The sequence below is a fragment of the Gemmiger sp. genome (assembly GCF_057431175.1).
The window spans coordinates 1-57,671 of the sequence record NZ_DBMDDV010000010.1 but is presented as its reverse complement, the minus strand read 5'-3'; the positions used below and the strand labels follow the sequence as shown (position 1 = coordinate 57,671).

Here is a 57,671-nt window from a genome sequence, read left to right as displayed (position 1 = left end):
ATCTGGAAAAAGCGCTGGATATGCTCGACCTGCGCGACCCGTACAGCGTTGCGTTCTACGCCAGCGTCGCCGCCGCCCGCCGCTATATGAAAGAGGAATTTTACGAGAGCTTCTGCCAGCGGCAGCCGGTCACGGTGGACTGCGTCGGCCACACCCACATCGACGTGGCCTGGCTCTGGACGCTGGCCCAGACGCGGGAAAAGGCCATTCGCAGTTTTGCCACCGTCAACTACCTGATGGACCGCTACCCCGAGTACAAGTTCCTGTCCAGCCAGCCGCAGCTCTACGATTTTGTGCGCAAAGACTGCCCCGCGCTGTTTGAGAAGATCCGCGCCCGCGTCGCTGACGGCCACTGGGAACCGGAGGGCGGTATGTGGCTGGAATCCGACTGCAACATGACCAGCGGCGAGAGTTTGATCCGCCAATTCCTGCACGGGCAGGAATTTTTCGGCCGGGAGTTCGGCAAACAGGGGCACATCCTGTGGCTGCCGGATGCCTTCGGTTTCAGCGGCGCGCTGCCCCAAATTATGGCCCAGTGCGGCATGGACTGGTTCATGACCACCAAGATGGCCTGGAACGATACCAACTGTATGCCCCACGATCTGACCCGCTGGCGCGGCATCGACGGCACCGAGGTACTGGCCTACTTTATCTCCACCAAGGACTACGACAAGCGCCCCGACCGCAACCCGAAACCGAGCTTCAACACGACCTACAACGGCCTGCTGAACCCCAGGCAGGTCATGGGCTGCTGGCAGCGCTTTCAGGACAAGGAGCTGACCCAGGATGTGCTGCAATGCTATGGCTACGGCGACGGCGGCGGCGGTGTGACCGCTGAAATGCTGGAGATCAACCGCCGCATGGAGAAGGGCATCCCCGGTGCGCCCCAGACCCGCCTGACCCACGCAGCCCCCTACTTTGACAAATTGAAGCAGCACCTTGACGAGACGCAGGCCGACCTGCCCTGCTGGCACGGCGAGATGTACTTTGAGTACCACCGCGGCGTGTTCACCAGCCAGGGCCGCAACAAGCGGGCCAACCGCGCCGCCGAGTTTGCCAACCTGACCGCCGAGACCGCCGCCGCCCTGGCCGAAAGCCTGCGCACCGGCTACGCCTACCCCGCCGCCGCGCTGCACCGCAACTGGGAGCTGACCCTGCTGAACCAGTTCCACGATATTTTACCCGGCTCGGCCCTGGGCGAGGTATACGAAGTCTCGCAGCTGCAATACGGCGAGATCCTCGCGTCCGATGCCAGAATTACCGATGACGCGCTGCACACCGTCGCGCCCCTCGTCAAGACCGACCGCCCCGGCGTGGTCGTGTTCAACCAGCTGGGCTTTGCCCGGGACACCGTCGTCCGCGTCGCCTGCGGGGCAAGCGGCATCACCGACGGCGGACACCCGCTGCCCTGCCATACCGAAAACGGTGCGCTGACCTTTGTTGCCAAGGACCTGCCCGCCAAGGGCTGGCGGTTCTACCCCTTTGCCGACGCGGAACCAGAGACCCCCTGCGCCGAAGTCACCGAAAACGACGGCGGCTATATCATTGACACGCCGCTCTATCACATCGTATTCAACGGCTGCGGCGAGATCACCGCCCTGCTGGACAAAGAGGCCGGCCGCGAGCTGATCCCTGCCGGGCAGTGCGCCAATGAACTGCAGCTGTTTGAGGACCGCCCCGACGAGTACGACGCCTGGAACCTGGAAAAATACTACCGCCGCCACCGCTTTGCGCTGGACGGTGCGGCCCGCCTGACTGTGGCCGAGAACAGCCCGGTCTGCTGCCGCCTGCATCTGGAACGCGCCATTTCCCGGTCGCAGCTCGTGCAGGATATCACCCTCTACCCCCACAGCCGCCGCATCGACTTTGCCACCCACATCGACTGGCACGAGCAGCATGTGCTGCTGAAAGCTGCGTTCCCGGTGGATATCTGCGCCGACCGCGCCCAGTATGACATCCAGTTCGGCAGCATTGCCCGGGATACCCACACCAACACCAGCTGGGACGAGGCCCGCTTCGAGGTCTGCGCCCATAAGTGGGCCGACCTGTCCGAGCCGGGCTACGGCGCGGCGCTGCTGAATGACGGCCGCTACGGCTATGATGTCCACGACGGCGTGCTGCGGCTCTCGCTGCTGCGGGCCGCCACCTACCCGGACCCCCACGCCGACCAGGGGGCCCACGACTTTACCTATGCGCTGCTGCCCCACCTGGGCGACTGGCGGCAGGGCGGGGTCATCCCCGCCGGGTACGACCTGAACGCCCCGGCGCTGCCTCTGGCCGTGGCCGCCCAACCTGCGGGCACGCTGCCTGCCGCGTACAGCCAGTTCCGCATAGATGCCCCCAATGTCGTGTTGGAGACCGTGAAGAAAGCCGCGGATGGCTCCGGCCTGATTTTGCGCCTGTATGAGAGCTGGGGCACCCGCACCCGCGCGGCGCTGGCCCTGCCGGATGATGCCGCTGCCGTGCGCTGCACGCCGATGGAACAGCCCTTGCCCGGAGAAGAAGCCGTGCAGCACAGCCTGCCGCTGACGCTGCATCCCTTTGAAATTTGCACAATCCATGTACAATTTGCGCAGTGACATTCACTGTGGATGCATGATTTTACAGTTTGCACAATTTCACAGCATTGCATTTGTACGTTTTCGCCAAGACGACGGTCGGATTTTGCGCCGCCTGCCAAAATCGCGCAAAAAATGCAATGCATTTTGGGGCAAGCAAGCAAAAAAACGGTGGTATTTGCGCCTTTTGCAATGCTATACTAAGCATATCGAAGGAACCGGGCGGTGGAATCCCGGCCAAAGAGAATAAAGGAGGAATGAATATGAAGAAGAAATCGTCGCTGAAGCACACCGGCGCATTCTGGGCGTTCTGTGCGCCCTGCTGCATTTTGTTCGGTGTCTTTTTCCTTGTGCCGCTTGTGCTCAGCATCGCTTTTTCCTTCACCAACTATGACGGTTGGAAAACCATTGACTTTGTGGGTCTGACAAACTACATTACATTGTTTAAAGACTCCAAGTTCTATCTGTCCCTGGGGCGGACGCTGCTGTACACGGTCTGCACGCTGCCGTTCCGCGTCATCATCCCGCTGCTGGTGGCGGTACTGCTCTGCTCTAAGCGCGTTGCCGGCAAGAGCCTGACCCGCACGATGGTCTACATCCCCGTTCTGATGAGTGCGCTGGTCGTCGGTATTACCATCAACTGGATGTTCAGCCAGGAGTACGGCCTTGTAAACTTTATCATCCGTTCGCTGGGCGGCACCGCGCTGGAATGGTCGCTGAACCCGCGTCTTGCCACCTTTGTCATCGCGTTCGCATCGGTCTGGGCGTCCATCGGCTTCAACATGATCCTCTACATCGGCGGTATCAACAGCATTTCCAATGATCTGTATGAGGCAGCCACCATCGATGGTGCCAGCGGTGTGCAGGCCTTCTTCCGCATCACAGTCCCGATGCTGGCCCCCACGACGTTCATGGTCGTGCTGCTGTCCACCGTCAACCTGCTCAAAGAGTACGCCCTGGTCCAAGGTATCACGCAGGGCGGCCCCGGCCTGAGCACCACCTTTATCATCCAGTACATCTTCGACAAGGGCTTCAACCAGATGCAGTACGGTTATGCTTCGGCCATTTCCACCGTTGTCATGATCATCTTTGCCCTGATTGCCTTTGCCCAGTTCAAGGTCAATAACGGAGGTGAAACCTGATGAAAGACAAGCACGTCAGCATTCCAATGACGATCCTTTCTCTGGCAATCGGCGTCATCGTGATTTTCCCCATCATCTGGCTGGTGCTCAGCTCCTTCAAACCGTCCGGCGAGCTGTTCACCTACCCGCTGCATATGTTCCCCTCCACCCCGACGACGGAGCATTACTCCTCTGTCCTGGCAGGCGGCTTCATGGGCTATGTGAAGAACAGCCTGTTCCTGGCCGTGGTCGGCACCCTCATCACACTGCTTATCAGCGCCATGTGCGGTTATGCGCTGGCCATCTACCGCTTTGAGATCAAGTACGTCAACCTCGTGTTCGGCGTGTTCCTGCTGGGCACCCTGATCCCCGGTGAGACGCTGACCGTCCCCCAGTTCAGCGTTATCAGCGCCATGGGCCTGTACAACAACATCTGGGGCGTCATCCTGCCTGTTGTCACCACCACGACCGGTATCTTCATGTACCGCCAGCACTATATGTCGCTGCCGCTGTCCCTCGTCGAGGCTGCGCGTATCGACGGTGCCAGCGAGTGGAAGATCTTCTCCAACATCATGCTGCCCCTGGGCTCCAACGTCACCATCACGCTGACGATCTTCAGCTTCATGTGGCGCTGGAATGACTACATCCTGCCGCTGCTGGTTTTGTCTGACCAGAAGAAGTACACGATCCAGATTGCCATCAAGAACTTCATCGGCAACACCGGCGTGGACTGGAGCTCGATCCTGGCGGCATCGGTTCTGTCCATCCTGCCCATCGTCATCCTCTTCATGATCCTGCAAAAATACATTGTCGGCGGTGTCTCCGCCGGCGGCGTCAAGGGGTAAGATTCCCTCTCTCTTGCCGCAGCTGCCCTCCGGTTTGCCGGGGGGCATTTTTTGAACGATGCAGAAAGGACGCGGTGCGTCCTCCCGGTAGGGGCCGGGCACGCCCGGCCCGCAGCCCTGCCGTCACTGCATATTTACCCTTACACAAGGAGGTTTCCCCCATGAAATACGGCTGCCGCGCCCATGATTACGGGTGCTTTACCGCCAAAGGTCTGGCCGATGTGCTGACCGCCAACGGCTACAATGCCGCCCAGCTGGCCATGCCCAAGGCTATCCGGGGCATCCCGAATTTTACCGATATCACCCCCGCCCAGCTCACGGATATCCGCACGGCTTTCGCCGAGGCAGGCATCGAAATCTCGGTGCTGAGCTGCTACCAGGATCTGAGCAATCCTGACACCGCCATCCGCGAAAACGCCGTCGCCGCAGTCTGCCGCGCCCTGCACTACCAGAAAGCCGTCGGTGCGAAACACGTCGGCAGCGAAAGCGCCTGCCGCGATTTGACCGAGGATGAGAAGGCTGCGACCCTGCCGCTGCTGACCGACAGCATCCTGCGTATTGTGGAGCAGGCTGCCAAAATCGACGCCTGCTTTGCGCTGGAACCGGTGTTCGTCCACACGCTGGGCACGGTGGAAAAGCTGCGCACCCTGAAAGAGGCCGTGGCTGACCACGACCACTTCCACATCATCTTTGACCCGGTCAATGTGCTGACGGCGGCGGATGTGCCCCGCCAGGCCGCGTTCTGGCCCGCCTGGTGCGAGGTCATCGGCAAAGATTTAGCTTGTGTCCATATGAAGGACGCCGTGTTCCACCCCGACGCGCCGCGCACCCCCACTGCCCTGGGCGCGGGCCAGATGGACTACACCGTCATCCGCGAATGGCTCCACCGCGACCACCCCGACGCCGCCCTATTGCGGGACGAGGTCATCCTCCCCGCCGCGCAGGCCGATTTGGCGTATATCAAAGCCCTGTAAACAAATACACCGCATCACGGTCAACAAACCGTGATGCGGTGCTTTATTTTTGGCTTCCCCCTTGGGGGAAGCTGTCTGCGAAGCAGACTGATGAGGGGCGACGCTGCAATTACAACCCGTTCACGGGCAATAACGGCAAACGCGCCCCTCATCCGGCCTTTGGCCACCTTCTCCCAAGGGAGAAGGCTTTTTTGTTTTCTTTTTACACCACCGTCACCAGTGTCTGGCACTGGCCCTTGACAGTGTACGCGCCGCTGTTGGCGGGCAGGAAGTAGCTCTCGCCCTTCTTGACCGGGACGGTCTCGCCGCCGCAGGTCAGTTCACCCGCGCCGTCGGTGATCAGCAGCGAGACAAAGCTCTTCTCATCGGCCACACCGTCAAAATCGCCGTTCTTGGCATCGACGGTGAAATACTCACACCGGGCGAGATGCCCGCCGAAATCATGCTTGACCGGCGGCGTGCGCAGGGTCACGTCCAGCGCCTTTTCCACGTGCAGGGCGCGGGGCTTACCGTCGGCGCCCACGCGGCCATAGTCGTAGACACGGTAGGTCACGTTGGAGTTCTGCTGGACCTCGGCCACGACGATGCCCTTGCAGATGGCGTGCAGCGTGCCCGAGGGAATGAAGAAGCAGTCGCCCTTGTGCACCGGCGCGGCGTGCAGAACTTCCGTCAGGGTGTTGTTTTTGATGCGCTCGGCAAATTCCTCTTTGGAAACTTCGTGGTCGAAGCCGTAGTAGAGGAACGCGCCCGGCTCGCAGTCCAGCACATACCACATTTCGGTCTTGCCGTACTGGTGCTCGTTTTTCAGCGCATACTCGTTGGAGGGGTGCACCTGGATCGACAAATTGTTCTTGGCGTCGATGAATTTTGTCAGAATCGGGAACTGCTCAAACTTCTCGCAGTCGGTGCCAAGGCACCCCGGGTGGGCGGCCACATAGTCAGCCAGCGTGCTGCCGTCGGGCAGGTAGCTCGGGCCGTCCGGGTGGCAGGACAGCACCCATGCTTCGGCCAGGGGGTCCAGGCTGCTCTGCACGCCGAAATCGGTGCGCAGGCGGCTCCCGCCCCACAGATAATCTTTGCAGCTTGGGGTCAATTTTACGATTGCCATACGATCACACTTTCATTATTTCTGCAGCGGCTTTGCTCAGTGCGGCGTTCACGGCGTCGGCGGCCGCTTCGCTCTCGCCGACGGCGGACAGATAAACTTTGATCTTCGGCTCGGTGCCGGAGGGGCGGATCATCAGCTTGTGGCCGCCCGCCAGGTGGTATTCCAGAACATTTGCGCGGGGCAGGCCGGTACCGTCGGTGTCGTAATCGACGGCGCTTTCCACCTTGTACCCGGCAATTTCCGCCGGGGCGTTGGCGCGCAGGTTCTTCATCAGGTTCTGCATCGTATGCATACCGCTCTCGCCCTCAAAGGCGAAGCTGCACAGCGCGTTGCGGTAGTAGCCGAACTCCTTGTACAGCGCCTCGATGGCGTCCAGCAGCGTCTTTCCCTGCTGGGCGTACCAGGCGGCGGCCTCGCAGACGAGCAAAGTTGCGTTGACGGCGTCCTTGTCGCGGACATGCGCACCGGACAGGTAGCCATAGCTCTCCTCAAAGCCGAAGATATAGCGGTCGGCGCGCCCCTCGGCTTCCAGCTTGCCGATCTGTTCACCGATGAACTTAAAGCCGGTCAGGGTGCGGCGCAGTTCCACACCGTATTTTTTTGCCACCGGCGTTGCCATATCGGTGGAAACGATGGTCGTTACCGCCACCGGGTCAGCAGGCATCGTACCCTGTGCAAGGCGGGTACGGCAGATGTAGTCGAGCAGGATAATACCCATCTCGTTACCAGTGATGAGCCGGTAGCCGCCCTTGCCGTCGGGCACGGCGGTACCGCAGCGGTCGCAGTCGGGGTCGGTGCCCAGCAGGATATCCGGCTTGACCGTATCGCACAGTTCCAGACCTTTCTGCATAGCCTCCCGAATTTCGGGGTTCGGGTAGGGGCAGGTGGGGAAATCGCCGTCCGGCTTTTCCTGCTCGGGCACAACGGTCACATGGGTGACGCCGAGCTTTGCCAGCAGCTTTTTGACGCACTCGAGGCCAGTGCCGTTCAGCGGGGTGTAGACGAGCTTCAGCGCGTCAATGCCCGCGCCGTCGCCGACGCGCTGGTCGTAGACAGCCTGCACAAAGTCGTCAAGGCATTTATCGCCGATCATAACGATGCTGCCGTCGGCCAGGGCCTTGTCATAGTCGGCGAGTTTGACGCCGTCGAAGCAGTCGATTTTTTCAATCGCAGCCAAAATCTTTTCCGCGGCTTCCAGCGTGATCTGGCAGCCGTCCGCGCCGTAGACCTTGTAGCCGTTGTACTTGGCGGGGTTGTGGCTGGCGGTCACGCAGACGCCCGCGCCGCAGCCCAGATACCGCACAGCCCAGGACAGGGCGGGCGTCGGCTCCAGGCGGGGGTACACATAGGCGGTGATGCCGTTGGCCGCCAGCACGCGGGCGGTCTCGCGGGCGAACAGTTCGCCGTTGTGGCGGCTGTCGTGGGCGATGGCGACCTTTTTCGGCAGGCCGCTGGCGTTCAGGTAGTCGGCCAGACCTTGCGTAGCCTTGCGCACGGTGTAGAGGTTCATGCGGTTGGTGCCCGCGCCGATGACGCCGCGCAGGCCGCCGGTGCCGAACGCAAGGTCACGGTAGAAGCGGTCGGCGATGGCGTCGTTGTCGCCCGCCACGCTGACCAGTTCAGCCTTGATGGCATCGTCCAGATCCGGCTGGGATAACCAGCGTGTGTAGAGTTCTTGGGTATTGGTCATGAGGGTTCTCCTTATCTTCTCCAAGCCTTCCCCCTTGGGGGAAGCTTTGTATTTTATTATACCATACTCTTTCCTGATATTTAAGTAGAATTTTCATTTAATTCTTTAGTCCTTACTTCTTTGGTCGATCTGCCAGACCTGCCGCACGGCGTCCACTTCGGCAGCGGCCAGACCCGCATAGTCGGACGCATCAAACAAGCTGGCATAGCGGTACAGGCCCGCTCCCTGCACGCCCAGGCGGTCAAGTAAATTCAGCTGGTCGGCCAGGGCGCGGCCGGATACCCACTCGGAACCCGCGTCGGATCCATCCCCTGCGCCGATGCGGTAGGCCCCCAGCCCCGCGTACAGCCTGACTCCCGCTGCCCGGGGCAGCGCGGCCCACGCCCCGGCCAGCCGGGCCAGGCTGTGCGATGTGTCGCCATCTTTCACGTATTCCTGCCCCCAGTACAGCTGCGGCATCAGGTAGTCCACCGTGCCCTGGCGCAGCCAGCGGGCCGCGTCGCTGTATTGCAGGGCGTAGTTCTGCTCGGGGTCCCCCACCGGGGCCACGCCGAACCGCACGCCGTACCGCCGGGCCGTGGCGTGGCACAGCTCCACCAGCGCGTTCACGTTCTCCCGCCGCCAGTCGTCCTGGGTCAGCGCCGTGCCGCTGGCCGCGTAGTCCGCCGCGTCAAAGGCCGGGTCGGTGGTGGGGTAAAAATAGTCGTCGAAATGGATGCCGTCCACATCATAGTTGGCGCACAGCTCTCCCACCGCGTCGGCTATGTACTGCCGCACCGCCGTGTTGGCCGGGTCCAGGTACGCGCCGGTGTCGGTGTATTTGACCCAATCGGGGTGCAGCTTGGCCGGGCTGGCGCCGCAGAGCGCCGGGGTCAGCCCAGCCTGGATGCGGTAGGGGTTGACCCAGGCTTCCAGTGCAAGCCCCCGGTCATGGGCGGCCTGCACCAGCAGGGCCAGCGGGTCATAGCCGGGGTCCCGCCCCTGCTGCCCGGTGCAAAGGTGGCTGAACGGGTAGTAGCTGCTGGGGTAGAGTGCATCCCCAAAGGGCCGCACCTGCGCCAGCACGACAGTGGCCCCCAGGTTCCGGATATTGTCCAGTATGACCGCTATATCGCCAGAAAACGTCTCCGGCGTGGAAAAATCCACCTGCTGCCATTCCAGGTAACTGACCCACACGGCGCGGTAGGGCGCGGCGGCGGTTGGCTCTGCCATGGCCGTGGGCGCAGGGGTGGCAGCGGGCGCAGTCTCCCCCCGCCGGGGCAGTGCTGCCAGCGGGGCCGCCAGAAAAACAGCTATTATAAATAGATAGAATACAACTCGGCGCATAGGTCGTCCCCCCTCACGGTACAAGCCTATGCGGCGCTGCCCACGGTTATGTACGACATCGCCACAAACAAATTGACATTTTTCGCCGCACGATGTTATACTGTTGTAGTATATAACACAATAAATCCACAAAAGGCGGCAGAATATGACCAGAGAACAGGTCGAAAAGGAAATGGCCCAATACCGCACGATTTTTACGGTCGTGCGCCTGTTGGAGGCTGCGCAGGTCGGCAGTGACAAGACCCTCAGCGACTACTGCAAATGCCACGACTTTTGGCAGAAGCACACCCAGTGCCAGAACTGTATCTCGGCGCAGGTCCTGCGCGACCACACCCAGCGCACCAAGCTGGAATACATGGGCAGCCAGGTCTTTCAGGTCACGGCGGTCTACCGTGAGGTGGACGGCCAGCCCTGCGTGATGGAGCTGATCCAGCAGCTGGACAGCGAGACCCTTATCGCCCCCGAAAACAGCGACCGCCTGATGGACAGCGTGACCGGCTACCACTTCAAGCTCTACCACGATGCCCTGACCGGCGGCTACAACCGCCGTTATTTTGAGGATGTGCTCAAGGGCAAGACCGACCCTGCCGGTGTGGCCGTGCTGGACCTGGACGACTTCAAGCTCTACAACGATACCTACGGCCACCACGCGGGCGATCTGGCCCTGCGCACCGCCATGGAGGTCGTGCGCGCCAACATCCGCAAAAGCGACAGCCTGATCCGCTACGGCGGCGACGAATTTCTGCTGGTGCTGCCGGGCATTGAGCGGGGCGCGTTCAACGCGAAATTACAGCGCATCTGCAAGAAAATCCACGCCGCCACCGTGCCGGGGTACAGCTGTCTGCAGCTTTCGGTCAGCATCGGCGGCGTGATGTCCCAGCCGGACGAAACGGTGGAGCACGCCGTTGGCCGCGCCGACAAGCTGATGTACCAGGCCAAGAACCACAAAAACACGGTCGTGACCGAGGACACCGCCGCCCCCAGGGCCAGCACCGCCGCCGGGCGCGAGAACCAGACCCGCCAGAACATCCTGATCGTTGATGATTCCGAGATGAACCGCGCGATTTTGTCGGAGATTCTGGGCAGCGACTACAATATATTGGAGGCCGCCAACGGCGAGGAATGCCTGGCCATGCTGGAGCAGTACGGCACCGGCATTGCGCTGATTCTGCTGGACATCGTCATGCCGGTGATGGACGGCTTTGAAGTGCTGGCTGCCATGAACCGCAACCACTGGATCGAGGATATCCCGGTCATCATGATTTCCAGCGAGGACTCCGACCCGGTCGTGCGTCACGCCTACGAGATGGGCGTCTCGGACTATGTCAGCCGCCCCTTTGACGCGAGCATCGTCTACCGGCGCGTCTTTAACACCATCAAGCTCTACGCCAAGCAGCGGCGTCTCATCTCGCTGGTGACGAGCCAGACCCGCGAGAAAGAGAAGAACACCCAGATGATGGTCTCGATTTTGAGCGAGGTCGTTGAGTTCCGCAACGGCGAGAGCGGCCTGCACGTGCAGCACATCGGCACGCTGACCCAGCGCCTGTTGGAGCGCCTGACCCAGAAAACCGACAAGTACGACCTGCCGCTCGAGAAGCAGGAGCTGATCGTGCTGGCATCGGCGCTGCACGACATCGGCAAAATCGCGATAGACGACAAGATTTTGAACAAGCCCGGCCGCCTGACGCAGGAGGAGTTCAACATCATGAAGACCCACACGGTCATCGGCGCAAATATGCTGGACAAGCTGGGCATATACCGCAGCGAAGCACTGGTGCGCACCGCGTATGAAATCTGCCGTTGGCATCACGAGCGTTGGGACGGCCGCGGCTATCCTGACGGCCTGTCCGGGGACCGCATCCCGATTTCGGCGCAGGTCGTCTCGATGGCCGACGTGTACGACGCGCTGGTGAGCAAGCGCGTGTACAAGGCCGCCTACGCCCCCGACACCGCTGTACAGATGATTTTGCACGGCGACTGCGGCATGTTCAATCCCCTGCTGCTGGAATGCTTGGTGGAGATACAGGACGTGCTGAAAGCGGATGTTACCGAGGCGGAATAGCGCCCGCAGAGAATGTAGGGGCGAACAATGTTCGCCGTTCGCCCCTACAAATTATGCCGCCCTATTTCTTACAGATTTATTACGCATCAGCGGAACTATGTTGAAAATTGTCTCGTTTTGTGATAAAATACAGTGATATGTGTGTCATTGCATTGTATGCCGCCGCTATCATGCGCGGCATCTGCCACTATATACGAGAGGAATCTTCACCGATATGACGAGCAAACGTGAAAAATTACAGTATGCTTATGTGTTTCTCACCGATTTTGTGACCACGGGCATCAGCGTTGTGCTGGCATGGCTTATCACGGATAACGTGTTCAACAAGCTGCAGGATTACGCAACTTTTGACTGGATCCAGGCGCTTTGCCTGCTGCTGCTGGCCTTTGTGCTGACGTTTTTGTGCTTTGACCAGGATCAGAACATCGTGACCCGCTCCAAGGGCGACGAAATCATCCTGGCGCTGAAATTCAACGTCGTGCTCGGCGTCGTCAATGCGGCCTGCCTGTTGCTGGCGAAAGCCACGCTGCTGGACTCCCGCTATTTTGCGGTCATGGTCCCCATTGTGAACGCGGTGCTCATGCCCATCACCCATGGGCTGCTGAAGAAGTTCCTGCTGAAATTGCAGCACAGCCGCGGGTCGGAGAGCCTTGTGGGCTTTGTGACGACCTGTGACCGCGCCGAAAAGCTCATCGCCGAGATCCAGGGCGACTGGTCCCGCCGTATCATCGGCGTAGCCCTGCTGGAAGCCACACCCGAGACCGTCGGCACCAGGGTGGCCGGGGTCGAGGTCAAGGCAACGTTTGATGATTTCATGGCCTGGCTGCGGCGCGAGGCGCTGGACGAGGTCTATGTGGACGTGCCGATGGACAGCGGCGAGAGCTTCATCCCCTACCTGGAAGAGATGGAGAGCATGGGCTTGACCGTGCATTTCCGGCTGCCGCTGCTGGACCACATCGAGGCGCGCTGCTGCGACGAGACGAGCTCGGCACGGCTGAGCCGCACGCTGGGCCGTTGCGCGGGGGGCAACATCGTGACGATGGGTACCGTGGAAATGAAGCTGCGGGACCGCGTTGCCAAGCGCGCCATGGACATTGCCGGTGCCATTGTGGGCTGCGCCATCAGCATCCCCATCATTGCGGTGGTAGCCATCCCGCTGAAGATCGAAAGCCCGGGGCCGCTCTTCTTCAAGCAGAAGCGCGTGGGCCTGAACGGCCGGTATTTCTACATCCACAAGCTGCGCAGTATGTACATGGATGCCGAGGAACGCAAGAAAGAGCTGATGGCCAAGAACGAAATGAACGGCCTGATGTTCAAAATGGAGGACGACCCCCGCGTGACGAAGGTGGGCAAGTTCATCCGCAAGACGAGCATCGACGAGCTGCCGCAGTTCTTTGATGTGCTGCGCGGCGACATGAGCCTCGTGGGCACCCGCCCGCCGACGGTGGATGAGTACAAGCAGTACGAGAGCCACCACAAGCGCCGCCTGTCGATGAAGCCGGGCATCACCGGCCTGTGGCAGGTCAGCGGCCGCAGCAACATCGAGGATTTTGAGGAAGTCGTCAAGCTGGATGTGACCTACATTGATAACTGGTCGCTCTGGAACGACGTAAAGATTTTGTTCAAGACCGTGTACGTGGTTTTCGCGGGGCGCGGCGCGAAATAAAAGCACATTCCCGGGCGGCTCACCGTGAGCTGCCCGGGATTTTTTGCGGGGAAGTCTTTGGCAGTCTGTGCTTTCCCCCTTTGGGGGAAGGTGTCTGCGGCCCCGACCGCAGACGGATGAGGGGGAAGTTCACGGCCACAGTCTGTTTGCGTGCAGCCTCGGCAAGGCTTGCCCTCATCCGTCACCTTCGGTGACAGCTTCCCCCGTGGGGGAAGCCTTTTCCTCCCACGCCAAAACGGGGTCTGCCGGTCGGCAGGCCCCATTTTGGTTGGTATAGGAAAATAAGGGAATGGCTTGTTTTGCCCCGCGTTACACGATCTTGCGGGATTTGTGAACGCCGGTCTTTAAGAACTCGACCCACTCGGCGATATTGACCGCGTGGTCACCCAGGCGCTCTAAGTATTTGTCGATCATGAACAGGTCCAGCGCCGTGCTGGCGTCGTCGGGGTGGGCGGCGATGTAGGCGGCAATTTCCTGGGAAATGCGGCTGAACATCGCGTCACACTCGTCGTCGCGGGCAATAACCTGGGCTGCGGTGGACAGGTCCACCTGCACATAAGCGGCAATGGAATCCTTGACCATCCGCAGGGCGATATCGCCCATGGCGTACAAATCATCCAGCACGCCGACGGTGCGCGCCCCCTCGGGGTGCAGATGCAGGGTGATTTCGGCAATATCGCTGGCCTGGTCGGCAATGCGCTCGATATCCGTGACCATTTTTAAGGCCGTGGATACCTTGCGCAGGTCGCCCGCCACCGGCTGCTGCCGCAGGAAAAGCGTTAAGCAGCGGTGCTCGATCTCATGCTCGGCGGAGTCGATCTCGCTGTCCCGGGCGATCACGCTGCGGGCCAGCTCGGTGTCGCCGGTGCGCAGGGCGGTCATCGCGCTCTCGATGGCACCGCCCGCCGCATGGCCCATGCGGGCCAGCATCGTGTCCAGCTGCAGCAATTCCGCATCGTACATTTTGCGTACACTTGTACCCATTGTAAACCTCCTCAACCGAAACGGCCCGAGATGTAATCCTCGGTACGTTTGTCCACCGGCGTGGCAAAGACGCGCTCGGTCGGGCCCATTTCCACCAGCTCGCCCAGCAGGAAAAACGCCGTTTTATCGCTGATACGCGCGGCCTGCTGCATATTGTGGGTGACCATGACGATGGTGTAGTTCTCTTTCAGCTCGGTGGCCAGTTCCTCGACTTTCGAGGTCGAGATCGGGTCCAGGGCGCTGGTGGGTTCGTCCATCAGCAGGACCTCCGGCTCGACCGCCAGGGCGCGGGCAATGCACAGGCGCTGCTGCTGGCCGCCCGACATACCGAGGGCGCTCTTGTTCAGGCGGTCCTTGACCTCGTCCCAGATGGCCGCGCCGCGCAGGGATTTTTCGACGATCTCGTCCAGCTGCGCCTTATTGCGGATGCCGTGGGTGCGCGGGCCGTAGGCAATGTTGTCATAGATCGACATCGGGAACGGGTTCGGCTTCTGGAACACCATGCCGACGCGCTTGCGCAGGACGTTGACGTCCATCTTGTCCTTATAGATGTCCACGCCATCCAGTTTGATATCGCCGGAAATGCGGCAGCCCTCGACCAGGTCGTTCATCCGGTTCAAGCTCTTCAAAAACGTGGATTTACCGCAGCCGGAAGGCCCGATGAAGGCGGTGATCTCCTTCTCCGGGATGTTGATGTTGATGTTTTTCAGTGCATGGAAACTGCCGTAGTACAGGTCCATGCCGCGGACTTCAAATTTGTTCATGAAATGACCTCTTTGCTATATCCTTGTTTATAGACCGCATATATGCCTTTGCCGAGCCGTAGGGGCCGGACATGTCCGGCCTCAGCCTTACGGAAGCAGAGCGGTAATGGGTCTGCCGAGGGCCGGGCATGCCCGGCCCCTACAAGCTGCTGCGTATGTAGGGGGCGGCGTCCTCGACGCCCCGCAGGCGGCTTTACTTCTTCGCCAGCTTGCCGGCCAGAAAGCCGGACAGGCAGTTGATGACCAGCACCAGCACCAGCAGCACCACGGCGGTGCCGTAGGTCTGGCCGATGTAGAGACCCTCGTTGGAGAGCAGGTACATGTGTACGGCCAGCGTGCGGGTGGAGCTGAATACGCTGGTGGGGATCTTTGCGACCGAGCTGGCCGTGTAGATCAGCGCGGCAGTCTCGCCCACGATGCGGCCCGTGGCCAGAATGACACCGGACAGGATACCGGGCATAGCGCTGGGCAGCACGATGGTGAACACCGTGCGCAGCTTGCCCGCGCCGAGGCCGAAGCTGCCCTCGCGGTAGGAATCGGGCACGGCGATGAGCGCTTCCTCGGTCGTGCGCATGATGACGGGCAATACCATGATGGCCAGCGTGAATGCACCGGCGATCATGCTGTAACCCCAGTGCAGCTGGGTGACGAAGAACAGCATACCGAACAGGCCGTAGACGATGGACGGGATGCCCTGCAAGGTCTCGGTGGTGACGCGCACGACCTTGACCAGCTTGCTGCCGCGGCGGGCGTACTCGACCAGCCAGATGGCGGCAAAGATGCCCAGCGGCGTGGCGATAAGCAGCGCGAAGGCGGTCATCAGCACGGTATTGATGAGGGCGGGCATCAGCGAGACATTCTCGGAGTTATACTCCCATGCGAAAAGCTCGGGCTTGAGGTTAGGGATGCCCATGACGAGGATGTAGCCAATCAGGAACACCAGCACGGCGGCCGTCAGGAAGGCGGCGATCCGCACGAGCCACCGCAGCGCGGCAGCCTGTGCGCGGGCGGCACGGCGGTTCTGCCCGCCGCTGGGCATGAACTCATGGGGTTTTGCATAGGTCATATCGGCGGCCGTTTGCGTTGCGGCAATCTCAGGCATGGTCGCTGCCCCCTTTCACAAGGCTGAAGCAGAGGTTGATGAGCAGGATAAAGATGAACAGCACAACGCCGGTGGCGATCAGCGCCTCGCGGTGGAGGTCGGCGGCGTAGCCCATCTCGATGACGATGTTGGAGGTCATCGTGCGCAGGCCCTGGAACAGGCCCTTGGGCATCCAGGTCTGGTTGCCTGCGACCATGACGACCGCCATCGTCTCGCCGATGGCACGGCCGATGCCGAGAATGACCGCCGACAGCACGCCGGACCTGGCGGCGGGCAGCACCGCGCAGAAAACGCTGCGCTCATGGGTCGCGCCCAGGGCCAGGCTGCCCTCATAGTAGCTGTTGGGAACGGCGTCCAGGCTCGTCTTGCTGACCGTGATGATGGTGGGCAGGATCATGATGCCCAGCAGCACGGCGGCGGTGAAAAGGCTCATGCCCTTGCCGCTTTTGACGTGGAGCACCGTCTTGAAGAAGGGCGTCTTGACCATGGCCTGCACGGCGGGCACCAGCACGATCATACCGAAGAAGCCGTACACGACCGATGGGATACCCGCCAGCAGCTGCACCGCCGGGAGCATGATTTTGTTGATGCGGGGCGAGGCAAACCTGGACATATAAATGGCGGTCAGCAGGCCGATGGGCACGCCGACGAGGATAGCCCCCGCCGTGACGTAGATGCTGCCCAGGATCATCGGCAGGATGCCGAAGATATCGTTGCCGGGCTTCCAGGTGGTGCCCAGCAGGAACTTGAGCGGGCCGATCTTGAACAAAGTAGGCACGCCGTTCGCAAACAGGAAGATGCAGATCAGCGCGACCGCCAGAATGGATACACAGGCGCAGAGGGTAAACACCACCTGCATGACGCCTTCTTTTAGCTTGGAGGTCATTTCCTATACTCCTTTGGTTATATGCCATGTAGGGGCCGGACATGTCCGGCCCGCGGCCTTCCCATAACCGCGCGGTCACGGGTACGCTGCGGGCGGGGCATGCCCCGCCCCTATGGTGCTGCTATACTTTACTGCACGTCGGCCCAGGTGGTCAGCTCGCCGGTGTAGATGCCCTTGATCTGGTCAACGGTCAGATCCTCGGTGGTGTTGGCAGGGTTGACGACGACGGCGATGCCATCCAGTGCCAGGACGGTAGCCTTGGCGCCGCCCTCGGTCTCGGAGTCCTTCAGTTCACGGCTGGCCATACCGATGGTGTAGGTGCCGTCCAGCGCACCGGAAACACCGGTGGTGGAGTCGGTGGTCAGCAGTTCAAGCTCGGCGTTGGGGTTGACGGTCTTGTAGGCCTCGATGAGCTTCTCCATCAGCGGAGAGACGGAGGAAGAACCACCGACGGTGATCTTGCCGGCAGGCTGGGCGGAGGTGTAGTCCGCGCCGTCCTCGCCGATGTAGCCCTTATCGGTGGCGAGTGCCTGACCGTCCTTGCTCAGGCAGTAGGCGATGAAGTCCACGGCCACGGGATCGGTGGCATCGCCGTTGGTAACGATGTTGAACGGACGGGCCAGTACATAGCTGCCGTCCTTGACGGTCTCGGCGGAGGCGGCCACACCGCCGACCGTGACGGCCTTGACGGTGTCGTTCAGAGAGCCAAGACTGATGTAGCCGATAGCGGTCTCATCGTTGGCAACAGCGGTCATGACGCCGTTGGTGCTGGACTGGATGGCGGCCGCCTCGGTGGTGTTGTCAACCTTTTTGCCGTCGGCGTTCTTCTCCTCAACGCCGGTCAGCTCAATGAAAGCGCCGCGGGTGCCGGAGCCGTCCTCTCGGGAGATGACGGTGATATCCTGGTCGGGGTCGAAGTCGCCGGTGCTCTCGGCAGGGGCAGCCTCGGAAGCAGCCTCCGAGGAGACAGCCTCGGTGGAAGCCGCCGTGCTCTCGGCGGCGGTGTCAGCGGTGGAATCAGCGGAGCCGCAGGCGGCAAGGCTCAGTGCCAGAGCGGCAGCGGTAAAAGCAGCGATTGCAGAAGTACGTTTCATGTAAAGTATTCTCCCTTTTCCCCAATATTGTTTTTGGTATAGTGTTTTGGGTGTGTTCTCATCGGAACGACCCTATTGTACCGCCTTTTTTTGCGGGTATCGACCATGGTATGGTACAATCGCGGTAAAGCTTTTGCAAAGATGTCCCCGGTTTTGTGTGGGAACGGTAAAGTTTGTAAAGAATATGCAAAAACAGCGGGGGTGCGGGATGGGAAGAGCGGCGGCGGGGTGAGAGCACCCCGCCCTACACACGGATTTTTAAGTGGGGCTGTAGGGCGGCCAGCCCTCTGGCCGCCGTGGCGTTTACGGTGGCGGGAAGTGCCCGGGAGGGATGAATCCCTCCCCTACGGATTAAACCGTAGAAGGGATTTTGCGGTAAGTTGCGGGCCGGGCATGCCCGGCCCCTACGGACTGCTGTTTCCGGTAACGGGGGTTCGGGGGAACACCCGAATTTAAAGTGGAGGAAGGTTCGGCGGCGTTAAGAACGGACAGTAATACTGCGTCCGTTTAGCCGCCGAAACTTCCGACCTCCTCTTTGGGGTTCCTAGGGGCGTGCAGCCCCTAGGTCGCGGGTCCGCTGCGTCGAAACAGCGGCAGTTTTCTTTGGTTCTTTCTTTTGCTGCCAAAAGAAAGAACAACCTTCCGGGAGACTGCCGCTCCCTGCGGCTTTACACAAATTTTACACAACATTTACTTTCCTGTGGTGGTGTAGTCTGCACGCATACATTATAATAGAAGGCGGTATAGTGTAAACAAAATAAGAGAATGGATGTGTAACACCGGATGACCATTTTTAATGTGTTCACCCTGATGGGCGGCATTGCCATGTTCCTGTATGGCATGGACCTGATGGGGAAAGCGCTGGAGCAGACCGCCGGCAGCAAATTACAGGGTATCCTGTCCACCATGACCAGCAGCCCCATCCGCGGCTTGCTGCTCGGCATGGCCGTCACCGCCGTGATCCAGTCCAGCGGTGCCACCACCGTTATGGCCGTTGGTTTCGTCAACTCCGGTTTGATGGAACTGCATCAGGCCATCAGCGTCATTATGGGCGCGAATGTCGGCACCACCGTCACCGGCTGGCTGCTGTCGCTGTCCGGCCTCGAGGGCGACAACTTCATCACCCAGATGATGAACCCCAATGCCTGGAGTCCGATCCTCGGCTTTATCGGCATCTGGATGTATATGATCGGCAAGGACCGCAAGCGCGGCGTCGGTAAAATCCTGCTGGGCTTCGCCATTTTGATGGCCGGCATGAACACGATGTCCGGCGCTATGTCCCCCCTGGCGGATGAGCCGTGGTTCATGGACCTGTTCCTCAGCTTCAAAAATCCCATCCTCGGCGTTATCGCGGGCGCAGTGCTGACGGCTGTTTTGCAGTCCTCGTCGGCCTCCGTCGGTATCTTGCAGGCGTTGACCAGCACCGGCGCCGTCACCTACTCCGCCGCCGTGCCCATCATCATGGGCCAGAACATCGGCACCACCGTCACAGCGCTGATTTCCTCCGCCGGTGCCAACAAAAACGCCAAGCGCACCGCCTTTGTCCATCTCTATTTTAACGTTATCGGCACGATTCTCTTTCTGTGCGGGTTCTACGGGCTGAACGCGCTGATCCAATTCTCTTTCTTTAACGAGACCGCCAACACCTTCGGCATTGCCATCGTTCACACGGTTTTCAACGTGGTAACGACCGCTATTTTGCTGCCCTTCAACCGCCTGCTGGAAAAGCTGGCCATCCTGACCGTGCCCGACTCCCCCGCCGACAAAAAGCAGGAGAACACCCTGCTGGACGAGCGTCTGCTCACCACCCCCTCTGTGGCTGTTGGCCGCGCCATGCTGACCGGCAGCGATATGGCGGAAATCTGCCGCACCGCGCTTTTGCAGGCCATGTCCACCACCCGCATCTGGAACGACGCCATTGCGGATGAAGTCCTGCGCAAAGAGGACGCTGTTGACCATTATGAGGACGTGCTGGGCACCTACCTTGTCAAGCTGAGCGCCAAGCATCTTTCGGGCGAGGATAACCGCACCATCAACACGCTGCTGCACACCATCGGCGATTTTGAGCGTGTGTCCGACCACGCCGTGAACATCATCAAAACGGCCGAGGAGATCCGCACGAAAAGCATCAAATTCAGCGAGGAAGCCCTCAACGATTTGTCCGTTCTTGAAGCCGCCGTGCAGGATATCGTCAACCGCACGGTGGACGCATTCCAGAAGGGCGACACCTACGCCGCCGGCAAGATCGAGCCGCTGGAGCAGGTCGTGGACGGCCTGGTGCGCGAGGTCAAGACCCGCCACATTGCCCGTTTGCAGGCCGGTGTCTGCACCATCGAGTACGGCTTTGTGCTGGATGATCTGCTGACGAACTACGAGCGCATCGCCGACCACTGCTCGAACATTGCGGTCGCGATGATCGAGGTTGCGGCGGACAAGTTCGACACCCACGAGTATCTTGCCAACGTCAAGCACGGCGGCAGCGTAAAATTTGAGCAGCGCTACGAGAAATACCGTGGCCGCTACACCTTCCCGCCGGAGGCATATTCCGAGCCTGCGGAGAATCAGGCCGAAGGCTGAAAGCCTTTCCCCGAGGGGGAAGCCTTTTTGTAGGGGCGGGGCATGCCCCGCCCGCAACAGAAAAGCAGCCGCCCGTTATCGGACGGCCACGCAAAGCCGCGGGCCGGGCATGCCCGGTCCCTACGTTTATAGTAAGGAGTATTTACTATGATCTATATCGTCGAGGACGATTCCAGCATCCGTGAGCTGGAGCAATACGCGCTGCAGTCCAACGGCTATGACGCCCGCGGCTGCGAGGACGCGGCCAGCTTTTGGGCTGCACTGCGCGATACCCGGCCCGAGCTGGTCATTCTGGACGTCATGCTGCCTGACGAGGACGGCTACCAGATTTTGACCAAGCTCCGCGCCAACACCGCCACGGCGTCCATCCCGGTCATTATGGTCACGGCCAAGACCAGCGAGATCGACGTCGTCAAGGGGCTGGACCACGGCGCGGACGACTACCTGTGCAAGCCCTTCGGCATCATGGAGTTCATCTCCCGCGTCAAGGCTGTGCTGCGCCGCGCGGGGGCGGCCGCCCCCGCGCCCGCTGCATCGACGCTGCATTTTGGCGAAATCGTACTGGACGACATGGCCCGCACGGTCCGCGTCGGCGGTGCGCCGGTAGAGCTGACCTTTAAAGAATATGCGCTGCTGCATCTGTTTTTGGAGCACCCGGAGGAAGTCCTGGCCCGTGAACGCATCATGAAGGACGTCTGGGACACCGATGATCTGCTGGAATCCCGCACCATCGATATGCACGTGCGCACGCTGCGCCAAAAGCTGGGCGCGGCGGGCGAGGCTATCCGCACCGTGCGCAAGGTGGGCTACAAGCTGAGCACGGAGGGCAGTGATGACTGACGAGCAGCGCCGCGAAAAACAGCCCCTGAGCATGACCCGCCGCTATCGGCGCGGCCTGATCCTGACCGGCGTGCTCTGCGTACTGGCCATGCTGGCGGCGGCCACCGTTCTGTTCCAACGCAGCTACACCGACCGCGTGGACGACTACCTGGCCCAGCTGGGCGGCAGCTACGCCGCTGCCTACAAGGCCCAGCCCACCCACGACGCCAAAACGCTGGTCAGCCTGCTGCCGAAACCAGGCGTTGATGCGCCGCGCTTTACGCTTATCGGCGGCGACGGCACCGTGCTGTTTGACAGCCAGACCTCGGCCCTTGTCTACGATGCCGCAAACACCGTGTACGCCGTCATGGACTCCCACCTGCCCAGCCACGCCGACCGGCCGGAGTTCCAGCAGGCCATGGCCGACGGCACCGCCAGCGTCACCCGTGAGAGTGAGACTGTGCGCCGGGAGACCCACTACTACGCCGTGCGCATCGACACGCCCGACGGTGCGCAGGTGCTGCGCGTGGGCGAGGATATTGCCAACATCTGGGGCCTGAGCACCGACACCCTGCCGCTGCTCTGCGCGGCCATGGTTCTGATTTTGGCCGCTGCAACGCTGTTCAGCTGGTGGCTGACCCGCCGCATGGTGCAGCCTATCAACCACCTGGCCGAGCACCTGGACACCATCGAGGCCGATGTGCCCTATCAGGAGCTTATCCCCCTGGCACGGACCATCCAGACCGACCGCAAGCTGCGGGAGGACAACGAGACGATGCGCCGGGAGTTTACCGCCAATGTCAGCCATGAGCTGAAAACCCCGCTGACGAGCATTTCCGGCTATGCCGAGCTGATCGAAACCGGCATGGCAAAGCCCGCCGACGTGCCGACGTTCGCCGCGCGCATCCACAAGGAAGCACAGCGGATGATCGCGCTGGTCAGCGATATTTTGCAGCTGAGCGAGCTGGACAGCACCCAGGCCAGCCACAGCCGTGAGACCGTGACCGAGTTTGCCCCGGTGGATCTGGCCGCGCTGGTCAAGGAGACGGCCCAGAACATGACGGTGAACGCCCGCCGGGCCTATGTAACGCTGCAATACGACGTCAAGCCCGCCACCGTGCGCGGCAGCCGCGACCAGTTGAGCGAGCTTGCGCAGAATTTGTGCGACAATGCCATCCGCTACAACCGCCCGGGCGGCCATGTGGAGCTGCGCTGCGGCGTTGGCAATGACGGCTGCCCCTATTTTGAGGTCGAGGACAACGGCATCGGCATCCCCCAGGACAGCCAGACCCGCGTGTTTGAGCGGTTCTACCGCGTGGACAAGAGCCGTTCCAAAGCCACCGGCGGCACGGGCTTGGGGTTGGCGATCGTCAAGCACATTGCCCTGCTGCATGATGCGAAGATAGACCTGCAAAGCCAGGTCGGGACCGGCACGACGATACGGGTGACCTTCCCGAAGGGGTAAGGCTGCCATAAAGGCTGGATCGCAAAAGCCCCTATCCCCTTAACACCCCCACCACCGGGACGGCCCCCAGCCGTTCCGGTTTTTTCTTTCTCATTCCCCAAAATTTCCCCACCCATCTTGCATTTTGCCCATGTGCGTATTAAAATAACTTTATATAGTATTTTATTACAGGAAAGGACGCGAACCCATGAAACACAACAGCAAGTTCCTAAGTCTGCTGCTGGCGCTGGTGCTCTGCTTCACCGCACTGCCCATCTCGGCTTTCGCCGTCACCCCCCCCCAATGAATTTTTGAGCGGGGGCAGCGGCACGCAGGACGACCCCTGGCTTATCAGTACCGCCGCCGATTTAAAGGCGCTGGCGGATTACATCAATAGCGGCAAAGCTATCGACTGTGATGCCGATGCCAATGTTTGCGGCGGTATCGGCAACTTCCACGGGTACTACTTTAAGCAGACTGCAGATATTGATTTGCAGGGCGCAGCCTGGGACCCTATCGGGTATAGTGATGAATCCAAATTTTACTTTTCCGGTCACTACGACGGTGGCAATCATGTAATTCGCAATGCCGTTTCCTCCGGCATAACGGACAACGGTTATACACTTGCCGGTATTTTTGGCAGTGTGTGTGTTGGTTCTATCAGCAACCTACATATAGAGAAAGTTGAATTTTCTGCGGTAGGTGATAATGACCAAGCCTTTGCCGGTGGTCTTGCCGGTTTCGTTCTTGATTCTGAAATCGCCAACTGCTCTGTTTCTGGCTCCAAACTAAGCAGCAGCCGTGCCCCTAGCAACAGTAACCGTGCTGGCGGATTGGTCGGCCTTTCCTCTGTCGGCAAATTTACCAAATGTGCTTCCGTAAACAATCAAATTCAGTCTTCTGAATACTGTGGCGGTTTTATCGGTGAACTGGATGATAGCTATGCTAACGGTTCTTCTTCCTTTACCGATTGCTATGTAGCCAATTCCACCGTTACTGCTTCTTCTTCCAACGTACAGAATAGTAACTGTGTCGGCGGCTTCTGCGGTCAAGTTACTGAGGAGATTCTCTCTCTTACGAATTGCTTTATCTATAACACCCAAGTTTCTATCGCAGCTGACAGTCAGTACAACTTTAACAGAGTTGGCGCTTTTGTTGGTTGCTTGCAAACGAATGGTTCGGATTACACCGCAAAAATTTTCACCACCAACTGTTACCAGGGCAACGTTACTGTTACCCCTGGCAGATACAATACGCTAACAGAAGATACTTCCACCGAAAAGACCGCGGAAGAATTCGCCAACGGCACAGTTGCAAACCGGCTGGGCGAGGCTTTCACGAACGGCAACGGTTTCCCCATTCTGGGTTCCAGCCCCGCCGATTATACCGCAGTCGACGCCGCTCTTGCCGAGGCCAACGAGCTTGACCGCACGCTGTACACCGACCTTTCTGCCGTGGATACCGCCGTTGCCAATGTCGTGCGCGGGTATGGCATTGCCCGCCAGAGCGAGGTTGATGCCATGGCACAGGCCATCCGGGATGCGGTGAAAAACCTGGTGCTGAAAGGCGCGGACTACACCGCCGTGGACGCCGCCATCACCAAGGCCAACGCCCTGAACAAGGACGATTACACCAATTTTGCGGCGGTGCAGGCGGCCATTGATGCCGTTGACCGCACGAAGGATATTACCCAGCAAAGCGAAGTGGACACCATGGCCGCCGACATCCAGCGTGCCCTTGCCGCGTTGGAGAAGAAGCCCGCGCCGACGGCAGCCCCCACAGCGGTGCCTACCGCGGCCCCCACCCAGGCCCCGCAGGAGAGCACCGCCCCGGCTGCGACCCAGGCCCCCACGCCTGCACCGACTACGGCTCCCACCGCTGCGCCCACAGCCACCCCTGCCCCGCAGGCGGTAAGCGCGATTCCCGCTACCGGGGATGGCGCGAATATTGCCCTGCTGTGGGTGATGCTGGTAGTGAGCGGCGGCGCGGCCCTGTGGATCGGGCGCAAGAAAGGGTAACGTTCCCGAAAAATCCATAGAGTTGTAGGGGCCGGACATGTCCGGCCCGCAACAGAAAGGTAAAATCGCGCCTGCGGGAAAGCCGCGGGCCGGGCATGCCCGGCCCCTACCGCGCAACCGCCACAAAAAAATCCGCTGCTCCCCCGGCATGGGGAAGCAGCGGATTTTCTATTGTGTATTTTACGCCAGCACAAATGTCTGCAATGCCCAGATACCCAGAACCAGGATGCCCAGGGCGATGCGGTACCAGCCGAAGATCGTGAAGGTATGCTTCTTGACGTAATCCATCAGGAAGCGGATTGCCATGATGGACACGACAAACGCCACGATGCAGCCCACCAGCAGGGCACCGACCTCGGCAACGGTGAACACGCCGCCGCCCACCAGGAACTTGACGAGCTTGAGGCCCGACGCACCCGCCATGACCGGGATTGCCAGGAAGAAGGTGAACTGCGACGCGCAGGCGCGGCTCATGCCGCAGAGCAGGCCGCCAATGATGGTCGCGCCGCTGCGGGACGTGCCGGGGATGAGCGCCAGCACCTGCCATGCGCCGATGATGATCGCCTGCTTGTAGGTGATGCGGCTCAATTTGGTGGTGGCGGGCACACGGGGGCGGCGCTCGATGAGGATAAACGCGATGCCGTAGACGATGAGCATGACCGCCACGACGACGCTGTTGTAAAAATGCGCGTCCATCCAGTCGTCCAGCAGCAGGCCCAGCACGGCAGCGGGCAGGCAGGCAACAATGATTTTCAGCCACAGGCGCAGCACAGGCCAGCGGATGTGCTTTGCCAGGCCGGAATCACAGCCGTTGTCGCCGCAGAACGGCCACAGTTTTTTAAAATACAGCACCACGACCGCCATGATCGCGCCCAGCTGGATGACGACGCGGAACATCTCCATAAATTCCGCGCTCAGGCTGAACTTGAGCACCTGCTCGGCCAAAATCATGTGGCCGGTGCTGGAGATGGGCAGCCATTCGGTAATGCCCTCGATCACGCCGTAGACGACCGAGCGCAGTAGGTCCAAAAACAATTCCATAAGTGGGAAGCCTCCTTATTTGCTACCTACTATCATACCATAAAACAAGAAAATGGGAACATTTTTTTGAGATTTTACATCTTTTTTACTGTAAATGGGCGCGGTGGGTTGCTGTTTTCGTCAAATGCAACTATAATAAGAGTGATTTCTTGTGCAAAGAGGTTTTGGAAAATGTATAAAACCGTACTGTTTGATTTGGACGGCACACTTTTGAATACCATCGACGATCTGGCCGACTCGGCCAACCGGGTCTGCGCGGCCCACGGCTGGCCCCAGCACACGGCGGCCGAATACTGCTACTTTGTGGGCAACGGCATCCCCAAGCTGGTGGAGCGGTTCAGCCCCGCCGACTGCCGCAGCCCGGCCCAGCTGGCCGCCACGCTGGCCGAGTTTGACAAAGTATACGGCGCGCATATGCACGACAAGACCGCGCCCTACCCCGGCATACCGACACTGCTGGCCCGGCTGAAAGCCGCCGGGGTGCGGATGGCCGTGTTCTCCAACAAAGCGGACGAGTTTGCCCGCGCGGTGGTAGCCCGGTATTTTGACGCCAGCCTGTTTGAAATCGTGCGCGGTGCCCTGCCCGACGTACCGACAAAGCCCGCCCCCGAGGGCACGCGGGCGCTGATGGCGGCGCTTGGCGTAAAGCCTGATGGCGGCGTGCTGTATGTGGGTGACAGCAATGTGGACGTGGAGACCGCCCACAATGCAGGTCTGCCCTGCTGCGGCGTGCTGTGGGGGTTCCGGACCCGCGAGGAGCTGACCGAAGCCGGGGCAGAGTACCTGGCCGAGGACGCCGCCGCCCTGGAAAAGGTGATTTTGGGGTGAGGGTGCCCGGGAGGGATGAATCCCTCCCCTACGGATTGACCGTAAAAGGGATTTGTCGGTAAGTTGCGGGCCGGGCATGCCCGGCCCCTACAGGGTGGCCGGAAGGTTTACGGCAAGGATTGTAGGGGGGCGGCGTCCTCGACGCCCCGCAGGGGAGCAGCCTTTCCCGTGTCACATGTAGGGCGGCCAGCCCTCTGGCCGCCGTGGCCGTTTGCGGCGGCGGGAAGTACCCAGTAGGGACTGCCGTTCCCCCTCCCGCATCTCGACAAACATTTTACAAAGGAGCTGTTATTATGATTGCACAGCACTATAAAGATATGCTGGGGGCCAAGTCGGTTATCCGCCAAATTTCTGAGTGGAGCACCGCGCGGGGCAAGGAAATCGGCTACGAGAATGTCTTTGACTATTCGCTGGGGAATCCGTCTGTCCCCTGCCCGCCGCAGTTCACCGAGACCTGCGAAGACCTGCTGAAAAACACCGACCTGGTCCAGCTGCATGGCTACACGCCGACGCTGACGCTGCCCTCGACCCGGAAGGCCGTGGCCGAGAGCCTGAACAGCCGCTTTGGCATGGACTACACCGCTGACCATATCTTTATGACCACCGGCGCGGCGGGTGCGCTGGCCCACGCCCTGCGCTGCGTGGCTGTGCCCGGGCAGAACATCGTGACCTTTGCCCCCTTCTTTCCCGAGTACAAGCCCTATGTCGAGGGCGCGGGCCTGTCGCTGCGGGTCACACCGCCCCGGTGCGCGGATTTCCAGATCGACTTTGATGCCTTTGCCGGGCTGGTGGACGAAAACACCGCCGCCGTGCTCATCAACAGCCCCAACAACCCCAGCGGCACCGCGTACAGCGAGGCGACCCTGCGGCAGCTGGCGGACTTTTTGACCGAGGCGTCCGCCAAGTACGGCCACCACATCTTCCTGCTGTCCGACGAGCCGTACCGCGAGATCGCGTTCGGCGGCGCCGCCACGCCCTACCCTGCCAAATTCTACGATGATACGCTGACCTGCTACTCCTTCTCCAAGAGCTTGAGCATCCCGGGCGAGCGCATGGGCTATGTGGCCGCCAACCCCCGGTGCGAGGGGGCCAAGTACATCGTGCCGATGTGCGGCCAAATTTCCCGCGGGATCGGCCACAACTGCCCTTCGTCCCTCATCCAGATGGCCGTGGAGCGCTGCCTGGACGTGACCAGCGACCTGTCCGTGTATGAGACAAACATGAACCTGATCTACGACGAGTTGAAAGCCCTGGGCTTCACGGTCGTAAAGCCCGATGGTACGTTCTATATCTTCCCGAAAGCGCTGGAGGACGACGCGAAGGTGTTCTGCCAGAAGGCGCTGCAATATGACCTGGCACTGGTCCCCGGCGACAGCTTTGGCTGCCCGGGCTACTTCCGCATGGCGTACTGCATCGAAACCGAGAAGGTTCGCCGCAGCTTTGCCGCGCTGGAAAAATTCGTCGCCGAGGAGTACGGCGTCACCAAACACTAAGGAGCATTTATGTCGATTTTACGCCGTATTCTTCCGCTTTTGCTGGTTGTCACCCTGCTGTGCAGCTGTGTAGAAATGCCCAACGCCGCACCGGACCCCACCCCTGTGCCCACGGCACAGCCCACCACCACGCCGGAAAGCACCCCCGCCCCCACCGCCACGCCGGAGCCGACGATGGTGCCCGCCATGGCCTCCGCCACGAACAACGCCACCAAGGACGCCCCCGACGTGAAGGACCCCGCAACCTGGGATGACAACGCCGCCGAGACGCTGGCGAGCCTGGTGGAGCAGTTCGGCCGCTGGGGCCTGACGCTGGACGCCAAGGCCGATTACCCCTATCTGCTGGCGGTCAACCGTGAGGCGGGCGTCGTCACGGTCTACACCGTGGATGCCGCCACCGGCCAGTACGCCGCGCCCTACATGGCCATGGTGTGCAGCGCGGGCAACGACACCCCCACCGGGTACTACGCCACGCCGGTCAGTTACAGCTGGCGGCTGCTGATGGGCCCGAGCTACGGCCAGTACGCCACCCGCATTTACGACGGCTACCTGTTCCACAGCGTGCCGTATTACAGCCAGCACAAGGACGACGTGGAGTACGACGAGTTCAACAAGCTGGGCACCGTCGCCAGCCTGGGCTGCATCCGGCTGGCCGTGGTGGACGTGAAGTGGATCTATGACAACTGCCCGCTGGGCACGCCGGTCGTGATTTATAACGACAAGGACCCCGGCCCGATGGGCAAGCCCGGCACGATCTACACCGACCCCGACGACGAGGACAAGCGCGGCTGGGACCCCACCGATCCCGACCCGGTCAACCCCTGGGACGATAGCTTCGAGAGCGGCACAGCCATCCGCAGCCAGGCCGCCTGGGACCAGTGGGAGAACGAGCACGAGAATTGGATGTCCAGTTTGACGCCCACCGATTTGCAAGGCTGGAGCACGGATTCCAAGATTGAGGGAACGAGAGGGTAAAAAGGAGAAGCCGCACCGTAGGGGCCGGACATGTCCGGCCCTCAACATAAAATCAGACGGTCGTCTGCGGGGAGGCTGCGGGCCGGGCATGCCCGGCCCCTACAAGCCGACCAACAAAAAAGCGCCTGCTTTCTCACGAAAGCAGGTGCTTTTTTGTGGTACTTTTAGCTGAACATCACCACATCCTGGGCGGGCTTTTCGCCCGGCTCCACGGTGACTGCGGTCAGGACCGGGCCGGTGGAATCCGGGGTCTGGCCTTTGTAGATGGGATGATACTTAACGTTGACCTTGGCGGTAATGTTGATCCAGCTGCGCTGTTCGAGCTTTTTGTAGTCGTCGTACTTGCAGGGCATACCCACAAACTGGATATCCTGCACGCAGCAGGTCATGGCGAAACGGCCGGGCACGAACGCGCCCTTGCCGGCCTGCGGGGTCTGGCAGACCTGGGCCAGATATTTTACCGTCTTGCCGTCGTATTTCTTCGGGTCATCCATGCAGTCCATGTACCAGACGCCGAAGAACTCCTCGGGGATTTCGATGACCGGGGCGTCAATATCAAAGGGCAGCGGGTCGGGGATGTCGTCGTAGGCAACGCTGCCGTCCTTGAACTCGTAGGCGATATCGCAGCGGCGGCTGGCCTGGCGTACCAGTTTGTGGATAAGCTGGCGGCTCTCGTCGTCGTTGACGGCCTCGGCACGGTTGACGACCAACAGTTCACTGCCGCGAATCTTGTCCAACAGCAGGCTGCGCATGGCGCTGTCGCCCGCGTAGGTCTTGATGGTCGTGCCGTCGGCAGTCGCCAGGCACTGGTAGACGAGCCAGTTGTCCGGCATGGCGTCGTACAATTCCTGCACGAGCCACATACCATTGTACTCGATGATGACGCGGCCGCAGCCGGATTTCTTTTCCAGGGCGGTCAGGTTCTCCTGGGTCAGCTCGCTCTTGTCCTCGATCTGGGCAACGTGTACGCCGCCGAAAGCGAACTTGGAGGGGTCGTACTCGACCTCACCTTCCTCGCAGACCAGCAGCAGGGTCTTGTCGCCGGAGTCGAAGTTGGGGTCCTCCATCGTTTCCTGGATGAATTTCGTCTTGCCGCTTTCCAGCTGGCCGACAAAGAGGTAGACAGGGATTTGTTTAGGCATAGGGGTGTCCTTTCGGGAGAAATATTCGTAGGGGAGGGATTTATCCCTCCCGAGCCGTGCGCCACAACTGCGGCGCTCCATCGCAGCCGAGTTGTAGGGGCCGCATATATGCGGCCCGCGCGTGTACGGCAGACGGTCGTTTGCGGCAAAGCTGCGGGCGGCATATATGCCGCCCCTACCCGGTGGTATAAGGCAAAGGGGCATTATCCGCCGGGCCTGCGGGAGGGATGAATCCCTCCCCCTGCAACATCAAACGTGGAACAACTCCGCGATCTCGTGCTCTTTCAGCTCGGAGCCGATGACGCAGAGCTTGCCAGTGACGTCGGGGCCGCAGGTGCGGATCTCATGCTCGCCGGGGACCATGTCGAACTCGTACCAGGTGTCGCCGCCGTCCACGATGCCCTTGGCGCGCAGGATCATGCCGTAAGCGCCCTCGTCCAGGGCGTGCAGGGCCTTGTCCAGGTCCTCACGGCTGTACTTGTGGGCCGTCTCCTTGCCCCAGCTCGTGAACACCTCGTCGGCGTCGTGGTCATGGTGGTGGTGATGATGCCCGCAGGAGCAGACACCGTGCTCGTCGTAGTGGTGCTCATGATGATGCTCGTGCTCATGCTCGTCCTCATCGTCGTCATGGTGGTGATGGCAGCACTCGTGGTCATGCTCATCCTCATCATGGTCGTGATGGCAGCACTCGTGGTCATGCTCATCATCGTCGTCATCATCGTCATGATGGTGATGGTGGCAGCATTCGTGCTCGTCGTGGTCATCCTCATCATGGTGATGGTGGTGATGATGCTCGTGTTCGTCCTCGTCCGCGTGGGCCACGTTGGCAGCGCGAGCCTCGGTCAGCAGCTCGGCGACCAGGTCGCGCTTGCCGTCCATGACGGAGACGATCTGTGCGCCGGTCAAGGCGGTCCAGTCGGTGGTCACGATGGTGGCGGTGGGGTTCTTCTCGGCCAGCAGGGCGACGGCGGCAGCGATCTTCTCCTCGCTGGCGTTGCCGGTGCGGCTCAGGATGATGCAGGACGCATGGCTGACCTGGTCGTCGTAGAACTCGCCAAAGTTTTTCATATACATTTTGACCTTGTTCACGTCGGCGACGGTGACAAAGCTGTTCAGGATGACCGGCAGGCTCTCGGCCACGCCCTCCACAGCGCGGGTAACGTCGGACAATTTACCAACACCCGACGGCTCGATGAGGATGCGGTCGGGGTGGTAGGTCTCGACGACCTTTTTCAGCGCCTCGCGGAAGTCGCCGACCAGGCTGCAGCAGATGCAGCCGGAGTTCAGCTCGTTGACCTGGATGCCGGCCTCACGCATGAAGCCGCCGTCGATGCCGATCTCGCCGAACTCGTTCTCGATCAGGACGATCTTCTCGCCTGCGAACGCCTCTTTGATGAGCTTTTTGATAAGGGTAGTCTTGCCGGCACCGAGGAAGCCGGAGAAAATGTCGATTTTGGTTTTGTTTTCTGCCATAGTTGGGTACCTCTATTCAAGATGTGTTCAAATGTTCAGATAGTTGGCAATCTATTACACTAACTGCTAATACTATTATAACAAACGCGTCAAGGGGTTTTGCGCCTTTTTGCGCCGTAATTTTTGAACTTTTTGCAAAATTTATTGGATTACTGCCTCCCTGTAGGGGCCGGACAGTCCGGCCCGCGGCACACCGGAAACTGCGCGCTTATGGGAAGGCTGAGGGCCGGGCATGCCCGGCCCCTACAACTCTATAAAAATTCCTATTTATTATTTCCCCAAAAAGTGGTATGATATACCTAACCCACATTTATATACAAAAAGGAGCGATCCATTTTGACTACCAATGAAAAAATCGCCGCGCTGCGTGCTGCTGCCAAGGCCGCGGGCGCAAACGGCGTGCTCATCATGACCAGCGATCCCCATTGCAGCGAGTATCTGCCCGGCTACTACAATGCACTGCCGTGGTTTTCCGGCTTTATCGGCGAGAACTCGACCCTTGTTGTGACCCTGAGCGGCAGCGCCCTGTGGTGTGATGGCCGCTTCTACGTCCAGGCCGACATGCAGCTGGCAGGCAGTGAGATTGAATGTATGCACGCCGGTTCCGCCGGGGTGCCCACCGTGGCGGAATACCTCGAGAACCACTTTGGCGCGGGTGACACCCTGCTGCTGGACGGCAGCTGCGTACCCGCCACGATTGCCAAAGAGTACATCGACGCCTTGGCCAAGAAGGGTGCCTCCCTCAAGAGCCAGGACGTGGCAAGCCCGATCTGGGACGCCACCGGCGAGCGCCCGGCCCTGCCCGACACCCCCTGCGAGCTGCTGACCCCCGCCCAGACCGGGGCCACCGCCGCGGACCGCATCGCCATGGTCCGCGCCGAGCTGCAAAAGGCCGGGGCCACCGCTCTGGCTGTCACCGGCCTGGACTGTGTGGGCTGGCTGCTGAACCTGCGTGCCCGCGACCTGCCCTGCACCCCGCTGGCCGTCGCCTACGCGCTGGTCACGATGGACGCCTGCACGCTGTTTATTGCGCCGGGCCGCCTGTCTGACGCCGACGCCGCCACGCTGGCCGAGAGCGGCGTAGCGCTGCGCGGCTACAATGAACTCATCGACGCCGTCCACGCCCTGCCCGCCGAGGAAGTGTTCCTGGTGGACGAGAAGGCCACCAACTACGCCCTGTACGAGGCCTTGACCGCCCACAAGACCGTGGCCGGTGCCGACCCGATCTTTGCCCTGAAGGGCATCAAGAACGAGGTCGAGCTGAAGAACATCCGCGAGTGCCACATCCGCGACGGCATTGCGGTCGTGCGGTTCCAGATGGATCTGGAAAAAGCCCTGGCCGAGGGCAAGACCCTGACCGAGATCGACATTGACACGATGCTGCAAAAGCGCCGTGCCGAGATGCCCGGCTACTTTGAGGACAGCTTCTCCACCATTGCGGCCTACGGTACCAACGCCGCCATGATGCACTACCACGCCGAGGGCGACGTGAACAGCGTCATCGAGCCGCGCGGTTTCCTGCTCGTCGATAACGGCGGCCAGTATGACTGCGGCACCACCGACATCACCCGCACCTACCCCGTCGGCCCGCTGACCGACAACGAGCGCCGCTACTACACCTGGGTGCTGCAGAGCCACATCGACATGGCCCGCGCGGTATTCCTGGACTACTGCACCGGCTTTGCGCTGGACACCTTTGCCCGCGGCCCGGTCTGGGCGCACAAAGTCAACTACCGCTGCGGCACCGGCCACGGCGTCGGCTTTATCTCCGGCGTACACGAAGGCCCCCAGAGTCTGCGCCCGAACAATCCCATCATCTTCAAACCCGGCATGACCATCACCGACGAGCCGGGCATCTACGAGACCGACGAGGTCGGCATCCGCATTGAGAACGAGCTGGAGTGCGTGGACCTGGGCGACAACCAGTACGGCCACTGGCTGGGCTTTGCGCCGCTGACACTGGTGCCCATCGCCACCGAGCCTGTGCTTGTGGACGAGCTGAGCCGCGACCAGATCAACTGGCTGAACGACTACCACGCCCACGTCTACGAGATGCTGAGCCCCCGCCTGCACGAGGACGAGAAGGTCTGGCTGAAGGAGAAGTGCGCACCGATCGGCCGTTGATTTTCGGGTTGCGCTTGACAAACCGCCCGCTTACGTGTATTATAGTAATAATTCTAAAATGTATAAAGGGGTGACTGTTTTATGAAGCACATCCAGACTCTCGAGACCCGCGACATGGCTAAGAGCCTGCTGAACGGTGGCTGTGGCGAGTGCCAGACCTCCTGCCAGAGCGCCTGCAAGACCAGCTGCGGCATTGCCAACCAGCCTTGCGAGAAGACCGACAAGTAATTTTTGCTGGCTTTGATGCCGGGGTGCCGCATGGCAGCCCGGCATTTTCTATGATATAATGCGGCGGGGCGTCGGGGACGCCGCCCCTACAACTACAAAAACGGAGAACACCATGATCCATCAATACAAACTCAGCGGCTACAATATCGTGCTGGATGTGTACAGCGGCAGCGTACACGCGGTGGACGATGTAGCCTATGACGCCATCGCCCTGATCGACCAGGGCAGCAGCCGGGAGCAGGCCGCCGCCGCCCTTGCCAAAAAATACGCAGGCCGCGCCGACGTGACCGAGAGTGACATCAACGACGTGCTGGACGATATCGACGAGCTGACCGCCGCGGGCCAGCTGTTTGCGCCCGACGCCTACGCCGACCACGCCTTTGACTTCAAAAACCGCTCCAACGTCGTCAAGGCGCTCTGCCTGCACGTTGCGCACACCTGCAACCTGAATTGCAGCTACTGCTTTGCCGCGCAGGGCAAGTTCCACGGCGAGGCCGGCCTGATGAGCTTTGAGACCGGCAAGCGTGCGCTGGACTTCCTCGTCGAGCATTCCGGCACCCGCCGCAACCTCGAGGTTGACTTCTTCGGCGGCGAACCGCTGATGAACTTCGAGGTCTGCAAACAGCTGGTCGCCTACGCCCGCAGCATCGAAAAGGAGCACAACAAGAACTTCCGCTTCACGATGACCACCAACGGCATCGGTATCACCGATGAAGTCATCGACTGGTGCAATAAAGAATGTCACAACGTTGTTTTGTCGCTGGACGGCCGCAAGGAAGTCAACGACCGTTTCCGCGTGGACCTGGCGGGCAACGGCAGCTATGACCGCATCGTGCCCAAGTTCCAGAAGCTGGTCAAGGCACGCGGCGGCCAGGGCTACTATATGCGCGGCACCTTTACGCATCACAACGTGGATTTCACGAAAGACCTGTTCCACATGGCTGACGATCTCGGCTTTACGGAGCTGTCCATGGAGCCGGTCGTGGCCCCGCCGGATTCCCCCGAGGCCCTGACCGAAGAGGATCTGCCCAAGCTGTTTGACCAGTACGAGCTGCTGGCCAACGATATGCTGCGCCGCCAGAAAGCGGGCAAGCCCATCACGTTCTACCATTATATTCTGGACCTGAAGCACGGGCCCTGCATTTACAAGCGCATTTCGGGCTGCGGTTCCGGCACCGAGTACATGGCCGTGACCCCCTGGGGCGACCTGTACCCCTGCCACCAGTTCGTCGGCGACCCGAACTACAAGCTGGGCAACGTCTGGGACGGCGTGACCAACACCGCCCTGCGCGACGAGTTCAAGCTGTGCAACGTCTACGCCCGCCCCGACTGCAAGGACTGCTGGGCACGCCTGTACTGCGCGGGCGGCTGCGCGGCCAACGCCCTGCACGCCACCGGCGACATCCACGGCACCTACGAGTACGGCTGCAAGGTGTTCCGCAAGCGGATGGAGTGCGCCCTGATGATGCAGGTCGCCCAGCGTCTGGACCCCGAGCTGGCGAGGAACGCCGTCAAGTTCGAGAGTGACTGCGACGGATGCGGCGAGGGCAACGACGGGGCGTGTGAGAAATAACGTAAAAATTCAATAGTACAGCGTAGGGGCGGGGCTCTGCTCCGCCCGGGGAACCGTCCGCAGCCGCGAACGGACACGGGCGGAGTAGAACCCCGCCCCTACTGGCATTATGAGGAAAATACCATGCCCTACGATTTTACCACCATTTACGACCGCCACGGCAAAGATGCACTCGCTGTGGAGGGCCTGGGCAAACCCGGCTTTGCGCCGCCCGCACCCAAAAACGGCTTTTCTGCTATCCCCATGTGGGTGGCCGACATGAACTTTGCCACCGTACCCACCATCCCCGCCGCTATCATTGCGCGCGCGTCCCACCCGCTGTACGGCTATTTCCTGACGCCGGACGCCTACTATGACGCCATCATCGGCTGGCAGCGCGACCGCAACGGCGTCGAGGGGCTGACCAAGGACGCCATCGGTTACGAAAACGGTGTGCTGGGCGGCGTGGCGTCGGCGCTGGGGTGCCTGGCCGCCCCCGGCGACGCGGTGCTGCTGCACAGCCCCACCTACATCGGCTTCACTCACACGCTGGAGGATAACGGCTACCGCATCGTACACAGCCCGCTGGTGCAGGACGAGAACGGCACCTGGCGAATGGACTACGCCGACATGGACCGCAAATGCAAAGAAAACCACATCCATGCGGCGATTTTCTGCTCGCCCCACAACCCCTGCGGCCGCGTGTGGGAGCGGTGGGAAATTGAAAAAGCCATGGACGTCTACCGCGAAAACGGCGTGACCGTCATCTCCGACGAGATCTGGTCCGATATCATCCTGGGCGGCCACAAGCACATCCCCACCCAGTCCGTCAGCGAGGATGCCCGCCAGCGCACGATCGCGCTGTACGCCCCCAGCAAGACCTTCAACCTGGCCGGGCTGATCGGAAGCTACCACATCATATACAACAAAACGCTGCGGGACCGTGTGGCCGCCCGCAGCGAAAAAACACATTATAACGAGATGAATGTCCTGTCCATGCACGCACTGCTGGGAGCCTACACCCCCGAGGGCCGCGCCTGGGTGGACGAGCTGTGCGCCGTGCTGACCGAGAACGTAGACTACGCCTGCCGGTACATTGCCGAGCATTTCCCGGGTGTGCGCGTGGCCAAGCCCGAAGGGACATACCTGCTGTTTTTGGACTGCACCGACTGGTGCGCCGCCCACGGCAAGACCATCGACGAGGTGGAACAGGCCGGCTGGGACGTCGGTGTGGCCTGGCAGGACGGCCGTATGTTCCACGGCCCCTGCGCTATCCGTGTGAATCTGGCCCTGCCGAAATCGCTGGTGGTTGAGGCGTTTGAACGGTTGGATAAGTACGTGTTTAACGCATAACACGCAGCTCCATTTTCCCGCTGCCGCCGATATGCTTCAGCCGCGTCCCTGCCGCCTCCAATTCACGGCAGGCCGCCAAAAATTCCGGCGTCACTTCCTCGCCGGGGGCCAGCAAGGGCACACCGGGCGGGTAGGCCCAGATATACTCCGCTGCCGTCTCGCCTGCGGCATCGGCCAGCGGCACGGTATGGGCCGGGCGCAGCAGCGCTTCGGCGATCGTGCACCGCGCCGCGCCCGGGGGCGGCAAAATGTGTGCCGCCGGGGCAGGCGGCACGGCCTGTTCCTCCCAGGCGTGCAGCACAGCGGCCAGCCGATCCAGGGCGTTTTCCTCGTCGCAGGGGCTGGTCATGGCCAGTACATTGGGGCCGCAGACCATCTCCGGCTCAAAGCCGTCAGCCCGCAGGTATGCCGCGCCCTCTGTGCCGATCTGCAATAAAATTTTACCGCTGTCATGTGCAAAAAAGCATGGATGCGCGTCCAACGCGTCCCTGCCGAAGCACATGACTTTTGTTTTTTGCAGGTCTTTTACAGCGGCGTCAAAGCGGTCCAGCCGGGCACGCCAGGCCGCAAAGGCCGCGCTGCCCTCCTCGGCCAGCCACCGCGTGCAGCCGTCTAAACTCGCCATCAGCGGGTAGCTGGGCGAACTTGTCTCGAACACGTCCAGCTGGCGCTCCACCTCGGCGGGGTCGGCCAAATCGCCGTTCAGCTGCAAAAACGCGGTCTGGGTCAGGCTGGGCAGCGTCTTGTGGGCGCTCTGCACGACCAGGTCAGCCCCCGCCGCCACCGCGCCGCCCTGCCAGCCGTACTGCGCAGCAAAGGGCAGATAGTGTGCACCGTGGGCCTCGTCCACCAGCAGCGTTACGCCGCGGGCGTGGCAAATTTCCGCGATGGATCGCACATCCGAGAGCACGCCCTCGTAGGTCGGGCTGGTCAGGATGACGCATTTTGCGCCCGGCTCCGCGTCCAGCGCGGCGGCCACATCGGCGGGGCGCACGCTGCCGTAGACGCCGAACTGCGGGTCTGCCGGCGGCGTCAGATAATGGACCGTCAGATGGCCCAGCTCGATGGCGTGGTAGACGGCCTTGTGGCAGTTGCGGGCCGCGATGACCGTGCTGCCAAAGGGTGCCAGCGCGCGAATGCCCGCCAGCAGGCCGACAGTGGAGCCGCCCACCAGATACCAGCACCGCCGCGCGCCGTACAGCGCCGCCGTGCGGGCCATGGCGTCAGCCAGAATGCCGTCAGCGTCGTGCAGGTCGTCCGCGCCGTCGATCTCGGTCAGATCCCAGGCATAGCAGTCCAACCCCGGCGCAGGCCGCACCCGCCGCTTATGCCCCGGCATATGCAGCGGATAGCGGGCAACGGAGAGAGCTTGTAATTGTTGTTGGAGCGTTGATTTTACAGTCATAGGTTACCTTCCAACAGAAAAGCCTTCCCCCAAGTGGGGGAAGGTGCCCGAGGCCCCGCCCGAGGGCGGATGAGGGATGACTGTGCCGTGCCCGCCCTTTTGCGGCTGGCAGCGGCAGACTCTCCCCTCATCAGCCGCCTGCGGGCGGCAGCTTCTCCCCCAAGGGGAGAAGCCTTTGGGGTTACGAAATCTCAATTTCCGCCTTGCTGCCCGCCCGGGTCTTGGTCACATGGATCTGGCGGGTCAGGCGGTCTTGCAGGGCTTCGACGTGGGAGATGACGCCGATGAGCTTATCGCCCCCGGCCAAACCGGCCAACGTATCCACGGCCTTTTCCAAGCTGTCAGAGTCCAGCGAGCCGAAGCCCTCGTCGATGAACAGCGTCTCGATGACAACGCCGCCTGCGTTCTGCTGGATCGTGTCGCTGATACCCAATGCCAGGCTCAGCGCGGCCATAAAGCTCTCACCGCCGGACAGGCTCCCCACCGGGCGGGTCTTGCCGGTGTAGGCGTCGAACACGTCCAGATCCAGCGCGGTCTTGCCGCCCACGGCCTCGCTCTTGCGGCGCAGCAGACGGTACTGACCGTCGGTCATGCGGGTAAAACGCAGGTTTGCGGCCTCGACCACGCCGTCAAAATAGAACGCCTGGACGTACTGTTCAAAGGGCAGTTTGATTTTACCGGCCAAGTTTCCGTTGATGGTTTTGGACAGGTTATCCCACATGGCACGCTTTTCGCGGGCGACGGCGCTCTCCCTCATCGCCTTTTGCAGCGCGTCGATGGCGGCGCGGTTCGTGTGCAGGCGGTGTACGGCGGCATCCCGGGCCTCCATGGCGGCGGCGCGGTCGCGGCGCAGCCGGGCCAGCGCATCCTGCAGCTGGGTCAGCGCATCGGGGTTGTCCCGCTTGGGCATCGTCTCGCGCATCTGCTGCACCCGGGCGGTGGCGGCGGCGTGGCCCGCCTTGGCGTTGGCGGCGCGGCGGTTGGCCGCAAAGCTCTGTTTTTCCAGATCGGCCAGCTGGCGGTTCAAAATTTCCGCCTGCTTCGCCAGATTTTTGGCGCGGTCGGTCTTTTGCTTCAGCTTCAGGTGGTCGGCCTGCAGGCCGCGCAGTCCATCGGCCAAACTCTTTTGCTGGGCCGTCAGGGCGTCGCGCAGCTCGTCGGCGGTCAGTTCGGCGGCGGGCTTGCCGGTGTAGCGGTCTCCGCGGCGAGCGAAAAATCCATCTACATCCCGCTGCAAAGCGGTCTGCAGTTCGTTGGCGTGGGCCGCGGCGTCACCGGCCGTGCGGCTGGCGGCGGCAGTGCTGCGGCGCTGGGCCGTCAGTTCTTTCTCGCGCTCCTCCAGCTGTTTTTCGGTGATATGATCCTTCGGCAGCGCCGCGATTTTGGGGTGCCGGGTCGAGCCGCAGACCGGGCAGGGCTTGCCGTTTTTCAAGTCCTTGGCCAGCAGACCCGCGCGGTTGGCGTTTACTTGACGCTGCATCGTGCTGTATTCTTCCTCAGCGGCATCCAGCGCAGCCTGGGCGGCCACGTACTCCGCCTGGCGGGCAGCGGCGTCATGCTGGGCTTTCTCGGCGTCGGCCTCGTTTTGCAGCAGCCGCTTACAGTCGGCGGAAAGTCCTTCCGCCAGCTCAATGCGGTGGTCGGTCTTGAGCAGGTCAGCCTCGGCCTGGCTCAAGGCCGCGCGGTCGGCCTCGTTTTTGGCGATGTTTTCTTTTAAACTTGCCGTGCGCTTCTCCAAGTCGGTCATGACCAGGTCAGTCTGGTGCTCCACATCGGCGGCGCGTTGTTCTTCGGCCACCAGCCCCGCCAGCTGGCGGCGGCGGGCGGCGCGTTCCTCGGCGATTTTCAGCCCGGCGTCGCCCCGGGCGATCTTCTCGTCCAGGTCCTTCATGACGTTGGTCTGGCGTTTTTCGTTGGCATCGTCGGCTTCCAGCAAAATTTTCCCCAGTTCGGCGGCCGCACCGGCGGTGAAGGGATCCCGCTCGGCCTGCATTTCCCGCAGATCCTCGGCGGTCTCTTCGTCGGCGCCATCGCCCAGCAGTGTGCCCATGTGCATCAAAAGTACATCGTCCAGCCGCTTGCATTCCTCGTCCGCCTTGCGGGCATGGTCCACGGCGGCCTGGCCCACACGCTGATAATCCGCCGTATCAAAAATGCGGCGCAGGATGGCCGCACGCTCGGCGGACGGCGCGTTGAGCAGCCTGGTAAAGTCGTTCTGTGCCAGCATCGACACCTGGGCAAACTGTTTGGCGTCGATGCCCAGCAGCTTGACGACGGCGTCGGTCACAGCGGATGCGCCGCTGACCGGCTCGTCCGGCTCGCGGATGAGCTCGGCCTTGGCGGGCACCTTGACCATGCCGCTGCCGCGCTTGGCCGTGCGCTGCTGGTCGGGCCAGCGACGCACCGTGTAAGTACGGCCCCGGTGGGTGAAGGTAAGCTCCACAGAGGTCTCTGCATCGGGCGCAGCGAAATCACTGCGCAGCATCGTTGTTTTTCTGTTCTCTCCCGATGTTTCGCCGTACAGGGCAAACGTAATGGCGTCGAATAGGGCGGTCTTGCCCGCGCCGGTGTCGCCGCCGATCAGAAACAGTCCGTTGCCGCCGAACACCGAGAAATCCAGCTCGGTGCGGCCCGCGTAGGGGCCGAAGGCGGTCAAGATCAACTTCTGGGGTTTCATTCGATTTTTGACGCCTCCTCGCGCAGTTTTTTCACAGCCAGCACTTCCTCGGTCGTCAGCGGGCGACCGTTCATCTTTGTGAAAAAGTCCTGGAACAGCTCGGCAAAGGGCTTGCCGCGCACGGCCTTGGTCATATCGGCGGGCAGCGCGGCCGCGCCCTGGGGCTGGTAGTCCAGCCGCATTGCGTTGGGGTAGGCGGCGCGCAGCTGGGCCATGGCGTCCGGCAGCGGCGTCGGGTCGGTCAGGGTCGCCCAGATGTAATCCTCGGTGTCGGTGGGGTGCTCAACGAGCTTTGCCAGCGGGCCGGTCAGGTGGCGCATGGCGCGGCGCGGCGTCAGGGGCAGCGGCTCGATCTTTTCCACGCCGCGCTTGCCGATGCGCACGAGGGTGACGGATTTCTGGGCCCCGCACTCGTCCAGGTGGTAGCACAGCGGCGAGCCCGCGTACCGCACGGCATCGATGCCGACGCGCTGGGCGCGGTGGATGTGGCCGAGCGCCGCATAGCAGAAGCCCGCAAACCGCGCTGCATCGATGGAATCCACCGTGCCGACGGTCAGGGGCGCGGTCTCGCTGCCGGAGAGCTGCGGCGGGCACACGTCGGAGACGACCATCTGGTGCGCCACCAGCACCCGGCGCGGGGCAGCAGGCTCGCAGACGGCCAGCGCTGCGCCGACGGCAGAGTCGTAGTCGGTGATATCGGCATCGGGCAGGTAGTGGCGCACCGTGGCGGCCCGCACAAAGGGCAGCAATGTAAATTCAATGGCACCGTGGCGGTCGTGCAGCACGACCTGGCGCGGCGCACCGGTGAAACGCCCGGCGATGTAGACGCCCTGTTCGGCCAGCAGGCCGCTGGCGAAGTCAAGGCGTTCGGCGCTGTCGTGGTTGCCAGAGACCGCCAGCACCGGAATTTTGCGGGTGGCGAGCTGGGTCAAGAACCAGTCCAGCAGCGTGCAGGCGGCGGCGGGCGGCACCGGCGTGTCGTAGATATCGCCCGCCAGGACCACAGCCTCGGCGCCGTGTTTATCGCAGAGGGTCAGAATCTGGTCCAAAATGAACCGCTGATCCTCCAGCATATCAAACCCGTTGACCCGCTTGCCAAGGTGCAGGTCAGCCAAGTGTAGGAATTTCATGATATATCTCCAAATTTTGCATTTGCCGTGCGGCTTTGCGGATATTGGGTGCTTGCCGGAATGTTCGGGGCCGGGCGTGCCCGGCCCCTACCCGGCAGCCTGCCGTTTGCAGGGGGGCGGCGTCTCCGACGCCCCGGCGCTTTACCGCCACAGCTTTTCCCAGGTGGTGATATCCAGCGTGGTGCCGGGCAAAACCTCCATGGGGGCGGTCTCGGCCTTGCGGAAGCGGCACTTTTTTGCAAAGCCCTCGGCCTTCAGGTCTCGGGCCCAGACTTTCATATACAGGCGGCTGCGGCCGTCGCCCTCGGCCAGCTTTTGGGCATAAGCCACGATGCTGCGGCCAATGCCCTGGCCGCGCGCCTTTTCCTTCAAGAACAGGCGGCTTAAACACATTGCGCCCGCGGGCCCCAGGTCCAGCGCAAAATAGCCCACCGGCTCGGTGCCGAGGTAGATCAGAAAATAGTTGATGACACCGCTGTGGATCTCGTCATCGGTCAGGATGTCGCTCTGGTATTTATCGGCCAGTGCGGCGGCGACCTTCGGCGTCAGCTTGGTATAGTGCTGGACGAAAATCTCCTGCGCCAGTTCGGCCACCAGCTCCACATAGCGGGTCTTGGTCACTTGCTTGAATGTTGGGTTCATGGCAACTCCTTTTATCTTATTCTATCGTCAAACTTTTATCTTATTCTATCGTCAAACTTGCCTTTGCCGGCATACACGCGGCCCAATCGCCCTGGTTTTTCAAAACGCCGAAGCCCTCGCAAGTGTGGTCGGGGCAGGGGCTGTTCACAAAGGCGATTCCGCCGTTTTCCACGTGCAGGTGAATGGTGTACAGGCCGGTGTCAATGTCATAATCGGCGTTCTTTCGTAAATCTATGCGCTGTTCGACCTGCGGGTCTCCATAGCGCAGCACGGCCGTTTTGCCGCTGCCGCCCGGGCGGGTGGCAAGCCACAGCACTGCCGCAGCGGCCAGAACGACCGCCGCGAAAATCAGATTCTTTTTCCACTTTGTCATGTTTTGTCAAATTCCAGTTCTTCCGCCAGGCCGTCGTACCCGGCCACGGCGGCGGGGCAGGCGGCCCGGGCGGCGGCCAGGCCGGGGGCGGTGTCGCTGACAGCGGCGCTGTAATGGGTCAGCCACAGCCTGCGCACCTGGGCGGCAGCAGCGGTCTCGCCGGTCTCGCGGCAGGTAGCGTGACCGTAAAGCTTCGCCTTGTCGAGGTCGGCATCGTCGGCGTAGGTCGCGTCCATGCAGAGCAGGTCGGCATCCCGGGCTGCATCCACAATGGCCGGGCAGGGGCGGCTGTCGGTGGCGTAGACTACTTTCAGCCCGCGCCGGGGTGCGCCCAACACCTGTTCGGGCGTGAAGCCGCCGACGGTCTCACCCTTTTGCAGGGTGCCCCAGTATTCGATCGGGATGCCCGCCGCCCTGGCGCGGGCGGGGTCAAACTTGCCCGCGCGGGGCAGCGCCAGCGCGTAACCACAGCAGGGCACGCGGTGGGTCAGCGGGAACGGCGTGATTTGCAGCTCATTCACGGTGAACGGCGCGTCGGCCTTCTGCCAGCGCACCGGGTAGGCCTGCGGCCCGGCCAGCGCCATGATGGCTCGGCTCACAGCCTCGATGCCCCGGGGGCCGTAGATGGTCAGCGGCTCGGTACGGTTCAGACTGCCCAGCGTTTGCAAAAGCCCGGGCAGCCCCAGAATGTGGTCGCCGTGGTAGTGGGTGAGCAGCACCGCCGAAAGCCGATACGCACTGACGCCGTACCGCCGCAGGCCGACCTGCGTGCCCTCGCCGCAGTCGAGCAAAATGTTATGCCCGCCCACCGACACTGCCGCCGCGGCCAGCGCCCGTTCCGGCAATGGCTGCGTGCCGCCGGTGCCCAGCAGGGTAACTTTCAGCATAGATGCACCTCTTTCCAACATTATCCCATTATTAAACGTATTATAGCATAGATTTCAGTGTTTCGCAAATTTTTGAAACACCCCGCCCGATTTTGTCGTATAATCTTGATGAAAGGGGGCGGCGCGGATGACGGAACGCGAGTTGGACACACTCCTGCGGGAGTACGGCGGTGCCGTGCGGGCGGTCTGCCGGGCCATTTTGCCCGGCCACCCGCAGGACGCCGAGGAGGCCGAGGCCGACACATTTTACAAGCTCTGGCGCGGAGCCAGGCTGCCCGCCGACGAGGTCCACCGGCGGCGGCTGGTCGTTTTGACGGCGCGGCAATGCGCCATTGACCGTTACCGCGCCCTGCTGCGCCGGGGCGAGACGCTGCCGCTGGACGACCGCGATGACGCCGAGCTGGCCGTTGCGCTGGAAAGCGAGCTGGAAACCCGCGAGCTGATGGCGCAGATCATGGCGCTGCCGCCGCCCGACGGGGAGCTTTTTCTTCGCAGGTACGTGTATGGCGAGACTGCGGCCCAGCTGGGCGTACATTTCAACATGCCCGCCGCCACGGTGCGCACCCGGCTGCACCGCGCGCGGCTGGCGCTGCAAAAGCTATTGAAGGAGGGCTGACCTATGACCGAACTGGAACGCTGGATGAACGACCACCCGCCGCTGGCGGACGCCCTGACGGCGGAGGAAACCGCTGCACTGCGCCAAAAAGTACTGGCGCGCCGCCCAAGGCTGCATGCTTTGCGCGGCTGGCGGCTGGTCGCTGCGGCGGCAGCGCTCTGCTTAGTGGCCGCGGGCGCGGTGGTGCTGGGGCTTTTCCACCCCATGAGCGCCGCCAACGAGACGAACGCACTGGTGCAGAAGTACGGCGTGGTGCTGGACGAACCGCTGACCGCCGAGATCAACGGCCGCACGGTCAGTGTAAAGGCACTGCTGCGCGGCGAAAACACGCTGCGAGTGCTGTACGATGTGGACAACGCCCAAGGGATGGAGCCAAACGATTTGGTGTGGGACACCGGCGCGTTTTACCTGCGTGCAGCGGACAACAGCGGCGACAAGCGGCTCTATATTGCAAGCAACGCACAGGTAGGGCCATGTTATGGGTACGCCATTGGTTCGTGGGCAACGCGCAACGCAGTCAGCGAAGGCGACGTTCTCTCCTGCTATGTGGATATTCCGTTGACCCAGACGGCCACCGACACGCGAACGCTGTATATCTGCGATTTGACAAATCACAAGGCCTCTGCACATGTTAAGGTCATGCTGCCAGACATGGCTGAAGCAGTGACGCTAAACGTAAAGAAAACCATCGCGCTGAAGGGAGGGCACTGGTTCCATTATGATATGACCGAGGAAGAAGCCGAGCAATATCCCGACGCAACGTTTGACATTCAAGAGGTTCGTATTGAGCCGCTGGCGGTCAGCGTCATCGGCAAGAATCACGGCAGTCTGCCGCTGGGCGGGACCTCGCGGTACGATGTTCAGTCCCGCGTGAAGCTGTTCCGCGCTGACGGCACGGAACTGACCTACGGCTGGGACGGAGAATTTTATATGGGGCAGTATGGCCGCATCACCAAAAATTCCGGGAAGATAGCCCTGCGTGTGGACAGCTACGACATCATCGACCCGGAAGCGGTGGCGTATGTCGAGATCGACGGAGAGCGGTTTGATGTGAACCGGTAAGCCTTCCCCCCGAGGGGGAAGCCAAAAAAGCACCCGCATGGCGCGAACCATGCAGGTGCTTGTTTTTTGCAGAATTATCCGAATCAGCCGAACATATTGATCAGGATACCAGCGGCAACGGCGGAGCCGATAACACCGGCAACGTTGGGGCCCATGGCGTGCATGAGCAGGTAGTTGCGGGGGTTGTACTCCTGGCCGACCTTCTGGGAAACACGGGCGGCCATGGGAACGGCGGAAACACCGGCGGAGCCGATGAGCGGGTTGATCTTGCCGTGGGTGACAACGCACATGACCTTGCCCAGGATAACACCGCCTGCGGTGCCGACGCCGAAGGCGATGATGCCCAGAACGATGATCTCAACGGTCTGGATGTTCAGGAAGGTGGCGGCGTTGGTGGTGCAGCCGACCGAGAAGCCGAGGAAGATCGTGATGATGTTCATCAGCTCATTGCCGGCGGTCTTGGTGATACGCTCGACAACGCCGGACTCCTTCATCAGGTTGCCCATCATCAGGCAGCCGACCAGAATGGCGGCGTCAGGCAGGGTCAGGGCAACGATGATGGTAACGATGATGGGGAACAGGATCTTCTCGGTCTTGGAGACGCGGCGGGGGGCAGTCATGACGATCTGACGCTCTTTTTCAGTGGTCAGGACCTTCATGATAGGCGGCTGGATAACCGGCACCAGCGCCATATAGCAGTACGCAGCGACCGCAATGGAGCCGAGCAGGTGCGGGGCCAGCTTGGTGGTGACATAGATGGCGGTGGGGCCGTCCGCGCCGCCGATGATGCCGATAGCACCGGCTTCCTGATTGGTGAAGCCCAGAATCTTAGCGCCGACAAAGGTGAAGAAGATACCCAGCTGTGCAGCCGCGCCCAGCAGCAGGCTGGACGGGCGGGCGATCAGCGGCTCGAAATCGGTCATGGTGCCGATGCCGAGGAAGATCAACGGCGGGTAAATGCCCAGCTTGACGCCTAAGTAGATATAGTCAACCATACCGCCGGAGGAACCGAGCAGCTCCCAGTTGATATGATTCGTCTCGTTGATGAAGATATCCATATGGAAGATGCCGTCGAGGGGCAGGTTGGTCATCAGCATACCGAAGCCGATGGGCAGCAGCAGCAGCGGCTCAAACTGCTTGACGATGGCCAGATACAGCAGCACGCAGGCCACCGCCAGCATGACGGCGTACTTCCAGCCGCCCTCGGTGAAGAAGATCTGCGCCCAGCCGGACTTGGCGAAAATTTCAGCAATGTTGGTAAAAATAGCACCCATTTCCATACCTCCTTACATAAAGGGCGCGGTATGCTCGCGCACGCCTGCGTCACCCCATGCGCCGCGGCGGGAGCCGGCAGCAGGCTTGGAAACGCGTTTGATGCCGCGGATGACGGCATTGCCGCCGCACACAGAGGCCACGGCAGCGGAGATGGCGGCGATGATCTCGCCAGGGATGGAGCCGTTGTCAGCCTTGGCTGCAGGGGCAGCGGGCTTGGCGGCAGGGGCAGCCTTGGCAGCGGGGGCCGCAGGGGCCTTCGGCGCAGGCTTGCCGTTCTTCTTATTGTTGATGTTGTCGAAGATCTTGCCTTCCAGCGTGATGATAAGGCACAGGGCCACCAGCATCGCGAAAACCAGCGTAATGCTGGTCAGAACAACGGTGCCGTCGCTGGCTTCCAGGGCAAGCAGAGCTAGGTTGGGCATGGATGATCCTCCTTTAATTGGTAAACGGCCGGAAAAAGGCTATTTGATGATATTATAGCACAAAGAGAATTTTTTTGGTAGATTTTTTTACAAAAAAATGAATAAATTTAGGGAAATGTACAGATGGTGCATGTAGGGGCCTCACATATGCGGCCCTCAGCTTTCCCGCAAGCAGGCGTTTACCTTTCAGCAGAGGGCCGGGTATGCCCGGCCCCTACAGGATGCACAATTTTGCAAGTGGATTTTGGGCTGATTGCACAGCACTTTTTACAAATATGAACAAAATATGTCTTTTCCCTCTTGACCAATGCGCAACTCTGTGATAGCATAAGCGCAACGAAAGAACGGCAAAGGCGCCGGGCAGAGTATTTCTGCCCGGCGCTTTTTCTGTTTCTTTTGCAAGTATTCTGTGCGAAAGCAAGAGAGAGGGGTTCCAAAGTTATGTACAACTCAGCAGACGTTACCTGGACACTTGTTGCGGCGTTCCTGGTGTTCTTTATGCAGGCGGGCTTTGCACTATGCGAAGCCGGCCTGACCCGCGCTAAAAACACCGGCAATATCCTGATGAAAAACATGATGGATTTTTGCATCGGTACACCCTGTTACTGGATCGTCGGTTTCGGCATCATGTTCGCCGGTTCCGGCGCGCTCATCGGCGGGTTTGACCCATTCATCCACAGCAGCTACGATTTCGGCACGCTGCCGGTCTGGGTCTACGCGGTGTTCCAGACGGTGTTCTGCGCGACCGCCGCCACCATCGTTTCCGGCTCGATGGCCGAGCGCACGAAGTTCAGCGCCTACTGCTGCTACTCCGCCGCCATCAGCCTGATCGTCTACCCCATCTCCGGCCACTGGATCTGGGGCGGCGGCTGGCTGGCGCAGCTCGGCTTCCATGACTTCGCAGGCTCCACGGCGGTCCACTTTGTCGGCGGCGTCACGGCCTGCCTCGGCGCCTGGATGCTCGGCCCCCGCATTGGCAAGTACAACAAGGCGGGCACGCCGCGCGCCATCCCCGGCCACAATCTGACCGCCATGGCGCTGGGCGTTTTCATCCTGTGGTTCTGCTGGTTCGGCTTCAACGGCGGCTCCACCGTCAGCATGACCGGCGATGACACGATGATTTCCGCAGGTCTTATCTGCTTCAACACCAACCTTGCCGCCGCGCTGGCCACTGTTGCGGCGCTGATCGTCTCGTGGGTGCGGTACGGCAAGCCCGATGTATCCCTGACCTTCAACGGTGCGCTGGCCGGTCTGGTCGCCATCACCGCCGGGTGCGATGTGGTCGATCCGTTCGGCGCAGCCGTCATCGGCATCGTGGCCGGTGTGCTCTGCATCTTCTCGGTCGAGTTCTTCGACAAGATTGCCAAGATCGATGACCCGGTCGGTGCGGTCTCCGTCCACTGCGTCAACGGCTGCTGGGGCACGCTGGCTGTCGGCCTGTTTGCCACCGAGGGCGGCCTGTTCTACGGCGGCGGCTTTGCCAAGCTGGGCATCCAGTTGCTGGGTGTTGTCAGCGTGGCGGCCTGGGTGCTGATCACGATGTTCATCATCTTCTCGATCATCAAAAAGACGATCGGGCTGCGCGTCTCCGAGAAGGAGGAGCTGGACGGCCTCGACATCCATGAGCACGGCCTGACCAGCGCCTACGCAGGCTTTGCGATCAGCGACCCGACCTACGCCGAGCTGGACGTGAACGAGAACACCGACCTGGGCGAGGACGACATCACCAAGGCCAGCCCCGAGAAGATCGCGGCGGCCGTCAAGGTCACGCAGGAAGCCCCGCTGCCCGCCGGGCTGGATTCCGGTATGCACAAGGTTTCCATCATCGTGCAGCTTGCCAAGTTTGAGACGCTGAAGAAGGCGCTGAACGACATCGGCGTGACCGGCATGACGGTGACTCAGGTCATGGGCTGCGGCCTGCAGAAGGGCAGCGGCGAGAAGTACCGCGGCGCCGAGGTGGACGCCACCCTGCTGCCGAAGGTCAAGGTCGAGGTCGTTGTGAGCAAGATCCCGGTGGACAAGATCATCGACACCGCCACCAAGGCTCTGTACACCGGCCACATCGGCGACGGCAAGATCTTTGTCTACAACGTGGCAAAGGTCGTCAAGGTCCGCACTGGCGAGCAGGATTACGCCGCCCTGCAGGACGTAGAGTAATTCGCAACACCATTTAGTGTATATATAAAGGTTAGTGAACCGCCCCCTCCGAAGTGGGATTCGGAGGGGGCGGTTGGTTTTGTGGGAGATGGCGTCAGGTTGCGGGCCGGGCATGCCCGGCCCCTACAGGGCGGCGATGGGGAAACGAGATGTGGCGGCAGGTTGGCGGGCCGCATATATGCGGCCCCTACAAATTATCGCTGCGGGGGTTCGGGGCGCTTGCTTGCCCCGCAGGGGCAAGCAAGCGCCCCGAATTTAAAGTGGAGGAAGATTCGGCGGCGTTAAGAACGGACAGTAATACTGCGTCCGTTTAGCCGCCGAAGCTTCCGACTTCCGTTTTGGGATTCTTAAGGGCGAGTAGCCCTTAAGGCGCGGGTTCGCTGCGTCGCAACAGCGAGACTTTTCTTTGTTACTTTCTTTTGGTCACAAAAGAAAGTAAGGTTTCCCGGGGGACTGCCGTTACCCCTTCAGCCGATCACTTCCCCCTGGCACTCTGGATATACTGCCGCGGTGTCTGGTTGTACTCGGCCCGGAACGCGCGGTAGAAGTTCGCGTAATCGCCAAAGCCGCAGTACTGGCAGACCTCATTCGGCGGCACGCCGCCGGCCAGCAGCTGCTTGGCATTCAGCAGGCGTTTTTGCAAAATATAGCGGTGTACCGTCGTACCCACCTGGGCATCAAACTTGCGCAGCAGGTGGTATTTGCTGATGAAAAACTTTTCCGACAGCTGATCCAGCGTTAGGGCCTCGCTGTAATGCTCGTTGATGTAGTGCAGCACCGCGTCCACGACCTGGTCACTGGTGCCGGTGGGGCGGGCGTCGCCGCGCTCGGCAGCGGCACGGTTCAGGCCCACCATCAGCTCCACCAGCGCACTCTGGGCCAAGAGGTCACTGCCGTAGTCCTTGCTTGCCTTTAAGGCGCACAGCTTGTCCACCGTGGTGCGCAGCGGTGCGCCGGTGGCTCCGGGCAGCCGCAGCAGGTTCGTGTGGCTGGGGATCGAGGTGTCAAAGCAGCGGGTCAGGCTGGTGTGCGGGGTGGACAGGTTCTCCAAAAACGGCCGCGCGATCCACAGCACGATGCGCTCATAGGCGTCGGCATCGGTGGCAATGCGGGCCTGGTGCAGCTCCAGCGGGCTGCACAGCATCCAGTCGCCGGGGCGCACGCGGTAAAGCTGGTTCTCCACGATATATTCCACCCGGCCGCGCAGCAGCAGGTAGACCTCATAGAAGTCATGGTGGTGCAGCTCGACCTCGTTCATGTAGGTAGACCGGTAGCGGTAGACCTCATAGTCGGGCGCGATCATCGTCTGACGTTTGGTGTAGGGGTTGTAGTTTGACATAGGGGAACTCCTCAAAAGCCTTCCTATCGGGGGAAGGTGGCTGGGATGAGGGGCGGCTGTGCCGCTGCCGCCCCGTAAAAGGGCTTTTGCGGCAAGTTCTCCCCTCATCAGCCGCCTGCTGCGGCAGCTTCTCCCCCATGGGAGAAGCCTTTTTCGATGCTAGGTTTAGTTTACCGCAATTTTTACAATTTTTCAAGCAACTACGGTTATTTTCTTGCAAAAAATTGCGTGGTATACTGTTGATATCGCGGGCAGTTCTGCGCTGCCCACCCCCACAAGCAACAAAGGAGCAAATCATTATGCAGATGAATGCGTCTTCCATCGTAAACCAGAAGGCCGAGTGGGAAAAGCTGGGCGTCAAGCTGCCCGCATTTGACCACGCCGCCATGACCGCTGCCACCAAGGAGCACCCCATCTGGGTCCACTTCGGTGCCGGCAACATCTTCCGCGGCTTTATCGCCGCCCTGCAGCAGCGTCTGCTGAACGAGGGTGCCGCCGACCGCGGCATCATCGCAGCCGACACCTTCGACTACGACATCATCGACAAGATCTACACCCCGTATGACAACCTGACGATGAACGTCACCCTGAACCCGGACGGCACCACCAGCCGCGAGATCATTGGCTCTGTGGCCGAGGGCCTGCGCGCCAACTCTGCCGACGCCGAGATGATGGCCCGCTTCAAGCAGATCTTCACCGATCCCGGCCTGCAGATGATTTCCTTCACCATCACCGAGAAGGGCTACGCCCTCTATCGTCCCGACGGCAGCCTGATGCCGGTCGTCCAGGCCGACATCGACGAGGGCCCTGCCCACGCACGCCACGCCATGAGCATGGTCGCCGCCCTGCTGCTGGAGCGTTTCCAGAACGGCGCCGCCCCGCTGGCCGTCGTCAGCATGGACAACTGCTCTCACAACGGCGAGAAGCTGCAGGCCAGCGTCATGACCGTTGCCAAGGCTTGGCTTGAAAAAGGCTATGTCGGCCAGGACTTCATCGACTACCTGTCCGATGAGAGCAAGATCACCTTCCCCTGGTCCATGATCGACAAGATCACTCCGCGTCCCCACAAGATGGTCGAGGAGTCCCTGGAGAAGGACGGCATCGAGGGCATGGCTCCCATCGTCACCTCCAAGAACACCTTCATCGCCGCGTTCGTCAACGCCGAGCGCCCGCAGTACCTCGTTGTTGAGGACAAGTTCCCCAACGGCCGCCCCGCACTGGAGAAGGCCGGCGTCTACCTGACCGACCGCGAGACCGTCAACAAGACCGAGCGCATGAAGGTCACCACCTGCCTGAACCCGCTGCACACCGCTATGAGCGTCTACGGCTGCATGCTGGGCTATGACCTGATCTGCGCCGAGATGAAGGACGAGGACATCGTCGCCCTCATCAAGCGCCTGGGCTACGTCGAGGGCCTGCCCGTCGTCGTTGACCCGAAGATCCTTAACCCGAAGGCCTTCATCGACGAGGTCATCGAGCAGCGCCTGCCCAACCCCTTCATGCCCGATATGCCGCAGCGCATCGCCACCGATACTTCTCAGAAGGTCGGCATCCGCTTCGGCGAGACCATCAAGAGCTACATCGCCGAGGGCCGCGACCTGAACACGCTGGTTTCCATTCCTCTGGCTATCGCCGGTTGGCTGCGCTACCTGCTGGCCATCGACGACAACGGCAACGCCTTTGAGGTCTCCGCCGATCCGCTGAAGGACGACCTGCAGGCCAAGCTTGCCGGCATCGAGTTCGGCAAGCCCGAGACCGTCACCGATCAGCTGGACGGCATCCTGTCTAACGCTTCCATCTTCGGCAGCGACCTGACCAAGACCGTGCTGGCTGACAAGATCAAGGCCTACTTCAAGGCCGAGATCGCCGGTGTCGGTGCCGTCCGCAAGACCCTGCACGAGGCTGTGAACGGCTAAATCCAAACACTGAACCTTCGGGGTGCTTTGTAGGGGACGCATATATGCGTCCCGCAGAACGTTGCGGCAACCGCCAAGCTGCCGGGCGGCATATATGCCGCCCCTACAAGTAACCCATGTTTGCATCAAACCAACTAACACATAAAGGAGCACCATATGTCTATGAAAATGGGTTGGCGCTGGTATGGTGAGGGCAATGACCCCATCACCCTCGGCGACATTAAGCAGATCCCCGGTGTTGAGGAGATCGTCTGGGCCCTGCACAGCAAAATGCCCGGCGAGATCTGGGAGGAGTCCGAGATCAAGGAGGTCGTAGACCAGATCCACGCGGCCGGCTTCAGCGCCACCGTCGTCGAGTCCGTCAACGTCCACGACGACATCAAGATCGGCCTGCCCACCCGCGATCAGTATATCGAGAACTACAAGCAGTGCATCCGCAACCTGTCCAAGTTCGGCGTCAAGACCATCTGCTACAACTTCATGCCCATCTTCGACTGGACGCGCACCGACCTGTTCCACCCCGTCGGCGACGGCTCCACCGCCCTGTTCTATCAGAAGGACCTGATCAAGGACGACTACAAGGGCATGGCAAACTACATTCTCGAATTTACCGAGAAGTACAACATGACCTTCCCCGGCTGGGAGCCGGAGCGCATGGCCAAGCTGGACGAGCTGTTCAAGGCCTACGCCCCCGTCACCAAGGAGAAGCTGTGGGATAACCTGAAGTACTTCCTCGAGGCGATCATGCCCACCTGCCGCGAGTGCGACATCAAGATGGCCATCCATCAGGACGATCCCCCATGGGATATCTTCGGCCTGCCCCGCCTGCTGGTTGACGCCGAGAGCATCGACCGCTTCCTGACGATGGTCGATGACCCGTACAACTGCCTGACGCTCTGCTCCGGCAGCATGAACGCCAACCCCAACAACAATGTGGCCGCCATCGTGCGCAAGCACTGCGACCGCATCCCCTTCGCCCATGTGCGCAACATCCACCACTTCGAGAACGGTGACTTCTCTGAGGCTGCCCACCGTGACTGCTGCGGCGAGACCGGCATCATCGAGATCCTGCGCGCCTACCACGACTGCGGCTTTGACGGCTGCATCCGCCCCGACCACGGCCGCCAGCTGTGGGAGGAAGGCCCCGGCAACTGCCGCCCCGGCTACGGCAAGTATGACCGTGCGCTGGGTGTCCAGTATATGCTCGGCGTCTGGGACCTGCTGGATCGCCTGGACGAAGAGAAGAACCGCTGATTCCTGCCATCCTTTAGTTGCTGTATAAAAACAGAAAAGCCGCTGCGCAAGCAGTGGCTTTTTTGTTTTGGTGAATCAACTCCGCCGCGGGCCTCCACGGTAGGGGCCGGGCATGCCCGGCCCGCAGCTTTGCCTTGCCGCCCCTTTTCGCTTTGCTTTGTAGGAAATGTGTCTTGCCCCTCTGCGGCGGCCTGAGGGCAGGCCGCCCTACAATCTCCCTCAAAAGGGATTATGTAGTAGGGGCGGCATATATGCCGCCCGCACCTCCCTTGTCAAAGGGAGGTGGCCGAGCCTGCGAGGCCGGAGGGATTCCCGCAGCTTTGCCTTTACCGCCCTTCTGCCCTGCTTACCCCTTCACCTCATTCACCAGCTTTTCCCCTCGCGCAAACGCCCGCGCATTCTCCATCGTCGTAATGGCAATGCTCTGTAACGCGGTCCGGGTAAAAAACGCCTGATGGCTCGTCACCACCACATTCGGGAAGCTCAGCAAAACCGGTACGACCTCGTTCTGCAATACATCGTCGGAAAAATCCTCAAACACCTGTTCGTCCTCGTCCTCATAGACGTCCAGCCCGACACCCGCAAACTTGCGGAGACGCAGCGCGTCGATGAGCGCGTCGGTGTCGATCAGTCCGCCCCGGCTCGTGTTGACCAAAATTGCACTGCCACGCATCATTTTGATTGTATCTGCGTTGATCATGTGGTAGGTTTCCGCTGTCAGCGGGCAGTGCAGGCTGATGAGGTCGGCTGTGCGCAGCAGCTCGTCCAGCTCCACATAGCGCACAATACCGTCCAGCGCCGGGTTCTTGTACTGATCGTAGGCCAGCACCGTCATCCCAAATCCGTGGCAGATACGGGCCATGGCCGCGCCGATGCGCCCGGTGCCGACGATGCCCGCCGACGAGCCGTAAAGGTTGTACCCCAGCAGGCCGTCCAGCGCAAAATTGTTGTTGCGCACCTTGATATACGCCTTGCACAGCCGCCGGTTGGCCGCCTGAGCCAGCGCCATGGCGTGCTCGGCCACGGCCTCCGGGCTGTACCCCGGCACACGAAGCACCGTTATACCGTACTTTTTAGCCGCCGCCAGGTCCACATGATTGTACCCGGCGCAGCGTAGCAGCAGGCAGCGGATGCCCACCTGGGCCAGCTTTTCCAGCACCGGTGCCGAGCAGTCCGCATTGACAAATGCACACACCGCGTCACCGCCCTGCGCCAGCGGCGCGGTGTCAGCGTCCAGATTGGCCGTCAGGAACCTGATTTCGCAGCCATATTCCGGATCCGCTGCCAGCACATCAAAATAGTAGTGGTCGTATTCCCGCGTGCCATAAAAAATAATTTTCATTAAAAAATCCCCCAGTCATATCCAGTATCTGCCGTTTACAGGCATAGTATACCGGATAGACCGGGGGATTTCTGTTGTTGAAACAACACCTCTATATACAGGCTCAAATTCCTGCTTCTTTGATTTCTTTGGCAGTAATGTCCACCAGTTCCATGCAGCGCTTTTTCTTGTTGCCGAAAGCACCGCTCATACTGCTCCAGCCGTCGGTCAAGGTATCAAGAACGGCATTCTTCGCCATGTTGCCAAGGCCAGCTACCTCTGCACTGCGCATGATGGTGAATTTTCCCTTTGCACCCGTGATCCACACCTGGTTGTTACGGTCAACCGGCGGGAATACAATTACCGCACCGATGCCATGCTTCGTGAGTTCCGGAACTCCAGCTTCAAATTGAATGTCCTTCATCGCCTCTAACAGGTCTGCCAGTGTAGCATAATTCCCTTTCAGCTCCAGCTTGACGTTCTTCACGCCCATCATTTCACCAAGTCCCATATAGTGACCTTCTTTTTGATTTCTATGTTGTAAGCTCACAGAGCTTTCTGGACATATTGTTTCAAACAGATTTGCTCCCCTTTTAGTAGGGCAGCTTGCGCTTTTCGGTGCATTCGCCAAAGCCGATGAATTTTTCGAACAGGCCTTTTGTCAGCATGGCCGCCGCATCGCTGTTTCTCGGCACAAATGCATAGTAATAGTTGGCCTTCTTCTTGCGGCCCCACAGGATCTTAGCGTCATGCCGGCCGCTTTTCAGCAACGCTTCGGCTCGGTCGTAGTCGCCCTCCGAGACCTCGCAATCTGTGTCACAGAGGGCAAGGTCCGGGGTAGAGAACTGGATGTAATAGTCATACTCGGTGCGGCAATCCTCTTCATCGGGGGTGCTGTCATATTCGTGCTCGTACACACCATCGATGTGAATATCCGCGATATAAAGTTCGCCGTTTGCAATCATTTCTTTTACGGTAAGCAGCGCATTGCCAAACAGCTTCTTTTTCTGCTCGCCGAGGGCTTCGCCTACACTGAGGGGTACCTTTTGCCAGTTCAGAGCGGAAAGCGGCACCAGCGGTTTGGCCTCACGTCCGCAAGCCGTGCATTTACCCGCGGCCACCTCACTGCCGCAGAGCAGGCAGCGGTTGGTTTTGTTTGCCTTTTTGAAAAAGAATCCCATATGATAGCCTCCTTGTTAATTCCGCAGCCAGAAGTCCGCTTCGTCGAACAGCCGCGCATACATAATCATGACATCCATAAAATCCATCTGGACGGCCGCATCCCAGAAGGATAAAAAGCGCACCGCAGACGATCAGTATGTTGCGGGGTATCTTCCCCAGTTTGCCCATAACGCATCCCCTTTACGTCCTTACAATAGATTGATCTCCCGGCCGCGGTTTCCTTGATTATGATAATCATACCACTTCTGCCTCATCATTTGAAGAGCGTAAAAAATCATTGTCAAATCGTCCAAATTTTTGAAATAGTATTTGGTTAAATTATCACTTGCCAGGCAATGGCACTAACTGTCTTTCCTATCATCCTACCGCCTTGGGTAAGTGATCGCTTACCCTTTTGGGGCATCCGGAATTTTTGCATAAAAAAAGCGGTTCATTGGTATTGTACCAACAAACCACCATTAAGGAATTGGAGAGCTTATTTTGACAATCCTCTCCTCTTCTGATATAATTTACTTTTAATTGTCGCCTCCAAATTATGAGGGAGGTGAACGCTTGAGTTCTCAGGAAATAATTTTGCTGCTTACTTTTATTGGCAGCTGCATATATGCCACTGTTTCCATCACACTGAAAGTTCTTGAATTTCTCTCAAAATACAAAATCAACCGCTGACTTTTGTCTAAGTCAGCGGCTAAAACGCGGCAATCATTAAAAAACAGCCTTACGTTTACCGTAAGGCTGTTTTGTGGTGCACCATTCCCATCCAAAA

At 60.7% G+C, this 57,671-nt stretch carries 46 protein-coding genes (1 of these 46 running past the window's edge); 22 read left to right on the top strand and 24 right to left on the bottom strand.

The features are described from left to right. The 4 genes from ACZO0A_RS05590 to ACZO0A_RS05575 all read left to right on the top strand — a co-directional run. Positions 1-2,579 carry the 3' portion of an alpha-mannosidase gene (locus tag ACZO0A_RS05590; protein WP_302376246.1) on the top strand. The gene continues 583 nt to the left of window position 1, outside the view, so the window shows 2,579 of its 3,162 coding nt (coding positions 584-3,162); its start codon lies beyond the left edge, outside the window; the stop codon is at positions 2,577-2,579. 242 nt (positions 2,580-2,821) lie between these two features. Then, entirely contained in the window at positions 2,822-3,700 is an 879-nt protein-coding gene (locus ACZO0A_RS05585) for a carbohydrate ABC transporter permease (RefSeq protein WP_302371358.1), read from the top strand. Beyond that, complete coding sequence (locus ACZO0A_RS05580; protein ID WP_294718333.1) at positions 3,700-4,524, top strand: carbohydrate ABC transporter permease; 825 nt, start codon at positions 3,700-3,702, stop codon at positions 4,522-4,524. The genes ACZO0A_RS05585 and ACZO0A_RS05580 overlap by 1 nt, the downstream gene beginning before the upstream one ends. 161 nt (positions 4,525-4,685) lie before the next feature. Continuing rightward, positions 4,686-5,498, top strand: coding sequence for a sugar phosphate isomerase/epimerase family protein (locus ACZO0A_RS05575; RefSeq protein WP_294718332.1), 813 nt, complete (start codon positions 4,686-4,688; stop codon positions 5,496-5,498). A 202-nt stretch (positions 5,499-5,700) separates the two neighbouring features. Here the strand turns inward: ACZO0A_RS05575 and ACZO0A_RS05570 are convergent, their stop codons facing one another. The 3 genes from ACZO0A_RS05570 to ACZO0A_RS05560 all read right to left on the bottom strand — a co-directional run bounded on the left by ACZO0A_RS05570 (position 5,701) and on the right by ACZO0A_RS05560 (position 9,622). Then, positions 5,701-6,606: a type I phosphomannose isomerase catalytic subunit gene (locus ACZO0A_RS05570; RefSeq protein ID WP_302376244.1), complete on the bottom strand. Its 906-nt coding sequence runs from the start codon at positions 6,604-6,606 to the stop codon at positions 5,701-5,703. Positions 6,607-6,610: 4 nt separating this feature from the next. Then, positions 6,611-8,296 (bottom strand): phospho-sugar mutase, encoded by a 1,686-nt coding sequence (locus tag ACZO0A_RS05565; RefSeq protein ID WP_486846145.1) that lies wholly within the window; start codon positions 8,294-8,296, stop codon positions 6,611-6,613. Positions 8,297-8,401: 105 nt separating this feature from the next. Next, complete coding sequence (locus tag ACZO0A_RS05560; RefSeq protein ID WP_486846144.1) at positions 8,402-9,622, bottom strand: glycoside hydrolase family 10-like protein; 1,221 nt, start codon at positions 9,620-9,622, stop codon at positions 8,402-8,404. A 145-nt stretch (positions 9,623-9,767) separates the two neighbouring features. Between ACZO0A_RS05560 and ACZO0A_RS05555 the strand changes: the two genes are divergently transcribed. Both ACZO0A_RS05555 and ACZO0A_RS05550 read left to right on the top strand, forming a co-directional pair. Further along, complete coding sequence (locus ACZO0A_RS05555) at positions 9,768-11,684, top strand: diguanylate cyclase (RefSeq protein ID WP_486846143.1); 1,917 nt, start codon at positions 9,768-9,770, stop codon at positions 11,682-11,684. A gap of 214 nt (positions 11,685-11,898) precedes the next feature. Continuing rightward, a complete protein-coding gene (locus ACZO0A_RS05550) occupies positions 11,899-13,350 on the top strand; it encodes a sugar transferase (protein WP_302376238.1) in 1,452 nt (483 codons plus the stop codon). Between the two features lie 309 nt (positions 13,351-13,659). Here ACZO0A_RS05550 and phoU read toward each other — a convergent pair whose 3' ends face one another. The 5 genes from phoU to ACZO0A_RS05525 form a co-directional block, all read right to left on the bottom strand. Next, entirely contained in the window at positions 13,660-14,334 is a 675-nt protein-coding gene (gene phoU, locus ACZO0A_RS05545) for a phosphate signaling complex protein PhoU (protein WP_291209518.1), read from the bottom strand. 11 nt (positions 14,335-14,345) lie between these two features. Beyond that, on the bottom strand, positions 14,346-15,098 hold the full coding sequence (gene pstB / locus ACZO0A_RS05540; protein WP_291209519.1) for a phosphate ABC transporter ATP-binding protein PstB: 753 nt from the start codon (positions 15,096-15,098) through the stop codon (positions 14,346-14,348). Between the two features lie 193 nt (positions 15,099-15,291). Beyond that, positions 15,292-16,137 carry a phosphate ABC transporter permease PstA gene (gene pstA / locus ACZO0A_RS05535; RefSeq protein ID WP_302376268.1) on the bottom strand — a complete coding sequence of 282 codons (846 nt, stop codon included), beginning with the start codon at positions 16,135-16,137 and terminating at the stop codon, positions 15,292-15,294. 55 nt (positions 16,138-16,192) lie between these two features. Next, on the bottom strand, positions 16,193-17,086 hold the full coding sequence (pstC, locus tag ACZO0A_RS05530) for a phosphate ABC transporter permease subunit PstC (RefSeq protein WP_215691606.1): 894 nt from the start codon (positions 17,084-17,086) through the stop codon (positions 16,193-16,195). A gap of 128 nt (positions 17,087-17,214) precedes the next feature. Then, entirely contained in the window at positions 17,215-18,180 is a 966-nt protein-coding gene (locus ACZO0A_RS05525) for a substrate-binding domain-containing protein (protein ID WP_302376236.1), read from the bottom strand. 783 nt (positions 18,181-18,963) lie between these two features. Here ACZO0A_RS05525 and ACZO0A_RS05520 point away from each other — a divergent pair. The 4 genes from ACZO0A_RS05520 (at position 18,964) to ACZO0A_RS05505 (ending at position 25,038) form a co-directional block, all read left to right on the top strand. Further along, a complete protein-coding gene (locus ACZO0A_RS05520) occupies positions 18,964-20,757 on the top strand; it encodes a Na/Pi cotransporter family protein (RefSeq protein WP_302376235.1) in 1,794 nt (597 codons plus the stop codon). 147 nt (positions 20,758-20,904) lie between these two features. Next, positions 20,905-21,597 carry a response regulator transcription factor gene (locus ACZO0A_RS05515; RefSeq protein ID WP_215691609.1) on the top strand — a complete coding sequence of 231 codons (693 nt, stop codon included), beginning with the start codon at positions 20,905-20,907 and terminating at the stop codon, positions 21,595-21,597. Continuing rightward, positions 21,590-23,041 (top strand): sensor histidine kinase, encoded by a 1,452-nt coding sequence (locus ACZO0A_RS05510; protein ID WP_302376233.1) that lies wholly within the window; start codon positions 21,590-21,592, stop codon positions 23,039-23,041. Before ACZO0A_RS05515 ends, ACZO0A_RS05510 begins: the two co-directional genes overlap by 8 nt. 290 nt (positions 23,042-23,331) lie before the next feature. Then, a complete protein-coding gene (locus tag ACZO0A_RS05505) occupies positions 23,332-25,038 on the top strand; it encodes an LPXTG cell wall anchor domain-containing protein (protein ID WP_302376231.1) in 1,707 nt (568 codons plus the stop codon). Between the two features lie 180 nt (positions 25,039-25,218). Here ACZO0A_RS05505 and ACZO0A_RS05500 read toward each other — a convergent pair whose 3' ends face one another. After that, on the bottom strand, positions 25,219-26,079 hold the full coding sequence (locus tag ACZO0A_RS05500; protein ID WP_302376230.1) for an undecaprenyl-diphosphate phosphatase: 861 nt from the start codon (positions 26,077-26,079) through the stop codon (positions 25,219-25,221). Between the two features lie 171 nt (positions 26,080-26,250). Between ACZO0A_RS05500 and ACZO0A_RS05495 the strand changes: the two genes are divergently transcribed. The 3 genes from ACZO0A_RS05495 to ACZO0A_RS05485 all read left to right on the top strand — a co-directional run bounded on the left by ACZO0A_RS05495 (position 26,251) and on the right by ACZO0A_RS05485 (position 29,375). Next, positions 26,251-26,907, top strand: coding sequence for an HAD family hydrolase (locus ACZO0A_RS05495; protein ID WP_215691612.1), 657 nt, complete (start codon positions 26,251-26,253; stop codon positions 26,905-26,907). A gap of 293 nt (positions 26,908-27,200) precedes the next feature. Further along, positions 27,201-28,400 carry a pyridoxal phosphate-dependent aminotransferase gene (locus ACZO0A_RS05490; protein WP_486846142.1) on the top strand — a complete coding sequence of 400 codons (1,200 nt, stop codon included), beginning with the start codon at positions 27,201-27,203 and terminating at the stop codon, positions 28,398-28,400. Between the two features lie 9 nt (positions 28,401-28,409). Beyond that, positions 28,410-29,375 (top strand): L,D-transpeptidase, encoded by a 966-nt coding sequence (locus ACZO0A_RS05485; RefSeq protein ID WP_302376226.1) that lies wholly within the window; start codon positions 28,410-28,412, stop codon positions 29,373-29,375. Between the two features lie 164 nt (positions 29,376-29,539). Here ACZO0A_RS05485 and ACZO0A_RS05480 read toward each other — a convergent pair whose 3' ends face one another. Next, positions 29,540-30,517, bottom strand: coding sequence for a TIGR03943 family putative permease subunit (locus ACZO0A_RS05480; RefSeq protein ID WP_215691615.1), 978 nt, complete (start codon positions 30,515-30,517; stop codon positions 29,540-29,542). 249 nt (positions 30,518-30,766) lie between these two features. Continuing rightward, positions 30,767-31,990: a CobW family GTP-binding protein gene (locus ACZO0A_RS05475; RefSeq protein WP_302376224.1), complete on the bottom strand. Its 1,224-nt coding sequence runs from the start codon at positions 31,988-31,990 to the stop codon at positions 30,767-30,769. Between the two features lie 336 nt (positions 31,991-32,326). On the opposite strand from ACZO0A_RS05475, the gene ACZO0A_RS05470 reads away from it, so the two are divergent. The 4 genes from ACZO0A_RS05470 (at position 32,327) to ACZO0A_RS05455 (ending at position 37,247) form a co-directional block, all read left to right on the top strand. After that, entirely contained in the window at positions 32,327-34,114 is a 1,788-nt protein-coding gene (locus tag ACZO0A_RS05470; protein WP_302376223.1) for an aminopeptidase family protein P, read from the top strand. Positions 34,115-34,195: 81 nt separating this feature from the next. Further along, on the top strand, positions 34,196-34,342 hold the full coding sequence (gene scfA, locus ACZO0A_RS05465; protein WP_078784854.1) for a six-cysteine ranthipeptide SCIFF: 147 nt from the start codon (positions 34,196-34,198) through the stop codon (positions 34,340-34,342). 112 nt (positions 34,343-34,454) lie between these two features. Then, complete coding sequence (scfB, locus tag ACZO0A_RS05460) at positions 34,455-35,915, top strand: thioether cross-link-forming SCIFF peptide maturase (protein WP_302376221.1); 1,461 nt, start codon at positions 34,455-34,457, stop codon at positions 35,913-35,915. A gap of 123 nt (positions 35,916-36,038) precedes the next feature. Then, positions 36,039-37,247, top strand: coding sequence for a MalY/PatB family protein (locus ACZO0A_RS05455; RefSeq protein ID WP_302376219.1), 1,209 nt, complete (start codon positions 36,039-36,041; stop codon positions 37,245-37,247). Here the strand turns inward: ACZO0A_RS05455 and ACZO0A_RS05450 are convergent. The 6 genes from ACZO0A_RS05450 to ACZO0A_RS05425 form a co-directional block, all read right to left on the bottom strand. Then, positions 37,237-38,652, bottom strand: coding sequence for an aminotransferase class I/II-fold pyridoxal phosphate-dependent enzyme (locus tag ACZO0A_RS05450; protein WP_486846141.1), 1,416 nt, complete (start codon positions 38,650-38,652; stop codon positions 37,237-37,239). The genes ACZO0A_RS05455 and ACZO0A_RS05450 overlap by 11 nt on opposite strands. Positions 38,653-38,833: 181 nt before the next feature. After that, the gene (locus ACZO0A_RS05445) at positions 38,834-41,329 is read right to left on the bottom strand and encodes an AAA family ATPase (RefSeq protein WP_291210661.1); all 2,496 of its coding nucleotides are present in this window, start codon (positions 41,327-41,329) and stop codon (positions 38,834-38,836) included. Further along, entirely contained in the window at positions 41,326-42,459 is a 1,134-nt protein-coding gene (locus tag ACZO0A_RS05440) for an exonuclease SbcCD subunit D (protein ID WP_302376215.1), read from the bottom strand. Before ACZO0A_RS05440 ends, ACZO0A_RS05445 begins: the two co-directional genes overlap by 4 nt. 141 nt (positions 42,460-42,600) lie before the next feature. Further along, positions 42,601-43,101 carry a GNAT family N-acetyltransferase gene (locus ACZO0A_RS05435; RefSeq protein WP_215691622.1) on the bottom strand — a complete coding sequence of 167 codons (501 nt, stop codon included), beginning with the start codon at positions 43,099-43,101 and terminating at the stop codon, positions 42,601-42,603. 40 nt (positions 43,102-43,141) lie between these two features. Next, positions 43,142-43,474, bottom strand: coding sequence for a NusG domain II-containing protein (locus ACZO0A_RS05430; protein ID WP_215691623.1), 333 nt, complete (start codon positions 43,472-43,474; stop codon positions 43,142-43,144). After that, the gene (locus ACZO0A_RS05425; RefSeq protein ID WP_302376213.1) at positions 43,471-44,361 is read right to left on the bottom strand and encodes a ribonuclease Z; all 891 of its coding nucleotides are present in this window, start codon (positions 44,359-44,361) and stop codon (positions 43,471-43,473) included. The genes ACZO0A_RS05430 and ACZO0A_RS05425 overlap by 4 nt, the downstream gene beginning before the upstream one ends. Before the next feature lie 127 nt (positions 44,362-44,488). On the opposite strand from ACZO0A_RS05425, the gene ACZO0A_RS05420 reads away from it, so the two are divergent. Together ACZO0A_RS05420 and ACZO0A_RS05415 are read left to right on the top strand one after the other, a co-directional pair. After that, complete coding sequence (locus tag ACZO0A_RS05420) at positions 44,489-44,977, top strand: RNA polymerase sigma factor (protein WP_302376212.1); 489 nt, start codon at positions 44,489-44,491, stop codon at positions 44,975-44,977. A 3-nt stretch (positions 44,978-44,980) separates the two neighbouring features. Next, positions 44,981-46,039, top strand: a complete 1,059-nt coding sequence (locus ACZO0A_RS05415; RefSeq protein ID WP_302376210.1) for a hypothetical protein — start codon at positions 44,981-44,983, stop codon at positions 46,037-46,039. Between the two features lie 83 nt (positions 46,040-46,122). Here the strand turns inward: ACZO0A_RS05415 and ACZO0A_RS05410 are convergent, their stop codons facing one another. Beyond that, positions 46,123-47,313: a sodium ion-translocating decarboxylase subunit beta gene (locus ACZO0A_RS05410; protein ID WP_302376208.1), complete on the bottom strand. Its 1,191-nt coding sequence runs from the start codon at positions 47,311-47,313 to the stop codon at positions 46,123-46,125. Between the two features lie 12 nt (positions 47,314-47,325). Continuing rightward, positions 47,326-47,736 carry an OadG family transporter subunit gene (locus tag ACZO0A_RS05405; protein ID WP_215691628.1) on the bottom strand — a complete coding sequence of 137 codons (411 nt, stop codon included), beginning with the start codon at positions 47,734-47,736 and terminating at the stop codon, positions 47,326-47,328. Between the two features lie 441 nt (positions 47,737-48,177). On the opposite strand from ACZO0A_RS05405, the gene ACZO0A_RS05400 reads away from it, so the two are divergent. Next, positions 48,178-49,893, top strand: a complete 1,716-nt coding sequence (locus ACZO0A_RS05400; RefSeq protein ID WP_302376205.1) for an ammonium transporter — start codon at positions 48,178-48,180, stop codon at positions 49,891-49,893. 475 nt (positions 49,894-50,368) lie between these two features. Here ACZO0A_RS05400 and ACZO0A_RS05395 read toward each other — a convergent pair whose 3' ends face one another. Then, entirely contained in the window at positions 50,369-51,232 is an 864-nt protein-coding gene (locus ACZO0A_RS05395) for a helix-turn-helix domain-containing protein (protein ID WP_252261455.1), read from the bottom strand. Between the two features lie 299 nt (positions 51,233-51,531). Here ACZO0A_RS05395 and ACZO0A_RS05390 point away from each other — a divergent pair, with 299 nt between their 5' ends. Further along, positions 51,532-53,148, top strand: coding sequence for a mannitol dehydrogenase family protein (locus tag ACZO0A_RS05390; RefSeq protein ID WP_291231903.1), 1,617 nt, complete (start codon positions 51,532-51,534; stop codon positions 53,146-53,148). A gap of 156 nt (positions 53,149-53,304) precedes the next feature. Beyond that, a complete protein-coding gene (gene uxuA, locus ACZO0A_RS05385) occupies positions 53,305-54,402 on the top strand; it encodes a mannonate dehydratase (RefSeq protein WP_302377523.1) in 1,098 nt (365 codons plus the stop codon). 346 nt (positions 54,403-54,748) lie between these two features. Here uxuA and ACZO0A_RS05380 read toward each other — a convergent pair whose 3' ends face one another. From ACZO0A_RS05380 to ACZO0A_RS05365, 4 genes are all read right to left on the bottom strand, one after another. After that, on the bottom strand, positions 54,749-55,744 hold the full coding sequence (locus ACZO0A_RS05380; RefSeq protein WP_302377521.1) for a 2-hydroxyacid dehydrogenase: 996 nt from the start codon (positions 55,742-55,744) through the stop codon (positions 54,749-54,751). A gap of 103 nt (positions 55,745-55,847) precedes the next feature. Continuing rightward, complete coding sequence (locus ACZO0A_RS05375; protein ID WP_302377519.1) at positions 55,848-56,234, bottom strand: hypothetical protein; 387 nt, start codon at positions 56,232-56,234, stop codon at positions 55,848-55,850. A gap of 82 nt (positions 56,235-56,316) precedes the next feature. After that, positions 56,317-56,904 (bottom strand): hypothetical protein, encoded by a 588-nt coding sequence (locus ACZO0A_RS05370; RefSeq protein ID WP_302377517.1) that lies wholly within the window; start codon positions 56,902-56,904, stop codon positions 56,317-56,319. A gap of 561 nt (positions 56,905-57,465) precedes the next feature. Further along, a partial coding sequence (locus ACZO0A_RS05365) for a hypothetical protein (protein ID WP_486846140.1) occupies positions 57,466-57,671 on the bottom strand: 206 nt, incomplete at its 5' end.

Bases quoted from the DNA above. Each gene is read 5' to 3' on its own strand.
- ACZO0A_RS05585 (WP_302371358.1), top strand. From the start codon at position 2,822: ATGAAGAAGAAATCGTCGCTGAAGCACACCGGCGCATTCTGGGCGTTC.
- ACZO0A_RS05580 (WP_294718333.1), top strand. From the start codon at position 3,700: ATGAAAGACAAGCACGTCAGCATTCCAATGACGATCCTTTCTCTGGCA.
- ACZO0A_RS05575 (WP_294718332.1), top strand. From the start codon at position 4,686: ATGAAATACGGCTGCCGCGCCCATGATTACGGGTGCTTTACCGCCAAA.
- ACZO0A_RS05570 (WP_302376244.1), bottom strand. From the start codon at position 6,606: ATGGCAATCGTAAAATTGACCCCAAGCTGCAAAGATTATCTGTGGGGC.
- ACZO0A_RS05565 (WP_486846145.1), bottom strand. From the start codon at position 8,296: ATGACCAATACCCAAGAACTCTACACACGCTGGTTATCCCAGCCGGAT.
- ACZO0A_RS05560 (WP_486846144.1), bottom strand. From the start codon at position 9,622: ATGCGCCGAGTTGTATTCTATCTATTTATAATAGCTGTTTTTCTGGCG.
- ACZO0A_RS05555 (WP_486846143.1), top strand. From the start codon at position 9,768: ATGACCAGAGAACAGGTCGAAAAGGAAATGGCCCAATACCGCACGATT.
- ACZO0A_RS05550 (WP_302376238.1), top strand. From the start codon at position 11,899: ATGACGAGCAAACGTGAAAAATTACAGTATGCTTATGTGTTTCTCACC.
- phoU (WP_291209518.1), bottom strand. From the start codon at position 14,334: ATGGGTACAAGTGTACGCAAAATGTACGATGCGGAATTGCTGCAGCTG.
- pstB (WP_291209519.1), bottom strand. From the start codon at position 15,098: ATGAACAAATTTGAAGTCCGCGGCATGGACCTGTACTACGGCAGTTTC.
- pstA (WP_302376268.1), bottom strand. From the start codon at position 16,137: ATGCCCAGCGGCGGGCAGAACCGCCGTGCCGCCCGCGCACAGGCTGCC.
- pstC (WP_215691606.1), bottom strand. From the start codon at position 17,086: ATGACCTCCAAGCTAAAAGAAGGCGTCATGCAGGTGGTGTTTACCCTC.
- ACZO0A_RS05525 (WP_302376236.1), bottom strand. From the start codon at position 18,180: ATGAAACGTACTTCTGCAATCGCTGCTTTTACCGCTGCCGCTCTGGCA.
- ACZO0A_RS05520 (WP_302376235.1), top strand. From the start codon at position 18,964: ATGACCATTTTTAATGTGTTCACCCTGATGGGCGGCATTGCCATGTTC.
- ACZO0A_RS05515 (WP_215691609.1), top strand. From the start codon at position 20,905: ATGATCTATATCGTCGAGGACGATTCCAGCATCCGTGAGCTGGAGCAA.
- ACZO0A_RS05510 (WP_302376233.1), top strand. From the start codon at position 21,590: ATGACTGACGAGCAGCGCCGCGAAAAACAGCCCCTGAGCATGACCCGC.
- ACZO0A_RS05500 (WP_302376230.1), bottom strand. From the start codon at position 26,079: ATGGAATTGTTTTTGGACCTACTGCGCTCGGTCGTCTACGGCGTGATC.
- ACZO0A_RS05495 (WP_215691612.1), top strand. From the start codon at position 26,251: ATGTATAAAACCGTACTGTTTGATTTGGACGGCACACTTTTGAATACC.
- ACZO0A_RS05490 (WP_486846142.1), top strand. From the start codon at position 27,201: ATGATTGCACAGCACTATAAAGATATGCTGGGGGCCAAGTCGGTTATC.
- ACZO0A_RS05485 (WP_302376226.1), top strand. From the start codon at position 28,410: ATGTCGATTTTACGCCGTATTCTTCCGCTTTTGCTGGTTGTCACCCTG.
- ACZO0A_RS05480 (WP_215691615.1), bottom strand. From the start codon at position 30,517: ATGCCTAAACAAATCCCTGTCTACCTCTTTGTCGGCCAGCTGGAAAGC.
- ACZO0A_RS05475 (WP_302376224.1), bottom strand. From the start codon at position 31,990: ATGGCAGAAAACAAAACCAAAATCGACATTTTCTCCGGCTTCCTCGGT.
- scfA (WP_078784854.1), top strand. From the start codon at position 34,196: ATGAAGCACATCCAGACTCTCGAGACCCGCGACATGGCTAAGAGCCTG.
- scfB (WP_302376221.1), top strand. From the start codon at position 34,455: ATGATCCATCAATACAAACTCAGCGGCTACAATATCGTGCTGGATGTG.
- ACZO0A_RS05455 (WP_302376219.1), top strand. From the start codon at position 36,039: ATGCCCTACGATTTTACCACCATTTACGACCGCCACGGCAAAGATGCA.
- ACZO0A_RS05450 (WP_486846141.1), bottom strand. From the start codon at position 38,652: ATGACTGTAAAATCAACGCTCCAACAACAATTACAAGCTCTCTCCGTT.
- ACZO0A_RS05445 (WP_291210661.1), bottom strand. From the start codon at position 41,329: ATGAAACCCCAGAAGTTGATCTTGACCGCCTTCGGCCCCTACGCGGGC.
- ACZO0A_RS05440 (WP_302376215.1), bottom strand. From the start codon at position 42,459: ATGAAATTCCTACACTTGGCTGACCTGCACCTTGGCAAGCGGGTCAAC.
- ACZO0A_RS05435 (WP_215691622.1), bottom strand. From the start codon at position 43,101: ATGAACCCAACATTCAAGCAAGTGACCAAGACCCGCTATGTGGAGCTG.
- ACZO0A_RS05430 (WP_215691623.1), bottom strand. From the start codon at position 43,474: ATGACAAAGTGGAAAAAGAATCTGATTTTCGCGGCGGTCGTTCTGGCC.
- ACZO0A_RS05425 (WP_302376213.1), bottom strand. From the start codon at position 44,361: ATGCTGAAAGTTACCCTGCTGGGCACCGGCGGCACGCAGCCATTGCCG.
- ACZO0A_RS05420 (WP_302376212.1), top strand. From the start codon at position 44,489: ATGACGGAACGCGAGTTGGACACACTCCTGCGGGAGTACGGCGGTGCC.
- ACZO0A_RS05415 (WP_302376210.1), top strand. From the start codon at position 44,981: ATGACCGAACTGGAACGCTGGATGAACGACCACCCGCCGCTGGCGGAC.
- ACZO0A_RS05410 (WP_302376208.1), bottom strand. From the start codon at position 47,313: ATGGGTGCTATTTTTACCAACATTGCTGAAATTTTCGCCAAGTCCGGC.
- ACZO0A_RS05405 (WP_215691628.1), bottom strand. From the start codon at position 47,736: ATGCCCAACCTAGCTCTGCTTGCCCTGGAAGCCAGCGACGGCACCGTT.
- ACZO0A_RS05400 (WP_302376205.1), top strand. From the start codon at position 48,178: ATGTACAACTCAGCAGACGTTACCTGGACACTTGTTGCGGCGTTCCTG.
- ACZO0A_RS05395 (WP_252261455.1), bottom strand. From the start codon at position 51,232: ATGTCAAACTACAACCCCTACACCAAACGTCAGACGATGATCGCGCCC.
- ACZO0A_RS05390 (WP_291231903.1), top strand. From the start codon at position 51,532: ATGCAGATGAATGCGTCTTCCATCGTAAACCAGAAGGCCGAGTGGGAA.
- uxuA (WP_302377523.1), top strand. From the start codon at position 53,305: ATGTCTATGAAAATGGGTTGGCGCTGGTATGGTGAGGGCAATGACCCC.
- ACZO0A_RS05380 (WP_302377521.1), bottom strand. From the start codon at position 55,744: ATGAAAATTATTTTTTATGGCACGCGGGAATACGACCACTACTATTTT.
- ACZO0A_RS05375 (WP_302377519.1), bottom strand. From the start codon at position 56,234: ATGGGACTTGGTGAAATGATGGGCGTGAAGAACGTCAAGCTGGAGCTG.
- ACZO0A_RS05370 (WP_302377517.1), bottom strand. From the start codon at position 56,904: ATGGGATTCTTTTTCAAAAAGGCAAACAAAACCAACCGCTGCCTGCTC.